The sequence below is a fragment of the Shewanella indica genome, assembly GCF_002836975.1.
Taxonomy (GTDB): Bacteria; Pseudomonadota; Gammaproteobacteria; order Enterobacterales; family Shewanellaceae; genus Shewanella; species Shewanella indica.
This window is the reverse complement of the sequence record NZ_NIJK01000044.1, coordinates 57,672-114,439: the sequence shown is the minus strand read 5'-3', so window position 1 is coordinate 114,439 and position 56,768 is coordinate 57,672. Positions and strand designations below refer to the sequence as shown.

The window sequence follows — 56,768 nt, the reverse complement described above, 5'->3', positions numbered from 1 at the left end:
CAGCCCGAGACTCAGGCTACGCGCCAGCATAAAGGCACTCATCGCAACCCATAGAGCATGGTTACCCAGAGGTTGCAGTATGAACCAGACCGGGAAAAATACTGCCAAGCTGGCGAAAATCATGCTGTTACGCATCACTTTACCCTTGGTGGCACCAATATAGACACCGTCAAATAGATAGGAAGCAAATGCCAGCAGCGGCAGGACGATAAGCCATGGCAGGTAGAGCAGGGCGGTGTGGCGAACCTCGGGAATATTGGTCAGTATGCCGATGAGTTGCTCACCGAAAATCCAGAAACAGCCGCTGAAGCCCAGGGCTATGATGGCCGACCAGCTAAACGCCAAGGCGACCGCTTGCCTGAGTGCATCCAAGTGTTTTTGTCCCATAGCTCGGCCCACTTCGGCCTCTGCGTAGTAGGCTATACCGTCCAAAGCGTAAGAAATCAGCAGCAACATATTCAATAACACGGCATTGGCTGCGACAGTTTCATCGCCAAGCCCGGCTCCCTTGAAGGTCATAAAGGCGAAGGTGGCCTGCAAACACAAGCTGCGGATAAAGATATCCAGATTCAGGCTCAAGAGGCGACTAAAGTCGCGGGGATGTAACTGCCCGAGTAGCTCAGCAATAGGCGGCACATTGAACAGTTTTAACTGGCGCAACACCATAGTACAGGCTACGGCACAGGCTGTCATATCGGCGATGACGGATGCCAGGGCCGCGCCTTCCACGCCCCAACCCAAACCTATAACAAACAGCAGATCCAGAGCTATATTGGCGCAGTTGGCGATGATCAACTGCCACATGGCGGCCTTGGGTTGTTGACGGCCCAGCAGCCAGCCAAGTAGAGACAGGTTCAGTAGTGCAAACGGGGCCGACCAGATACGAATGGAAAAGTAGCTGGCAGCGTAGTGGCTGACTTGCTCACTGGCATCGGAGAAACTGGCGGCCAGGCTGAGTATCGGCCCTTGCAACAGCAGAGCCATCAAGCCGAGGAAAAGTGCCAGCGAGCCGGCTTGCAACAACAGCAGCAGTTGCCGTGGTTTGTCATCGGCGCCATAGGCTTGGGCAACCAGGCCCGTGGTAGCCATACGCAGAAACCCCAGCAACCAGAACAGCAGTGTTATAATGGTCGAACCAACGGCGACGCCCCCGAGATAATAGGCGTCACTCAAGTGCCCTATGACAGCCGTATCCACCAGACCCAGTAGCGGCACTGTGATGTTGGACAGTATCATTGGAAGCGCCAGTGCAAACAGCTGGCGGTTTTTTTGCCTGTCGAACAGGCCAATGCTGGTGGTCATAATTTCTCAGAGGTTAATGATGTTGAAAAAGCTGTGCTTTTTGCTCTGCAGTTGTCTTGGGCTGATAAGTTCGCCCACCCTGGCGGCAGTCATTCTACAGTATCACCATGTTTCTGGCAGCTCGCCGGCCAGTACCAGTGTGACTCCGGCCCAGTTTCGGGAACAGATGCAGTATTTGGCTGATCATGATTTCAACGTGGTGCCGCTGACCCAAGTGATAGAGGCGATTCGTCGGTCTCAAGCGCTGGCACCGAGAACGGTTGCCATCACCTTCGATGACGGTTACCTCAGTATTGCCGAGGCGGCGCACCCAATACTGAAAGAGTTTGGTTTTCCTTACACACTGTTTGTGGCAATAGAACCGATAGAAAAGGGTTATCGTGAGATGATGAGCTGGGAGCAGCTCAGAACACTGGCGGCAGAAGGCGCCGAGATTGCCAATCACAGTTGGGGGCATGAGCATCTGATCCGCCGCTATGCCACCGAAACCGAGGAGCAGTGGCTGGCGAGAATCGAAGCCAATCTACTGGCGACCGAGGCCCAAATTGCCAAAGAAACCGGCGACAATCTGAAGATAATCGCCTATCCCTACGGCGAATATAACAGCCAGTTGGAGGCCTTGTTGCAGCGACTGGGATTTGTTGGCTTGGGGCAGCAGTCTGGTGCGGCAGGCCTTCACTCTGCTTTGACCTCTTTGCCGCGATTCCCCGTGGCCGGCGCCTATGCCGATATGAATGCTCTCAAGGTGAAACTGCATAGCCTGAATATGCCGGTGCAGGCCATCTCCCCCAGTAACCCTGAGTTACCCATGGGCCAGTGGCGGCCTGAACTTGAGGTGACTTTGGACATGAGCGATATCAATCAGTCGCAGCTCATGTGTTATGTGCAGGGGCAGGGCGCCAAGAAACCTCAATGGTTGTCGGCGAATCGTTTCCGAATTCAGGCTGAACTGGACTTGCCGCCGGGGCGATCCAGATACAACTGTACTGCTCCCAGTAAACGTCACGGCAGCTATTATTGGTTTTCCCAGGCATGGGTTAGGCCAAAGGATGACGGAAGCTGGGTCAAGGAGTAGTCAGTAATTGCAACAACCTGGCCGGGATATTCGCCAGTGGCAACTGCTCGTTGCAGGCATTGAGTGCCACTGCCGAGCCCGGCATACCCCATACCACGGAACTGGCCTCATCCTGGGCTATGGTGTGGGCTCCCGCTTGATACATTTTCAGCAGGCCGGCCGCACCGTCTTTACCCATGCCCGTGAGAATCACCCCTATCGCCGACTTAGCGGCAATCTCGGCAATGCTGTTGAACAGCACGTCCACCGAGGGTTTATGGCGGTTGACGGTTTCTGTGTCCAGCAGTCTGGTGTAGATATGTGCACCGCGACGTTCAACAACCAAGTGCGCATGGCCCGGTGCCAGATAGGCAACGCCCTGAGTCAATTTTTCCCCGCCCTGAGCCTCTATCACTTCCATTCTGGCGTGTTGGTTGAGGCGGCGGGCAAATGAAGTGCTGAAGGTCGCGGGAATATGCTGGGCTATGACTATGGGGGGGGTATTTTCCGGCAGCGGCGCCACTACCCGTTGAATGGCTTCAGTACCGCCGGTGGAAGCGCCTATGGCTATGATGCGGTGCTTGAGTTTGGCATCGCTGCTGAGCGGCGCCGAGCTGCCATATTGTGGGGTAACATGACTGGCGGCGGCCAGATGAACCTTATCGATCAGCTCTTGCTGATAGTCCAGTAGCCTGTTGGTCAAGTCCTGTTTCGGTTTGGCGATAAAGTCGACCGCCCCGAGGGACAAGGCCTCTAAGGTCACATCGGCGCCGCGCTCGGTTAAGGACGACACCATCACCACAGGCATGGGTCTTAGACGCATCAAGTTACGTAGAAAGGCCAGGCCATCCATCTTGGGCATTTCCACATCCAGGGTCAACACATCCGGCTGCAGTACTTTAATCATCTCTCTGGCTTTATAGGGGTCTTCGGCGCAGCCGACGACCATAATGTCTTTGGCCTGGCTGAGCATATGACTCAGCAACTGGCGCACTAGTGCCGAGTCGTCGATAACCAGTACTCTTACCATGATCAATATGACTCCTTACTTCCTGATACGTGGGACTGTCGCGGCAGAATTGAGTTCTGATGCCGCAGGCGATAGGTGGTCTGGGCGACGGTTTCAAACTCACGGGAGATATTGGTCAGGCTTTCCGAGTGGCCGATAAACAACACGCCATCATCGGCCAGGAGTTTTCTGAAACCGGCCACTATCTTCTGCTTGGTACTCTGATCGAAATAAATCAGCACATTACGGCAGAAAATAGCATCGAACGGGCCCTGCATTGGCCAGGGTTCCAGTAAGTTGAGTTGTTTGAAGAAGATCAGCTTTTTTATCTGGCTGCTAATGCTGAACTCTTCCGCTCTGCTCTGCAGATAATGGTGCTGCCGCTTGGGGATGGCCTCCAGCCCTGTCAGGGGATAAACTCCGGCTTCGGCTCTGGCCAACACATTGGTATCGAGATCGGTTGCCAATATTTTCAGATCCCAGCCCGAGGCGGCGGGAAAGTGCTCTGCCAAGGTCATGGCTATGCTGTAGGGCTCTTCACCGCTGGAACAGGCCGCCGACCAAACTCTCAGCCTGCGCTGTTTGCGTTGCTGCCAATAGGGCACCAGCTCGGTTTCCAGAAAATTGAAGTGGTGCCGTTCCCGGAAAAAAGCGGTCAGATTGGTGGTCAGCGCGTTGATAAAGGGCGCCAGTTCCAGAGGGTCTCTTTGTAGCTTGAGACAATAATCACCGAAATTGGTCAGCCGCAGTAGTCGCAGTCGGCGGCTGAGCCTGGAATACACCATATGACGCTTGCGCTCGGGTAACACTATCCCTGTATGTTGATAGGCCAGCTCGCGGATAATACCAAAGTCCGCTGCTGTCATCGGGAATGCCTTCTCTTCATCGAAGCTCAATCAGTGTCTCCTAGAACTCGCTCCACTCTTCTGAACTGACACGGATCTTGGGAGACTTATCCCCTGCGATCAGGGTCAGGGGCTTATGGGCGCCCTTTTCCAGATTAGCGGTATTGAAGAAGCCCAATTGACGCTTCATGCTCCTGGCCTGTTCTGCCATGGCATCACCGGCTGCCGAGACCTGTTCCACCAGGGCGGCGTTTTGCTGGGTCATTTCATCCATCTGCGACACCGCCTTATTGACCTCCTGGATCCCAACCGATTGCTGCTCGGCGGCTATGCTGATCTGGTTGATCATGTCGGCTACCTTGGAAACGGCTTGCACTATCTCCTGCAGGTTTTCACCGGATTGATTGACCAACTGGGTGCCATCCGTAACCTTGTTGACGCTGTCGCGGATAAGTTCTTTGATCTCTTTGGCAGCACCGGCGCTGCGCTGTGCCAGGTTACGTACCTCTCCGGCCACTACGGCAAAACCACGGCCCTGTTCTCCGGCTCTGGCTGCCTCGACTGCAGCATTCAGCGCCAGCAGGTTGGTTTGGAAGGCGATTTCATCTATCACGCTGATGATGTCGGCAATGCGCTTGCTCGAGGTGTTGATCTCCTCCATGGCACTGACGGCCTGTTTGACTACCTTGCCACCTTCGCCAGCTTTCTCGCTGGCCTGCTGGGCTAAGTTGTTGGCTAGATTGGCATTTTCGGCGCTTTGTTTCACAGTGGCCGTCATCTGCTCCATGCTGGAGGCGGTTTGTTCCAGGGAGGCGGCCTGCTCTTCGGTACGCTGGCTAAGATCGGCGTTGCCCTGAGCTATCTCTTCGGCTCCAGAGGTGACGGTATTGGCCGAGTCATTGATGCCCCCAATCACTTCGGTCAACTTGCTGATGGTGGCGTTGGCATCTTGCTGCAGCTTGGCAAACTGACCCTGATATTCGCCGTCGAGTTTATGATCCAGTTGCCCCTTGGCCAGGCCATCGAAGATATCGGCGACTTTGGAAATGACATTGTCGGCGATGCCGACCAAGCGGTTAAGGCCGTTGGAAAGATTAAGGAAGAAGCCTTCCTTGTTATGAATATCCAGGCGGTGGCTCAGGTCACCGTCGTTGGCCGCCGTGATAATGGCATCAATCTCCTGCTCTATGGCTACCTCATCGGTACGGTCGGCCCACTCAACCACAGTGCCAATTCGTCCCTGTTCCGAGTCCAATATCGGATTGGCGATGATCCTGAAGGTACGGCCACCAACTTGCAGCTGGCTGTCGTAGGTCTCGGTCAATCCGGCGAGAATATTGCGCTGGTGGCTGGGGACCTTGTGGAAACCATCGATATTCTGTCCCAGCAGTTTGCCGGCATTGAACTTGGGCAGGTCGCGGAGAATATCTTTCTCGGCCGCCTGAAACATCTGCTGCACAGCTTGGTTGAGGTAGATGATATTGCCGTCGTTATCCGCCACCATGGTATTTGAACTGACATTATCCAATGCCTGACGAATGCGGGCATTTTCGGCCGCCAGCTGTTTTTCCTGCTGCTCTCTGGCCAGGCTGGCGGTGATATCCTGCCACTCCACAACTGTGCCGGTACGCTTGCCCTGTTCAAATACCGGGGTGGCAATCAGGTTGAATGTCAGCCCGGCCACCTTGATGCGGGTGTTATAGCTGTCGGTGAGCTGGTCCAGCAATTGTCGCTGATGCTCAGGATGGCGATGGAAGATATCGATATTGCTGCCAATCAGCTTGCTCATGTTGAAGGCCTGCAACTCCTGTTGCAGCTTTTGCTCATTGCCGGCCAGCATTTCATTCAGTGAGTCGTTCAGGTAGATGATCTTGTAGTCGGTATCGGCGACCATCACATTGGCCTGGCAGACATTGAGGGCCTGCTTGATACGGGTGTTTTCTGTAGCGCTTTGCTGCTCCAATTGTTGTTTGCCAAGGGCTTCGGTGAGATCTTGCCATTCGACCACAGTGGCAATACGCTTTTTGTTTTCGTCGAATACCGGCGAAGCTATCAGGCTGAAGGTACGACGACCTACCTTGATTTGAGTCGAGTAAACCTGCTCCAAGCCGGCGATCAATTTCCTTTGATGCTCAGGGTTGCGGTGGAAAACATCCATATTGGCGCCCTGCAGCTTGTCGGCCTGGAATTTGGGCAACACCTCTTGAATGTCGGCCTCGGCGTCCTGCATGGTTTGTTGCAGCGAGTGGTTGAAGTAGAGAATGTCACCGGCCGGATTAGCCACCATCACATTGGCCTGGCAGATATCCAGCGCTTTGAGAATGGCTTGCTGCTGTTGCTGACCCTGACGCCAACGATTGAGCTCGTCCAGCAGAGGCTTCCAGCCCGGCAGATCAAGCTCGACAAACTGCTGCGTGCCGTCTTTCAGCAACCTCTGCAGTTGGTTGATGGCCCTATCCAGGGTGCCTTTGTGCTTGAGTGAGTGCAATAGCCCAAGCAGTATGCAAACCAGAGTGACGCCCTGCAGAATAATAATGATATTGGGATCCTGGCCTAGCAGCATGAGCGCCATTACGGCGATGCCCGTGATTAAGCCAAGCAGATTCCAGGGATTGCTGTTGATTATGTTGGCATTGGCGGCATCCATTCTTCTTTCCTCGATGTCTTAAAGGTTGGCAGCCTGAGGCTGTTCCAAGTCCAGTTGCTGCAGCAAACTGGAAAGTTGTGATGCATCCGGCAGCACTTCATTACCGAGTAACATATTGATATTCAATAGTATGACCATCTTATCGGCCACACAGGTGAGCCCATGGATGAAACGCATGTCCGTGTCCTGGCCAAAATCGGGCGCACTGCGGATCTCGCTCTGGGTGATACTGAAAACATCGGAAACGGCATCCACCACTATGCCCATCACCTTGTGCTGTTTATCCAGGCGCACCTTCAGCACTATCACTACTGTGGTTGGGCCATATGCCAGGGTCTTGATACCGAATCTTTGGCGCAGATCTATGATGGGGACTATGGTGCCGCGCAGATTGATCACCCCTTTGACATGGGGCGGTGCATTGGGAATCACCGTGGTTGCTTCCCAGCCACGGATCTCCTGCACCGAGAGAATATCGACACCATATTCCTCATCGGCCATCATAAAGGTGAGGTATTGCTGTGAATGATCTTCCGCAGCTGCCGATGTTGCAGGGTTGGATTCTGTCATTGCGCTTCCCTTCTAGGCTGCATGTTCCTGAGTTTGATTGAGGCCAGACATGGCTACGAGTCCGGGAATATCCACTATCAGCGCCACCCGGCCGTCACCGAGAATGGTGGCGCCGGACACCCCGGGCACTTTGGCGTAGTTGTCTTCCAGACTCTTGATCACCACTTGTTGCTGCGCCAGCAACTCATCGACCAGCAGGCCGACTTTTTGGTTGTTGTTGTCCACCACCATCACCAGCCCCTCTTTGACCTCTTTGGCCTGAGCCTGGTGATTGAACTGCTGATAAACGCGGATGACTGGCAGGTACTCGTCTCGCAGATGGATCACTTCGTGCTCTTCAGACAGCTTGTTGACCTTGCTGCTTTCCACTTGCAGCGACTCATAGATGGAGACCAGCGGCACCACATAAGTATGCTCGCCGACCCTCACCAACTGGCCGTCGAGAATGGCCAGGGTTAAAGGCAAACGAATGGTAAAACGGCTCCCCTTGCCGGGCGTTGAGGCCAGCTCTACACTGCCGCTGAGTGCTTGAATGTTGCGTTTGACCACATCCATACCCACGCCCCGGCCAGAGAGGTCGGAGACGCTGTCGGCGGTAGAAAAGCCGGGTTTAAAGATGAGTTGCTGAATCGCCTCTGTGCTGAGTTCCTCTTCAGCGCCGACCAAGCCTTTATCTCTGGCCTTGGCGAGAATTCTGCCGGTATCCAATCCTGCGCCGTCGTCGGTGATTTCTATGACGATATTGCCGCCTTGATGGAAGGCGTTGAGGGTGATCCTGCCGGTTTCCGGTTTACCCTTGGCGCTGCGCACTGCTGGGGATTCAATGCCGTGATCCAAAGAGTTACGTACCAGATGCACCATGGGGTCGACAATTTTCTCCATCACAGTCTTGTCCAGCTCTGTCTCCTCGCCTTTGAGGAGCAGCTCGACTTTCTTGCCCAGCTGCTGACCTATATCGCGTACCAAGCGGGGAAAACGGTTGAAGGCGAAGCTGATAGGCAGCATGCGGATCTGCATCACGCTTTCCTGCAGATCCCGGGTGTGATTGGCCAATTGCTCCAGCCCCTGTTGCAGTGACAGCAGGGCGTTATCGTCAATGCGTTCCTGTTGGCCTATCTGCCCCAGCATAGCTTGGGTGATTACCAGCTCACCCACCATATTGATCAGCATGTCTATCTTGTCGGTGCTGACCCGGATAGAACTGGTTTCCGCTGTTTTGGCAACAGCCTTGCCGGACTCCACTTTGGCTGTGGTGGCTGCGACCTGTGTCTCTTGGGAGGATGGGGCAGAAGTCGAGATAGGGGCTTGCTCCTGCGGTGAGACACCTTCGACAAGCTGTGCCTTGGCGGGTAACTGCTGATAATGGATTTCACAGTCGTCCTCGACCCACTCAAATACCTCTTTTATCCGCTCAAGTGGCGCCTCTGTGTCGAGTTGCAGCTGCCAATACAGACGGCAGGATTCGGGGTCCAGGTCTTCAAACTCAGGCAGTTCCTGCGCTGGCAGGCTGACCTTTAGCTCACCCAGCTCGGCGAGTTCGTTGAACATCAAAATGGGGTCGTTGCCGCATCTGAGAATGTCGGCGCCGGCATGGAAATCTATCTGCCAGCTGAGCCCAATATCTTTTGTTTCAGACTCTTTGGTTTCTGATACTTTGGCTGCTGACTTTTCATTGTTTTGGCAGGCGTTATCCGGCGCATCTTCGACCCCGGCAACGTTGGACAACTCCTGATTGAAGCGGTTTTCCAGCTCTTGTTGCTGGGGTGATTCAAAGCTTTGACCCGCCATCAAGGCCTGCAGCATGTTGCGCAGCAGATCCACCGACAAGAGCAACATATCCTGATGATTGGCGGTCATTTCCCGGCGGCCATCACGGATTTCATCCAACAGGGTTTCCAGCAAGTGGGTGAATCCGGCGACTTGGTTGAAACCAAAAGTGGCGCCGCCTCCCTTAATCGAATGGGCGGCACGAAAAATGGTATTTATGGTTTCCGGATCCGGTTGCTGCACGTTCAGTTTCAGCAGCTCAGACTCCATGATTTCCAGGCCTTCAAGGCTTTCTTCAAAGAACACCTGGGTGAATTGGCTCAGATCTATGTCCATATATCCGCTCCTTGCCGGAGGCTAACCCAATACTTTGCGAACCGTGGCCAACAGCTGATCCGGGTTGAAGGGTTTGACTATCCAGCCGGTGGCTCCGGCGGCTCGTCCCTGTTGCTTCTTGTCTGTGGTCGACTCTGTGGTCAGCATCAACATGGGCACAAACTTGTAGTTGGGCAGATTGCGCAGGTTACGTATCAGCTCGATACCATCCATAATTGGCATGTTGACGTCCGATATCACCAGGTCAAACTCTCTGCCTTGGGCTACTTTCAACGCTTCCTCGCCATTGTTGGCTTCGGTCACGTCGAAACCTGCTGTCTTGAGGGTAAAGCTCACCATTTGCCGCATGGAGGCTGAATCATCAACTGCGAGGATAGTCTTCATTGAGCGTTTCCTTTTCAAAATCTGAATCGAGTGTCGGGATCCTGATCCCCAGGCGTGTCAGTTGAGCGATAAAGGTGGGTTGAGCCCGTTGCCATGACAGTTTCAACCCCCGCTTGTCGCAACTCAGCGCAAACAGGTACAGCAGCTGGGCGCCGGCAGTATCCACCTTGTGCAGCTCACCGGCATCCAGGATCAATTCATCGACCCGATGCAGGAGTTCCAATAGTTTTTGGTAGAGTGGCTGAATATTGCGAATGCTGATCTCTGTTCCCAGTGCCTGTGTGTCGATGGACATAGTGCTTCCCTGTTTTCCCAACACACAAAAGATAGTCGGCAAATTTCACTTCTGCCTATTTTCAAAAGAAAAATGGTATATGAATGACTAGGCTCTTTAGGGGGTTAGTGAGGCCCTCGATACTGAGTAACCAGAGTACGGAAGTCGGCCAGCAGTTCATCGTTGCGGATCTGCGGCAGTTGTCCGGGAGTTTGTGAACTGGGCTTGATGGTGGCGTAGCGGCGGCCGTCGGGCGAGATCAGGATCAAAGAGGCGCTGTGATCCACTTGGTAGTCAGGGCCATCGCCGACCAGTGAATACACCAGGCCCAGATCGCGGCTGAAGGGCAGTAATGCCGGGTGCTCGGCCCGCAAACCTATGAACTCGGGATTAAAGAAGGCCAGGTAGTCCTTGAGTTTGCTTTGGCTGTCACGCTCAGGATCGACACTGAGCAGTATCACCTGTATTGGTGCCACTTGTGCCAGTTTCGGGTAGACGGCACTGAGTTTGCCGAGGGTGGTTGGGCATACGTCCGGGCAGGAGGTGTAACCGGCGAAAATCAGACTCCATTGCTGTTTTAGCTTGTCATTATCGAATTGATGGCCGTTTTGGTCCTGCAACTCAAAAGGTTGCAGTGGTCTCGGGGTTTCATATTGAAAGCTGGTTTGCAATGCCTGCGGCGGCTGAGACGAAGGTCGGTGAAACAGCTGTACACTGGCCAAACCGCCAAGACCTATGAGCAAAATCCCCGCCACCAAGATGCGTTTCTTCATGATTCAACTCCAGAGGTAATGATCCACCAGCAGGGCAATAAACAGCAGCATCAGCTGATAGATGGAGAAACGGAACACGGCCATCGCCAGTCCGGGGCGATCGGCAAACTTGAGTTGCCAGGCCTTGTAGATAAACAGGCAACTGAGAATGGTGGAAGCCAGCAGATAGACGGGGCCACTCAAGCCAACCAAAACCGGCAATAAGCAGGCGATGGCCAGCAGAAGGGTGTAGAGCAGAATACAGGTCTTGGTAAATTCCACCCCGTGAGTCACAGGCAGCATGGGGATATCCACCTTGGCGTACTCTTTTTGACGGTGAATGGCCAAGGCCCAGAAATGAGGTGGAGTCCAGGTGAAAATAATGATCACCAACAGCCAGGCGTGGCCGTGAAAGTCATTGGTTACCGCCGTCCAACCCAGCAGTGGCGGCATGGCACCGGCAAGGCCACCTATCACGATATTTTGGGGGGTTGCCCGCTTTAAATAGGCGGTATAGATAAGGGCGTAGCCAATCAGGCTGGCACAGGTCAACCAGGCGGTGAGTGGATTCACCAGCCAATAGAGTAGGGTAAAGCCCGCCAGTCCAAGCAAGACGGCAAAGCTCAAGGCCCGACTCACGCTCACTCGTCCCTTGGGTAAGGGGCGGTTATAAGTGCGGGCCATCAGGCCATCGATGCGTCGATCGATAAGGTGATTCAAGGCGGCCGCCGAGCCCGCCATCATGGCAATTCCCATTAACCCGGCAAACAAGGGCTGTAGGGGGACGGCACCGGGCAACGCCAGGCACATACCCACCAGGACGGTGAGTAACATCAGCGCCACCACCTTGGGTTTGGTCATTTCCAGGTAATCGCGCCAGGAGATCTCTGTGCGGGTCGCGTCCTGGGCTATGGAGAGTAGTTTAGCCATAAACAGTCCCTCTTCAGGCTTTACGCCAAAGCGCATAGTTGATGAATACCAAAGTCAGCAGCAGCAGGGCTGCGCCGCCGTTATGGGCAACCGCCACCGGCAGCGGCAGATGCAGCAATACGTTGGCCAGGCCCAATGACAGCTGTAATCCCAGCACCAAGGTGAGTACCAGAGCCGAGCGTTTCAGCATGCTCGAGTCGGCTCTGCGCCAGAGCATGAATGCCAGGGTGAGTACCACTATCGCGGTCAGCAGGGCGCCTATTCGGTGGGCAATATGTATGGTCATCCGGGTGTGATAATCCAATACGCCGAACTCAAAGCTGGGATGCTGCCCCTGAAAAGGAGAGAAGGCATCTGCCAGACGTAGGTTGCTGCTCCAGTCACCTTCGCAGATAGGCAACTCTGTGCAGGCCAGGGCGGCGTAGTTGGAGGAGGTCCAACCGCCAAGCAGAATTTGCAGTACCACAATGGCCAGCGTCACCATGGCCAAAGGCGCCAAGGTGCGGGCTTTGGGATCGCCATCCGGAATTTGCAGCGGCCGGAGCCTGAGATACAGCAGCAACAGCAGCGAAAACAGGGTGAATCCCCCGAGCAGGTGAGACATGACCATGACGGGCATCAGTTTCATGGTCACAGTCCACATTCCCAGCAGCGCTTGAAATACGATCAGTGCGGCGATCAGTCCCGGCAGCTTCTTCGGAGTTTCTCTGCCACGCCAACTCTGGATCAAAATAAGTAATACCAGAATCCCCAGTGAACCGGCCACGTATCTGTGGATCATCTCCAGCCAGGCTTTCTTGGGTTCGATTTCTTGTCCCGGAAAGTGGCGTTCGACATGAGCCAACTCATGGGCCTGGGAAGGCACTTTGATATGGCCATTGCAACCGGGCCAGTCGGGGCAGCCAAGACCGGCATCCGACAGCCGGGTGTAGGCACCCAACAGGATGACCGTCAGAGTGCAGATCAGGGTCATCTTCAGTAGCAAGTTCAGTTTCATCAGCCCACCCTCGAGAGTTTCAACAGCTTGCGCAGGTCGCTGACCAAGGCTTTGCCCTGCAGGAGTTGGCCCTGGTGATCCACTACCCCCGGATAGGCCAACACCCAAGCGCCCAGAGGGTCGACTATCACCAACATCTGCTGCTGTAATGGATTCTCGGCGGTCAGAGGTTTATCCAGAGTGACTCGATGAAAGTCCTTGTTTAGCGGAGCTTCCGTGTCGCTTTCCCGGTTGATGAAAATCAGGGTGTCGACCCTGTCCATCTCGGCGCCCAGCGCCGTATGGCTCTGCTGCAATATGTAGAGTCGTTCCTGGCACAGTTCATCGCAGTTGGCCGGTATCAGGTATAGGACTTGCCAACGGCCGGGAAGCGGGTTGTCTAGCCCAAGTTGTTGATAACCCAGATTAGCCGGCAGCAACTGGCCCTTATTGGTGGCTCCGCCTTGATACAGCTCGAAGCTCAGTACCAGTTTTGCCAGTATCACAGGCAGGGCAAAGGCCAGCAGTAGTATCAAGAGTGGTCTTTGGGTTCGGGAGTTCATCCTGGCTCCTCTTGCTGTTATTGGGCGTTCTGAATTCAGCTCGCCCTATGGTTAGTGTCGATTCAGTTTCCAGCGCCACCAGACAAGCAGTAATAACAGGGCGGCAGCCATGGAAAACCACTGCAGGGCATAACCCAGGTGTTTTTCAGCCGGCATGGGCAATGGCTGCCAGGGTCTTGGCAAGTCCACACCTTCCAGCTGAACCGGCTGCAACACGGCCGGGATCAGTTTGTGCCCAAGCAAGTGCTCGAGCTGCGGCCAGTTGAGATTTTGTATTCGCTTGGGCCAACCGGCTTCGGCCAAGAGCTCCTGGCTCAGTGGATTACTGCCCTTTTGCCACAATCGGCCTTCGAGGGTGAGGCGTGGCGGTAATGGCAATATCTCTGGCAGTTCACTGCGTTTTTCTGCGGCTGGGATAAACCCCAGCTCCAGCAATAGCCAGGGTTGCTCCGGCTCAACTTGCAAAGGTTGCAGCAACAGGTAGCCCACGCGTCCCTGATACACCTGGTTGTCCAGCAGCAATTGCTTACCGCTCAATACATTGGCGCTCAGCTGCAGTTTCTGCCCTGTGAGTCGGGTGTCTGGGTCTCGCCTCAGCAGAGCTGAAAAGCTGCTTGGCCCCGCATCCGCTCTGGCGGCAATCTCCTGGGCCAATAGTTGCTTTTCTTCAGCGCGCTGCAGTTGCCAGAATCCCAGCTTGACCATGAGTAGAAACAGCCCCAAAGTAAATAACAGTGCAAGGTAACGCCCCCAAGGGATGGGAGAGTGAATGTCAGTCAGTTTTTTCTTTAAAGTCATATTGGTACTGCTACTGCTGTTCATCATTTTCAACCTTGGTCGCGCCCTGTGGATCATGGTGCGCGGCGATTCATCTGTTCCCATGAGCCGTTTTCTTGGCCGCCGGGTGCTGTTTTCGGCGTTGGTGGTTCTTTTGTTGCTGCTGGCATTGGCGCTGGGGATTATTTCCCCTAATCCCCGGCCTTACTAAAGCACATACACAAAAACAAACAGGCATAGCCACACCACATCGACAAAGTGCCAATACCAACTGCCGGCCTGAAAGGCAAAGTGACGCTCAGCGCTGAAGTGCCCCTTTAAAACCCTGAAAAACAGCACCAACAGGAACAGCGTGCCCAGAGTCACATGCATACCGTGGAAACCTGTCAGCAGGAAGAAGGTGTTGCCATAAATGCCGGACTGCAGCGTCAGCCCCAGCTCAGTGTAGGCATGGACATATTCCTCTCCCTGCAAGATTAAAAATGCCAGTCCCAGCAAGATGGTGAGTCCAAGCCAAAGGGTTAAGGCGGTGCGTTTGCCTTTCTCTAACCCCAGGTGGGCAAAGTGCAGGGTAATAGAGGAGGTAAGCAGAATAATGGTGTTGAAAAGGGGTAAACCATTCCAACCCATGGCTTGGGTTTCAGTGCCGTCCGGGGTTTTCAGTAAGGGCCAGCCTGCGCTGAATCCAGGCCAGAGCACTTCGTTGGTCATGGCATTGTTGGATGCGCCACCCAACCAAGGCACGGCCACCATACGGGCATAGAAGAGGGCGCCGAAAAAGGCCGCAAAGAACATCACCTCAGAGAAGATGAACCAACTCATTCCCTGCCGAAATGACCTGTCCATCTGTGGCGAATAGAGACCACTCATGGATTCATGGATCACGTTTCTGAACCAGCCAATCAGCATGAACAGAATGACAGCAATTCCTGCCAGCAGTACGTAACTGCCGTGGCCACCGTCAGACTTGAGCTGGGATACATAAGTACCGGCACCATAGGCGATAAGGAAAAGCCCCAATGCGCCGACAATCGGCCAGGCGCTTTGAGCCGGAACATAATAGTGTTCATGTTTACTGGTCATTTCGCTGCTCCTTGCTCCAGGGCATCGGATATCTGTCTATCCGTGATGTCATAGAGGGTGTAAGAGAGGGTCAGAGTGCTGATGGAGTCCGGCAGGTCCGGATCCACGTAAAACACCAGCGGCAGCTCGGCACTGGCATCGGCAGCCAGCGGCTGCTGATTGAAACAGAAGCACTCGGTTTTATTGAAGTAGGCGGCGCCTTGTCCCGGTGAAACGGAAGGGATCGCCTGACCTATCTTGTATTGGTGTGACAGGTTGCGGGCCAGAAAGCGGGTATGGGTCAACTGGCCGGGATGCACCTTGATACGGGTCACTTCCGGCTTGAACTCCCAAGGCATTCCCTTGGCCACCTGAGAGATAAACTCTACAGTGACCAAGCGGCTGTTATCCACTTGGGCACTATAAGTAGCGGCGCTGGTGTTGGTCTTGCCATTGATCCCCAACTGCTGACAAAGCACGTCATAGAGCGGCACCAGGGCAAAGCCGAAGCCGAACATGGCTACGGCGCCAAGTAGCAGCAGGCGTACCAGTTTACGGTTGTCGGGGCGGGAGTCTGCCATATCACTTAATCTCCGGCGGAGTGCTGAAGGTGTGATAAGGCGCCGGACTTGGGAGTGTCCACTCAAGCCCTTGGGCTCCTTCCCAAGGTTTGGCCGGAGCCTGGGCGCCGCCGCGAATACACTTGATCACCAGTACCAGAAATATTAGCTGTGACAGGCCAAAGGCAAAACCGCCTATGGAGACAATCTGATTGACATCGGCAAACTGCACCGAGTAGTCGGGGATGCGTCTGGGCATACCGGCCAGCCCGAGGAAATGCATCGGGAAGAACAACACATTGACCGAAATGACCGAGCACCAGAAATGCCACTTGGCCAAGGTCTCGCTGTACATATGCCCGGTCCACTTGGGTAGCCAGTAATAGGCGGCGGCCATGATGGAGAAGATGGCACCGGTGACCAGCACATAATGAAAATGGGCAACCACAAAGTAAGTGTCATGGTATTGGAAGTCGGCTGGGGTGATTGCCAACATCAGGCCGGAGAAGCCGCCTATGGTGAAGAGAATAATAAAGGCACAGGCGAACATCATAGGGGCTTCAAAGCTGATGGATCCCCGCCACATGGTGGCAACCCAGTTGAATACCTTGACCCCGGTTGGCACGGCAATCAGCATGGTGCAGTACATAAAGAAGAGTTCGGCAAAGACAGGCATACCTGTGGTGAACATGTGATGTGCCCACACCAGGAAGGAGAGGATCGCGATGCTGGCGGTGGCGTAGACCATTGAGGCGTAGCCAAACAAAGGTTTGCGACTGAATGCCGGAATGATGGCCGAGATGATACCGAATGACGGCAAGATCATTATGTACACCTCGGGGTGGCCGAAGAACCAGAAAATATGCTGGAACATCACAGGATCTCCACCGCCGGCGGCATCGAAGAAGCTGGTGCCGAAGAATTTGTCTGTGAGTACCATGGTCACGGCCCCGGCCAATACCGGCATGACGGCTATCAGCAGGAAGGCGGTGATAAGCCAGGTCCAGACGAACAGGGGCAGCTTCATCCAGTTCATGCCAGGTGCGCGCAGATTCACTATGGTGACTATCACGTTGATCGCCCCCATGATTGAGCTTATCCCCATGATATGTATTGAAAAAACAAACAAGGCTGTGCTGTCTGCGCTATAAGTTGTCGACAATGGCGCATAGAAGGTCCAGCCAAAATTGGGGCCGCCGCCTTCCATAAACAATGAGCTAAGCAGGATTAAGAAGGCGAAGGGTAAAATCCAAAAGCTCCAGTTATTCATCCTCGGCAGCGCCATATCCGGCGCACCTATCATCATGGGGATCAACCAGTTGGCCAGGCCGGTAAAGGCCGGCATCACGGCACCAAAAACCATGATAAGACCGTGTACTGTGGTCATTTGGTTAAAGAAATTGGGCTCGACCAGTTGCAAACCGGGCTGGAATAATTCAGCACGGATCACCATGGCCATGGCGCCCCCTATCAGGAACATGATGAAGCTGAACCAGAGATAGAGTGTGCCTATATCTTTATGGTTGGTGGTCAGCAACCAGCGCATGATCCCCTTGGGGGCGTGATGATGCTGGTGTTCCTGTTCAGTGACTTCCTGAACACCGGCTTTCGCATCTTGACTGAATGAGTTCATCTTCTTCCCCTACTGCCCGTGGTTATTGACGTCGGCGGCTTGCACTGTGTCGCCTGTGTTATTGCCCCAGGCATTGCGCTCATAGGTCACCACAGCGGCCAGTTCCTTGGCGGTAATCTGTTTGCCGAAGGCTTGCATGGCGGTGCCTGTCTTGCCATGGATCACTATGTCCAGATGGGCTGCTATTGGGCCTATGGCAATAGCACTGCCCTTGAGCGCCGGGAACACCCCTTGAAGTCCGGCGCCGTTTGGCTGATGACAGGCGGCGCAGCGCGCCATATAGATCTGTTCGCCAAGCGCCATGGCTTCATCATGGCTCATGGTCTCACTGAGGGCCGCCTGAGCTTCTTCGGCGGCCGTAGCCGCGGCTTGTTTCTGCTTTGCCATCCAGGCGTCGAACTCATCTTCTGCCAGTACCTGCACCACAATCGGCATAAAGCCGTGGTCTTTACCGCAAAGCTCGGCACATTGGCCGCGGTAGATCCCCGGCTTGTCCACCCGGGTCCAGGCTTCGTTGATAAAACCGGGATTGGCGTCTTTTTTGACGGCAAAGGCGGGCACCCACCAGGAGTGGATCACATCATCTGAGGTCATCAGGAATCGGACTTTACGATTGATGGGCAATACCAACGGCTTGTCGACTTCAAGCAGGTAGTGCTCGCCCTTGGCTTCCTGGCCTTCTATCTGGGACCTCGGCGTTGCCAATATGCTGAAGAAGTCGATGTCTTCGCCGAAATAGCTGTAGTGCCATTTCCATTGCGAGCCGGTGATCTTGACCGTCAGGTCGGCATCACTGGGATCCTCCATGGCAATCAGCGTCTTGGTTGCGGGGATTGCCATCAGGATAAGGATTAAGAAGGGGATAAGCGTCCAGGCAATTTCTACCTTGGTACTTTCATGGAATTGGGACGCGACTGCCCCTTTGGATTTTCTATGGTTGATCATGGCGTAGATCATCACGCCGAATACGACCAAACCTATGGCGCAGCAGATATAAAGAATGATCATGTGCAGGTGATACACCTTGCCACTGATCTCAGTTACCCCTTGAGTCATATTCAAGGGCATATCTGCCTGAGCACCTGGAGACAACAAGCTGACGCACAACAAGGTCAGCAAAACACACAGCCATTGCTTCACAAGACATCTCCTCTGTCAATTGCATTCGCAACTACAAAGAAGAGTCACACAGTAAGTCTTTGCTCTATGCAAACTCTTCAGTTCCCAAAAAAGCAACGATGACTTCAAAGTGCGGCGGCGGTTTCACTTAGATCTAGGTATACAGGTGGTAACCACTGTTGCACTTACCGCTGAATATACTCAGCATTTCCGGCGACGGCCTTACTCGCTATAAAGCGAAATGGGACGTTCAACCTACGACGAATTGCATGGAGATAACACAATCGTTGTTCTTACATTACTTGTAGATTAAATTTTGATCAAGATCACGATATTTTCTAACTGTATGAAAGAAAAGCGTCTGTTAATCTAGAGGTGAATTCTGCGTGAGGGGCTGACCAGCGCGGCTTTGCGTCGATTTACAAGGAAAGGTATTGCACCCAAAAGGCACAGAATAAAGGCCATCCCAGGAATGGCCTTTATTCATACAATTAATGGATGGAGCGGGTAAGTTCGTTGAGGCGGTTATCCATCTCTTTCGCCTGCCGTCCTGTTTCCAGCACTATTCCCATGGCTCTGGCGTTACGGGCAACCAGCTGCAATCGACGGTTATCACGGGCATCCAGGCTGTTTATCCAACTGATCACTGCACTGGAGGTGCCGTTGGTCAAGGCTCTTTCCGTTGCCCACAGGGCTTCGATTTCATCCTTGGTGCGCACCAAGAGAACTCTATCCATTCTGACGCCGGCCCTTGCTAAGGTTTCCTTGTAACCTATGTTGGCAGGGGCGTTAATCAAGACTATCCAGCGTCCCTGTTGACTCAATTGCGCCAATTGAGGGCAGAGGCGTAATAATTCCTGACGTCCCTGGCTATGGCTGGCCAAGCTGGAGATGCCGGTATGTTGCCAAGGCTGATTGCCGGCAATACTGGTGTCTGTCCACAGGCCTGGGTGTCTTGGGGCGTTGCCCGTCATTATGCTCATAGCCAGTCTCCATTGCGTATTATGCCTACCGCCAGTCCTTCAATGGTCAATGGCTGGAAAGTCAGGTCGACTTTGATTGGGGAGTAAGCCTCGTTCTCGGCATGTAGATAAACCACATTACCTTTCTTTTCAAAACGCTTCACTGTTACATCGTCTTCAACCCTGGCCACCACGACTTGACCGTTACGGGCTTCTTGTACCTTGTGAACCGCCAGGAGATCACCTTCGAGAATGCCTATGTTCTTCATGCTGTCGCCGCGTACCCGCAGTAGGAAGTCGGCGCAGGGATGGAACATGCCAGGGTCGACCTGGTAATACTGCTCAACATGCTCCTGTGCCAGTATGGGTTCCCCGGCAGCGACCTGGCCTATTAAGGGCAGACCTGCTTCTGACTCCGCTTGTTCATCATGTGACAAGCGAATACCACGAGAGGTGCCTGGCATGATCTCAATACAGCCTTTCTTTGCCAGTGCCTTGAGGTGTTCCTCTGCGGCATTGGCACTCTTGAAGCCTAACCGGGTGGCAATTTCAGCCCGGGTTGGCGGCATGCCGGTGTCGGCTATATTGCGTTTAATCAATTCCAGAATCTGTGCCTGGCGCGGTGTCAGTGGTCTCATGGTGATTCCTGTTTTTTCATACAGTACCTGTCAGTATATACAGTATTTCAATCAGCGCAAGTATTAACCAAAATTGAAACGTTTAGGGGAGGGTAAATGTTTCAACCTGTGGCAGATTTGGACAGTCAGGCTTACGAATCATGGGGAGTTCAAGGAATTTGCCAGAGGAGCTGCCGGGACCGGTTCGCACCTTCCCTAGCTAAGATTCAGGAAGTTCTGGTATTCTATTGGGCTATTGATTGTGGCTCAGACACTGAAAAACATGTCCAAACAAGATTCATTCTGGTTTAAATCACTTCGCTGGCTCCAAAGCAAGCTGGTGCATACCACTGTGGTGCCTCAGGATCCTTTCGCTGATTTGAACCTGGATCTCGCCAAGCCGATGGCCTACGTGATGAAGACGGAGTCTGTCAGTGATATCGCGGCGTTGGCGGAAGTCACCCGTAAATTTGGTTTGCCTTGCCCTTATGAGACGCTCAAGGTTGATGATATTACCGTTCCCAGAGTCGTCTGCCTGGAAGGTGCAAAGCCCCTGTTCGGCAAGCGCAAGGGCAATAAACCTTTTCTCAGCTGTTTCACCTCTTTGCTTCATTTGCATCAGACCAATCCTGAATTGGATATTCAATTGGTGCCAGTGAGTCTCTATTGGGGCCGAACTCCGGGTAAGGAAGATGACAGCATGCGCGCCGCCGTATTTGAGCGGGAAAACCCCACTTGGTTGCGCAAGTTTCTAATGATCCTGTTCCTGGGGCGAGACAACTTTGTGCAGTTTTCCAATGCGGTCTCGCTGCGGCTGATGGCCGATGAACATGGAACCGATAAAGCTATTGCCCATAAGTTGGCGCGAGTGGCCAGGGTACATTTCCGCCGTCAGCGTAAGGTGATGACCGGGCCATTACTGCCCAACCGTCAAGCGCTGTTTAATGAACTGTTGCGTTCAGAAACCCTTAAAAAGGCTATCAAAGAGGAAGCCGCAGCCAAGAAGATCCCCGAGGCCAGGGCCAGGGAAATGGCGGAGGAATATCTCGATGAGATTGCTGCCCACTATTCAGACAGCCTGGTGCGTATTGCCCAGCGGATCCTCACCTGGTTATGGAACAAGCTCTACAAGGGGATCAACATCAAGGGCGCCGAGCAGATACGCCAGTTGCATCATGATGGACATGAGATAGTTTATGTACCTTGCCATCGCAGTCATATGGATTATTTGCTGCTCTCCTATATTCTCTATTTTCAGGGTATGGTTCCGCCTCATATCGCCGCCGGTATCAACCTGAACTTCTGGCCTGCCGGGCCTATATTCCGCCGTGGTGGTGCCTTCTTTATCCGCCGCAGTTTCAACGGTAATAAACTCTATACTGCAGTGTTCCGTGAGTATCTGGATCAGCTGTTTGCCAAAGGCTATTCGGTTGAGTACTTCACCGAAGGTGGCCGCTCCCGTACCGGGCGGTTGTTGTCGCCCAAGACTGGGATGCTGGCGATGACGGTCAACTCTGTGTTGCGGGGTATTGAGCGACCAGTGACTTTGGTGCCTGTGTACCTGGGCTATGACCACGTTATGGAAGTGGCCACTTATCACAAAGAACTCAGCGGCAAGAAGAAGCAAAAAGAATCTGTCTGGCAAGTGGTTGGCGCCTTGCGTAAGTTGGGTAATTTTGGTCAGGGTTATGTAAACTTTGGTGAGCCCGTGACGCTGCAGAATTTCCTCAGTGAGGCGGCACCTAACTGGCGCGAAGAGGTGGCAGCCGATCCCGAGCAGAAACCCAGCTGGTTGACTCCGGCTGTCAATACTCTGGCCAATCGGGTCATGACTCATATCAACGATGCTGCTGCTGCCAGCGCAGTGACCCTCACCAGCTTGGTACTATTGTCCTCAGAGCAGAATGCGTTGGAACGAAACCAGTTGGAACGTCAGTTGGACTTGTATTTGGATCTGCTCAAGGAAGTGCCTTACACCCAGTACATCTCGGTGGCCGAAGGTGACGGTAAGCAATTGCTGCAACAAGGTCTGGAGCTGAATAAGTTTACGGTTCAGGAAGATGAACTGGGCGATATCATCTCAATCGACGAGTCGATTGCGGTAACCATGACTTACTATCGCAACAACATCATTCACCTATTTATGGTGCCTTCTTTGCTGGCCAGCTGCCTGGTGCGTCAAGAGCAGTGCTGCCGATCTCGGATGCAAGCGGTGCTTGAGGATTTCTATCCTTTGCTGCAGGCCGAGCTGTTTATGGGTAAGGCCGATGTCAGAGCCTATGCCGATCAACTGCTGGATCGTTTCATTGCCAAAGGTTTGGTGGCCGAAGAAGTCAATGGCTTCCGAGTGCTGGAAGCCGGGATCAATCCGCTGGCGTTGCTGGCCGAAACCATGAGCGAAACCCTTCAACGTTACGCCATCATCTTTAACTTGCTGGCCGCGCACCCGGGTATTGAGCGTGGCGATTTGGAGCGCGAAAGCCACAAATTGGCCAGTCGTCTTGGCGCGCTGCATGGGATTACTGCCCCTGAATTTTACGACAAGAAACTCTACGGCATCTTGAGTATCAAGCTCAAAGAGCTTGGGTATCTCACCAAGGAAGATACCCGCCATGATATAGAGCGAACCCGGGATTATGCCAACCAGCTACTGCGTCCTCAGGTCAAGCAAACCATAGTTGACAGCGTCGCCGCCGAACAGGAGGCCTGATGGCCAATCATATGAATGCGGCGCCTGCCAAGGCGTCTTTGCTGGGCGGCGCCATGATCATCGCCGGGACCACAGTCGGTGCCGGGATGTTTTCGCTGCCGGTAGAAGGCGCCGGCATGTGGTTTGGCTATTCTGTGCTTATGCTGCTGGGGGTGTGGTTTTGCATGTTCATGTCCGGGCTGCTGCTGCTGGAAACCAATCTCCATTTTGAGCCCGGCGCCAGCTTTGACACCCTCACCAAGGAAACTTTGGGGCAATTCTGGCGGGTGCTTAACGGCGCTTCGATAACCTTCGTGCTCTATATCCTTACTTACGCCTATATCAGTGGCGGCGGCTCCATAGTCAATCACAGCCTGGAAGGGATGGATATCAGCCTGCCGCAGAGCTTTGCCGCCCTGGTGTTTGCCCTGGTGCTGGCACTTGTGGTGCTGATAAGTACCAAGGCCGTGGATCGCATCACCACTATAATGCTGGGCGGGATGATCATCAGCTTCTTTCTGGCGATAGGCAATCTGCTGATCGGCATAGACACCAGCAAGTTGTTACTACCTGATGGCGAGAACTCTTATGGCTCATATTTGTGGGCGGCCATTCCTTTCGGGCTGGCGAGTTTTGGCTATCATGGCAATGTGCCGTCGCTGGTGAAATACTACGGCAAGCAACCGGGCACTATTATCAAGGCGATTTTTTTAGGTACCTTTATCGCCTTGGCTATCTACCTGTGTTGGTTGGTGGCGACCATGGGTAATATTTCCCGCGGCGAATTCGGCGCTATTATTGCTCAGGGCGGCAATATGGGCGTATTGGTTGGCGCCTTGTCCAAGGTGATGGATAACTCGCTGCTCAACACCATGCTTACTCTGTTTGCCAATCTGGCGGTAGCCTCTTCATTTCTTGGGGTGACCTTGGGCTTGTTTGACTATTTGGCAGATCTGTTTGGTTTTGACGACAGTCGCTGTGGCAGGGCCAAGACCGCCTTGGTGACTTTCCTGCCTCCGACTTTATTGGGTATGTTGTTTCCCGATGGCTTCCTGGTCGCTATCGGCTTTGCTGCCCTGGCGGCTACAGTTTGGGCCGTCATAGTGCCGGCCTTGATGGCTTGGCGTTCAAGACAACAATTTGCCGATAGCCACGGCTTTCGTGTGCCGGGCGGTACACCTTTGATAGCCATAGTGGTGTTGTTTGGATTACTGACGGCTGCCTGCCATCTGTTGGCCATGGCTGGTATACTGCCTAAGTATTCCTGAAGCGAGAAGCTGCTCTCTTTTTCAAAGGAATGAAAGAGCGGCTTCTTGACAAGACTATAAAAGTCAGTAATTTATATCGTCCATGCCGAGTGTTTTGTGCGGGTGTAGTTCAATGGTAGAACGGCAGCTTCCCAAGCTGCATACGTGGGTTCGATTCCCATCACCCGCTCCAATTAGTTTCGTCATAGTTGATACTTGCTCCCAGTAGCTCATGAATCAATATTCGTTTTTTGCACTGGGCTTTATCCGCAACCTATGACTATTTAAGTTACACAGGTGCCGGTCTCGTTTTTCTATCCGTAAAAGCCAATAAACTGAAAGGCAATATATTTCTCAAAGGGGATCGGGTCATTTTGGCCTTCTGAGTCTAAATAGCGCCCCTTTAGGAAGGGTGCCAAACTCTCTTGGGATTTGTCTGATAGTTATCCTGCTCTCGATAAGCCAGTATTACTTACGCATAAAGGGATTGTGTCCATTGCCCTGCATCCTTTTTATGTATGAGATTTTGCATCTCATTGTTCCGTCGTAGTCTGTTGTTTGGCACATTGTGCAGCATAGGGAAGCGTGACAAGGAAAGTTTATGCTAACCAACAGACTACGGCCTTTTTTCTTCTGTATATCGTCAAACCCTTATATTCTCAATTCGATATTGCCATCGTATATTTTCTATACAGTCTGGTATAATTTCTATTAGTGTTTAACGTAAATGGAACCGGCTTCATCAGCCTCCACTGCGCAACACAGAATTGGAAACCGGATAATGAAGATTACAGCATACAGACACGGCGAGCCCTGTTGGGTAGAACTGGGGACGCAGGACTGGAACAGTGCCAAGCACTTTTATTGTCGTCTCTTTGGTTGGCAAGCTGAAGATATCCCCATGCCGGAAGGCGCCTATACCATGTTGAAGCAGGCGCATGAAGATATAGGTGCCATTTATCAATTGCCTACTGAATTACAGCAGCAGGGGGTTCCCAGTCACTGGGCGGTTTACTTTGCGGTGGAGGATATTAACCACTGTATTGAGGCCATCAGCTCCGCCGGCGGTCAGCTTCTGATGGGCCCCCATGAGGTTGGCTGTGCCGGTAAGATGGCGCTATTTACCGATCCCGAAGGGGCCCATTTTTCGGTTTGGCAGGGTATCGAACATCCCGGTGCCGGGCGTAAGTGGGAAGCCAACACTCTATGCTGGGTTGAGCTCGCCTGTCGGCAACCTGAAGCGGCCAAGATCTTTTATCCCAAGGTGTTCAACTGGCAGATGCGTCGCAGTGAGAATGCTGCCGATTTTGAATATACAGAATGGTTTCTCAATAGCGACAGCTGTGATGAAGGCATTGGTGGTATGCTGCAAATGACCGAGCAGTGGGGTGACGTGCCGCCCCACTGGATGATTTATTTCAGTGTTGATGACTGTGATGTGATGGCTTGTCGAGCGGCCGAATTGGGCGGCAAGGTTTGTGTGCCACCTACAGATATCCCCAATGTGGGGCGTTTTGCGGTGATCAACGACCCGCAAGGGGCTGTTTTCAGTATTATTCGGCTGACCATGGCGCTCTAATTTCTCTCAGTTGGCCGCATCGATGCGGATTTGGCTACCACAGTTGCCGGGAGCAATTCTGGGTGCCTGTTGCAGCAGAGTCTTTAGGTCGCTGTCATCTATCTTTTCGGGAAGACTGAGCTGAATTTCGGTCAACATCCCCCGGTGACATTTAAGGCTCAGCTTGTATTCGCTCGAAGGGCCAAAGCTTTGCTGAAACGCTTGTCTTAAAGAATCGGTCGCTATCTTGGCGCCGATGTTTTGTTGCAGTAGGTTGAGCAGAGGCGTTGCCTGGTTAACCTCTGTGGTCAGTTTGAGTGCCAATGAAAAGTAGGTTTCGGCATTTTCATCCCTGCAACTGCCGTGTTTCCACCATTCGTGCCGCTCCAGGCAACTGCCATAGGCGTGACTGGGCATCATCTGAGCCAGGCGCTCGGATACGGTTTCACTCAACTCAATGGCGGGATAAGCGCAGAAGTTATCGGGCTTGTGTTTGACCTTGCCGCAATAGCCATAGCTGATGCCGCAAGAGCGCTTATTGGGCCATAAGCCGTGCAAGCTGAAATGACTGGCATCGAAGCGGTCGGCGCTTTGGCTGCGACATTCGGGTTTGCTGGAACCTTTTGACTCACAAAAGGCGTTTTGCCACGACAGAGCCAGCAGATGGCTATCGTATTTATCGGCCAGGTTACAGGCGTTTTGGGTTTGAGGTTCAGTAGGCAGTGCGCCCGCTTGCAGCTGACCACAATCGGCGGCAATCCAGCGCAGAGGTGATTGTGTCGCCGAGGTCTTGACCCTGAACCAGGTGGGCGTGTCGTGACCGAGGCGCTCAACTATCTCCAGCCTTTGTCCGGGGTTGCTGTAAAGCTGCCCGGGATTAGTGCCCTTGTTCTTCGATTGAAACAGCGGGCAGGTCTTGTCTATCAGCAACTCACCGGAAAAGGGGGTTGCCATGATCCCGACAGGTAACAGCCACAGCAATAATATCAGTAAGCGGGTCATAAGGTTCCTCTTTGACGAAATTGTCATCATGCAGATTTTTGTTTTGCCATGTGACACTTTGTATCTGTATCGGTTTGAAGTGCAACTTATGTTAAGTAGATGATCTTCAACTTTGGCTTCAAGGCTTAGAGCTGATGCACCATAGCCGGAATATCCGACTTTTTGGCCGCAGATAAATGGCGCCAATTTGTATCTTTGTGTTTGTTGAGTAAATGAAGCGCAATTGTTACTTGTCAATTAGTTGTGTAGCTTGGCAATGCAGCAGAATTTTACAGGAAAAAGTGAATGAAAGGATGTGTTGCCTCGGTAGTTATGGTGTTGTGTCTGGGAGCTTGTAGTAGTACTGATGAATCGCAGCAGGCTCAGGCAGATGTGGAGCGCAGTGATGGTTACCACTGTGAAAAAGTTACAGTGACAGGTTCGAGGATGCCGATAAGAAGATGTACCACTCAGGCACAAAGGGAGCAAGAGCGCTTAGAAGCGGAAGAGATGTTACGTAATGGAAGGGTGCTTTCTAAGGAGTGAGTAAGGATGCCAGTGGCTGGTGCCACTGGCATACAGGGATCAGGCTGCTTTGATTTGGCGACCTTCGGCATCACGGAAGCTACCGATGGCGATACGAACAAAGTCGATCAGAGTCCAAATACCCAGGCCACCCAGGGTCAGTAACATCAGCAGACCTGTACCGATTTTACCTGTGTAAAAACGGTGCACGCCGAAGCTGCCCAGGAAGAAGCACAGCAGTAGAGTAGGTACGAAACCCTTGTCGCTCAATTGCTCATTTTCGATTGTCATTGTTTGTCCTTAAGTTAACTTTTGTCCCGGGTAAGTGATCAGCCTACCCTGCCCATCTTTATAGCTTCCTACGAGTAACATGAAAGTGATTATCACTGTGTGGATAATATCGACCGCCAGTACAGCTATTCCGGTGAATACCAAGGTAGGATCATCTGTCGAAATCAGCGTAATACCTACTATTGCCAGACCGAGATCAAACAGGCCATGCAGAATACGCCCACAGTAAAAATGGTGTATGCCCAAGATGCCGAAAATGCCTGAAAGGCACACGGCTACGCCATAACTCTTATCGGATTTTTTGAGAGTCTGCACTTCCTTGTTCCTATGTTGAAAGCTGAGTCGTCCGGCCCGGCAGGCATCTCCCTGCACATCTTCGAGCCAAACGTGGGAAGTCTACCTTTTTCCTGGGATTTTTTTCAATAACAAATTGTTAAATTGAGATTATTCTGACACATCTGTTTCAAACGCCTGGTATTGGATCACATTGATGTACCACTCTTTGATCCCGGATGGGGTTTGCACCTGGACTTCATCATCAACCTGTTTTCCTATGAGAGCCCGCGCCATGGGGGAGTCTATGGTGATATAACCTTTCTTGGTATCTATCTCGTCCTTGCCGACAATCCGGTAGCGCACCACAGTGCCCTGGTCATTTTCCAGTTCGACCCAAGCGCCGAAAAACACCTTTCCTTCCTGCTGCGGTGAGTAGTCGACTATTTTCAGCTCTTCCAGGCGTTTAACCAGATAGCGGATCCGGCGATCTATCTGCCGTAGTAAGCGTTTGTTGTAGGTGTAATCTGCGTTTTCGGAGCGGTCGCCTTGAGCCGCGGCCTCTTGTACCTTGAGGGTGATCTCGGGACGGTATTCCTTCCATAAATATTTGAGTTCTTTGTCCAGGGCTTCCCAGCCCTTACGGGTAATCAAATGGGCTTTCATCGGTTTATTCGATCAACTTGCTGTTGGCGCCAGGCGCCGATGCCAATAGTGCTGAAGATTTACAGAACTCAGGCGCGCTTGCAAGTGCGCCTTTCTGCCAATGGGATAAACAGGATGCCTTTGCTTGTCATTTTAAGCAGGCGATGAGTGTCTGCCCCGGCTCAAAGCTGGCCTGCAGATGATCGCCCAGAGTCAATGGCAAGCCCTCAATGCTGTCGTTGCATACCGAAGCGTAGAGGCGGTCGTTGCCGCCGATATCCAGGGTGATTTCGCTGCGCTGGGGATCGCGTTTGATTTGCAATAATTGGCCCTTGAGGCGATTGCCACTGCTGAGGGGCTGCTGCAGCGAGTGGATACTGACGGCGGGAGCCTTGAACAGCAGCAATACCTTTTTGCCGATATGCAACCCCAGTTTGTCTGTGCTGGCATGGGTGATGGCGGCGTCTATCTCCTGTCCACCGGCCAATTTGACCCTGACATTGTCATTGAGTGCATCATCCTTGAGCGCAATGACTTCACCGGCCAGTTGATTGCGGGCGCTGGTCTTGAGCGAGAAGTGGGCCATCAGATCCAGTAGGTTATCCATGGGAACGGCCGCATCCAACAGCGCCTTGAGCACCATGTCCTGCATCTGATCCATCAGTTCGTAGAGCTTCAGCAGACGCTCGCCAAACTCGGTTAACTTGGCGCCGCCACCGCCTTTACCGCCTTTTTCACTGCTGACCACAGGCTGGGGAGCCTGCAGATTCATGTCGTTGACCGCGTCCCAGGCCGCTTTGTAACTGATGCCCGCCTGTTTGGCCCCCTGGCTGATGGAGCCGGTAATGCGTATCTGCTTCAACAGTGCAATGCGCTTGGGATTGGCAAACAGTTTATCGGCATTGTTGAGAGTCAACAGGGCTTTGAGATCCATGGCGTATTCCTTATCAGTGTCGGGGTTATTCTCTCTTATTGCGCTGATAAAGACCACAGGGATCACTCACTGACGCTCACAGGCTTGCTTATCGTTATATAACTATGTATATAACGTTGACAGTGTCCAAATAGTGCAATTATTTCACCAAGGAGTCGTTATGAAGTCCCTGTTCCGTCCTGCCCTGAGCTTGGCTCTGGGGTTATTGTTGGCCTTTAACGTCAGTGCCAAGGAAAAAGTCACCGTCTTTGCCGCCGCTTCACTCACCAATGCCATGAATGAACTGGGCGCCGAATATGACCGCAAGCATGACACTGAAACCCTGTTCTCTTTTGCTTCATCTTCGACGCTGGCCCGGCAGATTGCCCAAGGTGCGCCAGCCGAGCTGTTTCTGTCGGCCAACCAGAAATGGATGGACTATCTCGATGAAAACAAAGCCATTGATAGTGATAGTAGGGTCACTCTGCTGCGTAACACTCTGGTGCTGATCGCGCCGAAAAGCAGTGCGCTGAACCAGGTTGAAATCTCGGCTTCCTGGGATCTCAAACAGGCATTGGGTAACAGCCGGATGGCGGTTGGCGATCCAGATCATGTGCCGGCAGGTCGCTATGCCAAGCAGGCGCTGGAAAACTTGGGTTTGTGGCAACAGGCCGAACCTTTGCTGGCCAGAGCCAATAGTGTTCGCGGTGCCTTGGCGTTGGTTGAACGCGGCGAGTCATCTCTGGGGATTGTCTATTCCACAGATGCCAAAGTGGCCCAAGGAGTAAAACAGCTGGCGGTATTCCCCCAAGAGACTCACAAGCCAATCAGCTATCCCATGGCGCTGGTGGGTAAAGAGCACAGTAAAGGCGCCGAAGGTTTCTATCAATTCCTGCAGTCCGACGCTGCCAAGGCGGTATTTGCCAAATACGGCTTTGGCGTAAACTGAGATCCTGACTTTGAGCTTGTTGACCGACTATGAAGTGGCCGCCTTGCTGCTCAGTCTCAAGGTGTCCACTGTGGCAGTGCTCTGTAGCCTGCCGCTTGGTATTTTGTGTGCCTGGGTGCTGGCGCGGCTGGAGTTCCCCGGCAAGTCTGTGCTCGATAGCCTGATCCACCTGCCACTGGTGTTGCCGCCTGTGGTCATAGGGTATTTATTGCTGGTCTCCATGGGTCGCAGCGGTTTTCTCGGTGGTTGGCTCTATGACACTTTTGGCTTCAGCTTTAGTTTCAGCTGGCGCGGCGCTGCACTGGCGGCCGCGGTGGTGTCATTCCCGTTAATGGTTCGTGCCATTCGTCAGGCGCTTGAAGGGGTGGATGTGCGTCTGGAGCAGGCGGCGCGCACCTTGGGCGCCGGCCGACTCAAGGTCTTCTTCACCATCAGCCTGCCGCTGACCGCGCCCGGCATAGTCTCGGGCATGGTGCTGGCCTTTGCCCGCAGCCTCGGGGAGTTTGGTTCCACCATTACTTTTGTCTCCAATATACCCGGTGAAACCCGCACTATTCCCTTGGCTATGTACTCCTTTATCGAGACCCCGGGCGCCGAGGCCGAGGCCGCCAGGCTGTGTGTGATTGCGATATTGATTTCACTGGCTTCGCTGATCGCTTCCCAATGGCTCAGCAAGCGGGCGCAACAGAGGACGCTGGGACAATGCTGAAAATCGCTATCAGGCAACAGCTGGGACAAACCCTGCTGGATGTGGACACAGAGTTACCTCTCTCCGGGGTCAGCGCCGTCTTTGGCCGCTCGGGCGCCGGTAAGACCTCGCTGATCAATATTCTCGGTGGCCTGGCAACGCCGGATGCCGGAGAGATCCGCTTGGGAGAGCGCTGGTTGTTTCATAAAGAAAAGAAGATCAATCTGCCACCTGAGCGGCGTAACGCCGGCTTTGTGTTTCAGGATGCCAGGCTGTTTCCCCACTATCGAGTGCGCGGCAATCTCAACTATGGCCGCAAGGATAAAGACAGCCGCGAGTTTGATACTGTGGTGCAACTGCTGGGGCTGGAGAAACTGCTCGACCGTTTTCCCTTCACCCTCTCCGGTGGGGAAAAACAGCGGGTCGCCATAGGCCGGGCCTTGCTGACCCGTCCAGAGATCCTGTTGATGGATGAGCCGCTGGCATCGCTGGACTTGCCGCGCAAGCGCGAGCTGTTGCCCTACCTACAGAGGCTCACCGCCGAACTTAAGCTGCCGATTATCTATGTCAGCCATAGTCTGGATGAGATTCTGCAACTGGCGGATCAGATGCTGGTGCTGGACAAGGGCAGCTGCGTCCTCAGTGGCCCGCTGGAGCAGGTGTGGGACAGTGACGAGCTGAGACCCTGGCTCAGTGCTCAGGAACAAAGCTCACTGTTGAGTGCCACAGTGGCCGAGAGTCATCCCGAGTATGCCATGACCCGTTTGCAACTCGCCGACGGTAACAGCTTGTGGGTCAATGAATTGTTACCCAAACAGGATAAGCCGATACGGGTGCGGGTTCACAGCAATCAGGTCTCTGTGTGCCTGCAGGTGCCGAGCGGCAGCAGTATTCGCAATATCCTGCCGGTAACTCTGGAGGAGGTGAGCAGGGTCGACAACCGCGACTATGTGCAGCTCAGGTTGAGGTTGGCGGGTATGCCACTGTGGGCCAATATTACCCGCTGGGCCCTTGAGGAGCTGGCGTTGCAGCCCGGAATGTCGCTCTATGCCCAGATTAAAGGGGTCAGCCTCACGGCCGCCGATTTGGCTCGTTCTCACTGAGGTACAACAGAAGATCAACTACTGTTACAAAGTCTCGGGTGATTTTTGGTATTAAAATGGCTAAATTTAAGATATTTAGCCATTTTTTTAGATACTATTGTGTAAGTTGCAAGCTTGGCACTCGAGGAATAGCCCATGGGACAAGAAACCTCCAAGATTCTGGTTGTCGATGACGATATGAGGCTGCGGGCCTTGCTGGAGCGCTATCTGATGGAACAAGGCTATCAGGTACGCAGCGCCGCCAATGCCGAGCAGATGGATCGCTTGCTGGAGCGGGAGAACTTTCACCTGCTGGTACTCGACCTTATGTTACCGGGAGAAGATGGCCTGTCCATCTGTCGCCGCCTGCGGCAACAGGGCAATCCACTGCCGATAGTGATGCTGACCGCCAAGGGCGATGAAGTCGACCGCATCATAGGTCTGGAACTCGGTGCCGATGATTATCTGCCAAAACCCTTCAACCCCAGAGAGTTGCTGGCACGGATCAAGGCGGTGATGCGCCGTCAGGTGCAGGAGATCCCAGGTGCGCCTTCACTGCAGGAAGAGATGGTCAGCTTCGGCGAGTTCAGCCTCAACCTGGCTACCCGCGAGATGTACCACAACGAAGAGTCCATCGCCCTCACCAGTGGTGAATTTGCTGTGCTTAAGGTGTTGGTGACTCATCCCAGGGAGCCATTGTCCCGCGACAAGCTGATGAATCTGGCTCGTGGCCGCGATTATTCGGCGTTGGAGCGTTCCATCGACGTTCAGGTTTCCCGGCTTAGGCGGCTGATTGAAAAGGATCCCGCCAACCCGCGCTATATCCAAACGGTTTGGGGCCTGGGGTACGTGTTTGTGCCAGATGGTGCCGCCCGTAAATGAAGCTGCGCTGGTGGCAACGCCTGTTGCCCAGGAGTGCCTTCAGCCAAACGGTAATGCTGATAGGCTGCCTGCTGCTGATCAATCAGCTGGTCTCCTATTTGACTGTGACGGTTTATTTCATTAAGCCCAGTTACCAGCAGATCAACCAGCTTATCGCCCGCCAGATCAATCTGTTGTTTGTCGATGGGGTCGAGGTGGGCCGTGAACACCTCACCATAGTGGATGCCCTCAATGCCAAGGTGCGCGACGATGGCATGCATGTCTATAACCAGAAACAGGCCAGAGAAGCCGGTATCGAGCGGGCGACCTACTATGGATTCCTCTCAACCCAGATGTCGGAGTATCTCGGTGGCCCGGCCGAAGTGCGTATTGCCCAGAGCAATCTGCTGCAGATCTGGATCCGCCCACCTCAGGCTCCCTCCATCTGGATTAAGGTTCCCCTCAATGGCTGGAACGAAAATGCCCTGTCGCCGCTAAACCTCTATCTACTGGTGATAGGCGCCTTGAGTGTCGCCGGTGGTTGGTGGTTTGCCCGGCAACAGAACCGGCCGTTGCGGCGGCTGCAAAAGGCGGCTATCTCTGTCTCCAGAGGTAATTTCCCTGACCCGCTGCCGCTGACCGGTTCCAGTGAGCTCGTCGAAGTGACCAATGCCTTCAACCGTATGTCTCAGAGTATGAAACAGCTGGAGCAGGACAGAGCACTGCTGATGGCGGGGATTTCCCACGACCTGAGAACGCCCCTGACCCGAATTCGTTTGGCTTCCGAGATGATGGTGGACGACGATGCCTACCTGCAGGAGGGCATAGTCAAAGACATTGAAGACATGGATGCCATCATCAATCAGTTTATCGCCTATATTCGCCAGGATCAGGAGAGCATTCGCGAGCCGGAGCAGATCAACCGTTTAATCCGCGAAGTGGCCCAGGCCGAGAGCAACAGAGTCGGTGAGATAGAGCTGGTGCTGGCCGAATGCCCCGAAGTGCCGATGCAGAGCCTGGCCATCAAGCGGGTGATCGGCAATTTGGTGGAAAACGCCTTCCGCTATGGCCGCGGCTGGATCCGTATCGCTTCCCAGGTGGAAAAACACCGCATAGGTTTCAGTGTGGAAGACAATGGCCCGGGTATTGCCGAGAGCCAGATCCCCAAGCTGTTTCAGCCCTTTACCCAAGGTGACAGCGCCCGCGGCAGCGTCGGCTCAGGGCTGGGACTGGCGATCATCAAACGCATCATAGACAGGCATCAAGGCAAGGTCATTCTCAGCAATCGCCCTCAGGGTGGGTTGCACGCTCAGGTGTGGTTGCCAAGGGACTAGCCATAGACGCTGTCTGTCATTCAACTGTCATGCTCCAGTCATAAACTGCGCTCAGTTCAATCAATTGGGCGCAGTTTGCCATGAAGATTTCCACCCTTTCTCTCGGCGCTTCGGCGTTGTTGCTCTTGTTGGCGGCCTTGCTCGCCTCTCTGGTGCTCTGGAGCAGTGAACAGAGACAAGAGGCAGAACTGCAGAGCCAGACGCTGCAAGGCTTGCAGCAAGAGTTTTTGGTAGATATCCGTGCCAATCTGGATAAGTATCTCGCCAGTGGCGATGCCGGGCGATTGGAGCAGGCCAGAGCCCAGCTCAATGATATTCATGACCGTTTGCCGGTAGATTCACAGTTGGCACAGGAGCTGGCACAATTGGTGACGGCTCTGGATGGCAAATACCGCGCCGCCGGCAAGTTGGCCGGAAATCCCAGGCAGCTGTTGGCCCATGCCGAAACCGAAATGTTGGATAACAACAAGCGCCTGGCGGATTACGGCGATCAAGGGCTGGCAACGGCGCCACAAGCAGCGCATGAATATCTGCAGCTCAGTCGGGAGCTTCCGCCACTGGTTTACCAGTTGTCACAGCTGACCCAGGATTACCTGCTCGGACGGGAGCAAAGACTCAAGCCTTACCTCGACAGCACCATAACCCAGTTGGCCGACTGGCATGACAGACTCAGCGCCTTGCCACTACTTGGTCTCTATCGCACAGTAGAGGCCGATGAATTTGCCCTGGGTGACGATGAACCCGAGCGCGAGGAGATAGGCGAGAGCTACCGCGCCGAACTTCTGAGTCTCAGCAGTCGCTACGCCAAGGAAGTGACCAATACCGAGCAGCAACTGTTGGATAACCGTCAGATGCAGGATGCGCTGCGCGCCGATATGCACAAGTTGCAGCAGAACTTGCTGACCATGGCCGCTGAGCAGCAACAACGTACCGACAAGCTCAAACACGAGCTACAGCTGTGGCTCTATCTGGCTTTGGCTGTGCTGGCCTTATTTGCCGTGGCTTATTTGATTTTGCAGCAGCTCAGGGTGGTGAAGCCGTTGCAGCTGCTCAACACCGCCTTTAGTCAACTGAGTGAGTCCAATACCCGCGAGCGCCTCAATATCAGTCGCCGTTGTGAAACCGGCCAGATAGCCGCCCACTTCAATGCTCTGCTGAATCGTTTCGAGTCCGAGGATGAACAGCAGCGGCAGCAATTGGCACGTATCTCCCAAAGCCTATCGGCGCTGGTGCAAAAAATCAGTGAAATGGCCGGCAGTACCCGTGAGACCCAACAAGTGGTGGATCAGGCCCGGCAGCAAACGCTGCAGCTCAGTGAATTGGCCGGACTGGTGAGTGACAGCTCAGCTTCGCTGGCCACCCGTGCCGGCAATACCGCCGAGCAGATGCACCAGAGTGAACTCGAAGCGCAGCAGATGCTGGAAGCCACAGATTCAACCCGCACCGCCGTTGCCGAGTGTCATCAAGCGCTTGCCAGTCTGGATGATTCAGTGGCGGCCGTGGCGGGAATTATCGACGTGATAGGTAATATTGCCGGGCAGACTAATCTGTTGGCGCTCAATGCCGCCATAGAAGCCGCCCGTGCCGGTGAGCAGGGTCGAGGCTTTGCCGTGGTGGCCGATGAGGTGCGCAGCCTTTCCAGTCGCACCCAGAGCTCGCTCGATGAGATAGGTGCCATTCTCAATCGGCTCACCAATGCCAACAAGAGTCTGGGGCAGAGTATGGATGGCATAGCCGAGGCGAGCGACAGGCAGAGACAGAGAGCCGAGAGCCTGAAACAACTGGCGCAGGAGGTGAGACAGCAGGCTTTTGCCATGGCGAGCGGGACTCAGCAGGGCACTGAGTATGCCCAGTCACAGCTGGCGCATCTGCAATCCTTCTCCAGTGCCATGGAACAGCTGCGCAGCCAGGCGATCACCGCCTCAGAGCAAGGGCAGGCAATCGCCTCTCAGGTGGCTGCAGGTGTCGCCGAGATAGAACAGAATCTCGGCATTAAAGCCGCCTGAGTCGCTATTAGAGACTCGCCAGTATGGTTTCGGCCTTGCTGACTTCGAAAGTCTTGGGCGCTTCCACATTCAACAAAGAAACCACGCCATCGTCTATCACCATGGCATAACGCTGTGAGCGTAAGCCACCAAAGGCGCCAGTGTCCATTTCCAGCCCCAGCGCCTTGGTGAAGGCACCATCTCCGTCGGCCAACATCATGATCTCACCGGCGTTTTGGGCTTCACCCCAGGCTTTCATCACAAAGGCATCGTTGACCGATACACAGGCAATAATATCGACGCCCTTGGCCTTGAGTTCATCGGCCAGCACCACATAACCCGGCAGGTGAGCCTCGGAGCAGGTGGGGGTAAAGGCACCGGGAACAGCAAACAGCACGGCCTTCTTGCCGGCAAACAGTTCCTTAACCTTGTGGTTGATCATGCCCTCTTTACCGAGTTGGCTCAGAGTGGCATCCGGCAGAGTTTGACCTTGTGCAATCATGGTATTTGTCCTTTCAGTGGGAATTACAAACCATCATAGCCGTTAATGGAATGGACAAACACAGACATTCTACAGGGGCAATCAGGCGGCAGCCGGCCGGCGCCGAAACAGCGCCCGCAACGCCAGCCAACATAAGCTGAGCAGCAGTTCTGCCAAGGCTGCAAGCAGCAGGCCACTGAGTAGGCCAATGGCAATGGCATCGCCCTTGAGCAGAATATTGTGGCTGTAGTTGTCCCAGACTTCGCGGCGGATATCCGCCTGTGGCGCAAACGCCAGTTGCAGGTAGGGGCTGTAGAGACTCTCGCGGAAGTGGGCCAAGGCCTGCTGCAACTCGGAGTGGCGTTCTACCATGGCGTTGAGCTTATCGCCGCCGGAGGTAAATACCGGATCTTTGTTGGTCACATAGTGGGCGATAAGCTTATCCAGATCGCCATCGAAGAAACGGTCGGCATCGCGCTGAAACCCGGCCAATTGGGTTTGGAGCTCGCTCAGGTGGGCCTGCAGGCTCTTGCCATATTGATCGACAAAGCCGGGGAGTTGGATCCCCGCAAGCACCCCCACAAAGAACAGCAGCAGTCTGAGATAGTCGCGTATGGTTCTAAGCATCATGCCTCCCTGAGTTCCGGCCAAACCAGATTGCCGCAGCCGCCCTGTATCTTAACTGACCGCTTCTGGCTTTGTCGCCCATAGCACACAGGGCTGCAACCCAAATGGCTGCTGACTCAAGTGTATGGTTTGGTCTCAGTTCATCGCCGCTTTGACATAGACATCGAAGCGGTTTTTCTTGGTGGCGATAACAGTGCTGGGTTTAACCCCGGCCAGGTCTTCGGCATAGTCCGGCCGTTTGACCACTACCCGCTTGCTCGCCAGTGCCAGCGCCGGGGCCAGCAAGCCGTCGGCATCGGTATCTGCGCCGACCAGGGTCTGAAATACCCGCATCTCTTTTTTTACCAGTGCCGACTTGTCTCTGTGAGGATACATGGGATCCAGATAGACCACATCCGGTCGCGGACTTATCTGGCTCAACGCCTCCAGACTGGAGTCGTGCAGCAGCACCATTCTTTGCTGCATCCAGGGGCCGATTTCGCTGTCCCGATAACCGCGGCTGAGACCGTCTTCCAGTAGCGCTGCCACCAAAGGGTTACGTTCAATCAGAGTCATTTGGCAACCAAGGCTCGCCAGCACAAAGGCGTCACGGCCAAGACCGGCCGTGGCATCTACCACTGAGGGGCAGGCGCCTTGCTTGAGGCCGACCGCCTTGGCTATGGCCTGGCCACGGCCGCCGCCGAACTTACGTCTGTGGGCCACGGCGCCGCCGACAAAATCGACACAGATACCGCCAAGCTTGGGTTCGTCACGTTTGAACAGAGTCAGCATTTCCTGCTCAAACCCCAAGGCAAACACCGAGTCTTCATCATGCTTCAGGCCCCAGCGCTCGGCAATGGCGCACAGACGCGGCTCCCGGGTATCAAAATAAATGCTATGGCTTGGCTGCTTCACTGTGTTTGAGTCCTTGGCTGAATTGGCGCCATTATGCCAAATGCCAACCTGACTGAATACGTTCAGCTGCAACTCGCAGGCAGAGCCGCTATAATGCCGCGGTCATTTACCCGTCAGTCATTGGGGAACCCATGCTCAGCTACCGTCACGGTTTTCATGCCGGCAACTATGCCGATGTGCTCAAACATTCCATTTTGTTGCAGGCGCTGAGCTTGTTGCAGAAGAAAGATAAACCTTTGGTTTATATCGATACCCATGCCGGTGCCGGTGGCTATGCGCTGGAAGATGATTTTGCCCAAAAGACAGGGGAATATCTGGAAGGTATAGGCAAGCTCTGGCAGGAAACGACGGTGCCGCAGGCGATGACTGCCTATCTGGAGGCGGTGCGCCATTTCAATGAAGGCAATGAGGAGCAGGCCACAGATGAGCTGGCCTGGTATCCCGGATCTCCGGCAATAGTGGATATGCACCTTAGAGAGCAGGACAGAATGCTGCTGCACGAGCTGCATAATACCGATGTCGAACTGCTGCAGGAGTATTTTGAAGGTGCCCGTCAGGTGAAGCTGGTTCACGGCGACGGTCTGCAGGGCCTGTTGGCCGCCGTGCCGCCACTGGAGCGTCGGGCACTGGTGCTGGTGGATCCCAGCTATGAGCTCAAGAGTGACTATCAGGATGTGGCCGATACCCTGATCAAGGCCCATCGCAAGTTTGCCACCGGGGTGTATCTGCTCTGGTATCCGGTCGTCAATCGGGCCCAGACCGAAGCCATGCTGACGAAGCTGAAAGACAGCGGCATTCGGCGCCAGTTACGGATAGAGCAGAGTATCAAGCCTGACTCGGATGAATTCGGTATGACGGCGGCGGGTCTGTGGGTCATCAACCCTCCCTGGCAGTTGGATACCCAGGCTGAAGAGCTGCTGGAATGGCTTCACCCCAGGCTCAATCAGGGTGGCGGCAGCGTCACTGTTACCTGGGAAGTGGGCGAGTAAGCTTGGTTCCATCATAAAAACTTTTGGCCGGGTCACCGGGTATTAGTTGGATACTAAGTCGGGTGCTAAGTTGCGTACGAATGGCCCGGCCTGTTCGCCGTGGCTTTTATGGCGTCTAAGCGACTGTGTGATAGCGACTGTGGTGACAAGCGGCTGTGGTGAGTTATTCCGACAGTGCTTTCAGCTCGGCCAACGTCGCCTCATCTATGAGTCCGAGCGCCAGCGCCTGCTGTGGATTGGTCTCTATCATATAGGCGCTGATACTCATCATATTGCGCAGCGTCATGCCGTTGGGGCCATCGTAAGCCGGCTGCTCGCTCCACGGGTCCTGAGCCCAGGCGGCCCAAGTGGCCTTGAGACTGTAGCCCGCCTCACAGAAGATGGTGCGGGTCAGTTGGCTGCCCTTATCCAGCATCTCTTCGTCGTTCATGCTGTTGTCTAGCTCGCCCTTGTGGCTTTGCATGACTTGCTTTACTGCCATTATCGCTTCGGCGGTTGCGGGAACCGGCCCAAGTTGGCTGTCATCACAGGCTATTACGGTGGAAAAGGGCATCAGCAGACAGGCACAAAGGCCGAGGGACTTGAGGTTAAACATCTTCACTTCCTTGTTGTTGCGCCTCTCAGGCACGGCTCAAATTGCGGTAGCGCTCCAGTAAAATCTTCACCCGTTTCACATAGGCGCGGGTTTCCGGGTAGGGCGGCACGCCACGATATTGGGTCACTGTGGTAGGGCCGGCATTGTAGGCCGCCAGCGCCCGGGTCATGTCGCCATCGAAACGGGCCAGCATCTGCGCCAGATAGCGGCTACCGGCATCGATATTCTGTGATACCACAAAGGCGTTGCTGACACCAAGCTCTTTGGCGGTATCCGGCATCAACTGCATCAGCCCCATAGCGCCGGTACGGGACAGGGCCTTGGCGTTGAAGGCCGACTCGGCGTGGATCACCGCCCTAATAAGCGCAGGGTCCAGATTGTAGGTTTGGGCGGCGAGGGCGATTTCGGCGGCATAGTCACTGCCAAACAGAGGGATTGCCTGCCAGTTCACCTTGGAGTCCGGTCGGCAGGCGAAGCAATCATAGAGAATGATCTGATATTCCTGGCTGCCGGGGGGCTTGTCGCTGAATGCCATTACACCGTTGGCCTGGCGGTACTGATAGACTTTACGCTTCGGCAGGCTGCTGTCGCTGATGCCGTGTTCCGAGTAACGCGCCACTATACGGGGTTTGGCCGAAGGCTCTTTAGCTATACCTGAAGGGTTTTCACTCATGGCTGAGGACTCTTTACCCATAGCTGAAGGCTCTTTACTTATAGCTGAGGGACCTTCACCCATAGCGGCCTTTTCCGAAGGCATAGGTATCTCGGTGTCGGCAAGCGCAGCAAAGGGTAGCGCCGAGCTCAGCAGCCAGAGTAGCAAAGAGATGAGTCCTTGGCCGGAAGTGTGCTTCACGCCTGATAACCCGTCCGTGTTTCCAGTTTCAATATGTCAATGATAGCAAAGAGTTGCTGCATTTCACTGTGGATCTGGCTGAACTCCTTTTCGAAGGTGGCTCCCTCAAAGATGGAGGCGGTCTCGAATCTATCCTTGTTACTGGGAAACAGGATCAACAGCTGCCTGCCGTGGAAGGCGCAGCGCAGATCCCGGCCGAACTTCTTGCTCAAGTCCAGCAAACGCTCCATAAACAAGGGGTTCATCAACACCCGGCCATTGATCTGATTGTCGGCGAAGACATCGAACTCTTTCTCGAACACAGGATCTTCCAGCTTCATCTGCTTCAGCCCCGAATAACTGGAGGAGAGTTTCCCCAGCAGGCCGCGGTCGCGGATCAATACCGCATGGCAGCCGAAGTTTTGTGGCACGGTAAAGGTCATGGCCAGTCCCTTGAATACCTCGCTGGTACGCTTCTTATTCTTGCTATCCCGATATTCTGACTTCAGCACTAATTCACTGATCCCCAGTTCGACCTGCTTATAGCTACCGGTAATAAAATCACTGGAATGTGCTATGTCGTGCTTGGGCAAAATGCCGGCATCACGAAAGGGGCGCAGTGGCAAACCATCGTTGGGACTAAAGGTAAAGTCGTCGCCGAAATAACGGAAGATCAGCGGGAACAGATCTTTTTTAACCTGTGTTTGAAACGCCTTGATGGGTTTCTTACACCAGAAAAACATCAGCAAAACCGGGGTAAGGGCGAGGGCAAATGAAGCTTCCGGGCCAAGGGAACTGTAGTACATAAGGTCGTACCAATAGTGCCAAACCAGCAGCAGAGTCACCACAAGTGTCAGTACAAACAGGGCTACCCGGGTTCGGCACTGCTTGAGGCTCTTGATCCTCAGTCTTTCATATTGACTGGCCTTGGGCTTTATATGCTGGCGATAGTATTGTTGCAGCTTGGGCAGCTCTTCGCTGGGGGCCTGTAGGCCTTTTCCCGGGCGTACCGGGGAAATCTTCGCCCCCATCAGGAAGGTGATAATATTCACTGGTCAATCTTTTACTCTGTCTCAGTTCAAGTAGTCGCCGGCATTGACCGGGCTTTTGGCGCTTTCATCTGCCTCATAGAAGGGTAGAGCCTGTACCTTGGCCATTGAGGCTATGATTGAACCCGGGAAGATTTCCACTGCATTGTTGAGTTCAGTGACCGCTGAGTTGTAGAAACGCCGCGCCGCGGAGATATGGGCTTCCACTTCGTTATAGGTCTGCATCGCCTGCAACATGGTGTTGTCTGACTTGAGTTCGGGATAGTTTTCTACCGATACCATTAGTTGGCCGACACGGTTGTTGAGCTGGTTGGCCAAATCCAGGTGTTGTTTTACTGCATCTTTGTCGGCCGGATTGTAGCTTTGGGTCAGTTGAGTGCGTAATTCGGTGATCTCGGTCAGCAGCTGTTTTTCATGATCCATAAAGCGCTTGGCTATGGTGAGAATATTGGGCAGCAGATTGGCCCTTTTCTTGAGCTGGACATCTATGCCGGAGAGGGCTTCACGGGCCGTGTTGCGTTTTTTTATCAGGCTGACATACCAGAGATAAATCAGTATCACGGCGATCGCCAGTATCAACAAAAATCCATCCATATTTGCTAAAGTTCCCTGCAGTTTTTTTTGAACTGCGCCAGCTAATCATAAAATGACCGCAAATGCATCTTTGTTGTGATTTTGAACCTGTGCTTACCCTTTACCGACAAGACTCGTCAAACCAATGAAAACCACCACTTATATGCCTTTAAAGGTGGATTTAAGTAAAAGCCTTTGAATTGGAGGTTTTTACTGTATGTTTTTAGCGCGCAAAAACGTTATCACAATGATTTTTATTGATTATTTATCTGTTTTTGAGTGGTAAAAAAGCAGCAATTTTTGACTCATGTTGAGCGAATTCTGTTAAGGATGGCAGGAAAATTGTTTGGCATCGGTCAAAGCGAACAATCGGATTCATCCTATTTACAAATAGCTTTTATTGTGTTCAGGCAAGGTTCAGACAGCGTGTTGTAAATTGTAACGACACAACGTTGGGGCAAAGCGATTAGTTCAGCGAATTTGCCTTTATGGACCCGCCCTGGGTCCTTTTTTTTACCTCAATTTCCCAGCAATTCTTTCAGGTTAAGTTTCAGTTAAAAGTGTCGCGGCAAAATGGCGGGCCGCTTGTCGTAGATGTTACGGCCATGAAAATAGAACCGGCAGCCGAGCCGGCAGACAGGGAAATCAGATGCAGTCCAATCATTCTCAGCAACCGCTCGAAACCGCCAAGAGTGGCTGGTTTATCCGCTTCCTTAATGTGGTGGAGCGCCTGGGCAACCTTTTGCCCCATCCCATCACGCTATTTGCGCTGTTTTGTGCAGCCGTCATCCTGATCTCCGGCGTTGCCGGTTATTTTGAAGTCACAGTAGTAGATCCTCGCCCCGAAGGCGCCAGTGGCCGTAGTGCCGATGGCCTGATCCATGTGGTCAGCCTGATGAATGCTGAAGGTCTGCGGATGATAGTCTCCAACCTGGTAACCAACTTTACCGGTTTTACGCCGCTGGGCACTGTACTGGTGGCTTTGCTCGGGGTGGGGATTGCCGAACGCTCCGGACTCTTGTCGGCCGGCATGCGGGCGCTGGTAATGGGAGCCTCCAAGCGTCTGGTTACCCTGACCATAGTCTTTGCCGGAATCGTTTCCAATACTGCCGCCGAACTGGGTTATGTCGTGCTGATCCCCATGGCGGCGATGATTTTCCACTCCCTTGGCAGGCATCCCTTGGCGGGTTTGGCGGCGGCCTTTGCCGGGGTATCCGGTGGCTACAGCGCCAACCTTCTGCTGGGAACCGTGGACCCCCTATTATCCGGGATCACCGAAGCGGCGGCGCAGATGATAGACCCGGACTACACTGTGGGCCCCGAGGTCAACTGGTACTTCATGTTTGTCTCCACCTTTTTGATCTCATTCCTCGGTGCCTTGGTGACGGAGAAAATCGTTGAACCCAAACTGGGTCGCTATGATGTCTCTGAAGCCAGTGTCGATCTGGAAGAGCAGCGAATGGAAACCGTCACCGAACAGGAGAAAAAAGGGCTGAAAATGGCCGGTTTGGCGGCGGCGCTGCTCGGCGCAGTCTTGGCTTTGACCGTGGTTCCCGAGTGGGGGCCTCTGCGTCACCCTGAGACGGGAGAAGTGGCGGGATCGCCGTTTCTCAAGGGAATCGTGGTGTTTATCTTTGTCTGCTTTGCCATTCCCGGCCTGGTATACGGCAAGGTGGTGGGCACCATGAAAAAAGATACCGATGTGATCAACGCCATGTCCCACAGTATGAGCACCATGGGCATGTATATCGTATTGGTGTTTTTCGCTTCGCAGTTTGTGGCCTTCTTCAAGTGGACCAATCTGGGCGCCGTATTGGCGGTGACCGGCGCCGATGCCCTCAGCGCCCTGGGGCTGACCGGGCCGATAGTTTTCCTGCTGTTTATCATGATGTGTGGCTTTATCAACTTGATGCTCGGCAGTGCCTCAGCCCAGTGGGCAGTGACGGCGCCGATATTTGTGCCCATGTTGATGTTGGTGGGTTATGCGCCGGAAACCATTCAGGCGGCCTATCGAATAGGTGACTCTGTGACTAACCTTATCACGCCCATGATGAGTTACTTTGGCCTGATCCTGGCGGTCGCCGCGCGCTACAAGAAGGACCTGGGGATAGGTACTCTGGTGGCCACCATGTTGCCATACACGCTGGTGTTTTTCGTCGGTTGGACCCTGTTCTTCTTCCTCTGGGTATTCGCCCTGGGGCTGCCGGTTGGCCCAGGTGCGGCTACCTACTATTCACCGGCGGGCTGATAGCCAGCAAGGGTGAATCACTGGGGAATCATAGTGGAAAGGGGCTTAGGCCCCTTTTTGTTGACATCGCAAGGCGGGAGTTTAACTATGTAAATGAGGACGAAAATGGTTCCGTTTTTGTTCTAACTATAAGCTATTGTTGAACTTTTTCTATTGTCATACACTATCGGGCCCTTTGGTTTGTTGGTTGGGGCTGCATGCGTTTTTTATCTGCACGTTTGTTGCTGCTAATGGCTTGGTTGGCCGCGAGTTTTACCCTGGCCGTCGAGATAGGCGACACGGCCGTGGTCGGTAAACTCTATTTCAGCGGCGCCGAACTGCCCGGGCAATTGACTCCAGAGGGGGCCGCTTGGTGGCCGGAGCCTATGTGGTTGCTGTGGCTCATGGGCCTTTGCAGCTTCTTTTGCCGTTTTCGTTGTTTTGCGCTCTGGCTGCTTGCTTTGCTGGCGGTGCAACTCAAGTTTGTTATTCGGGTCGACGACAGCCTGCTGTGGAGCAGTTGGCTAGTGCTGCTATTGCCGACACAAGTGTTGTTTGGCCTGATTCTGCTGTTGATTGACCGGGGCGAGGGCGCACGAACCCAGGTAATCACCTTTGACTGACGATAGTCCAAGTCCCAAGCCGTATTGAGGGAGAACAATAGATGTCCAGAAAAGCCAGAGCCGCCATGGTCTCGGTCTGCTCCAATATTTCGCTGATCATCATGAAGGTGGCGGCGGGTATTGTCAGTGGTTCGGTCAGTATCATTTCGGAAGCGATTCACTCCGCCATGGATTTGGTGGCGGCCTTGATCGCCCTGTTTGCCGTGCGCCGAGCCGATGTGCCGCCGGACTGGGATCATCCCTACGGCCACGACAAGATAGAGAATGTTTCCGGGGTTATTGAGGCGCTGTTGATTTTGGCGGCGGCCGGTTGGATTATTTTTGAGGCCGTCGGCAAGTTGCTCAGCCCCTCAGAGGTAGAAGGTCTGGGCTGGGGGGTATTGGTGATGCTGTTGTCGGCGCTGGTAAACACAGGCGTCAGTGCCTATCTCTACCGGGTGGCCAGGGAAGAGCAATCGGTAGCGCTTGAGGCTGATGCCCTGCACCTTAAGGCCGATGTGCTCACCTCGCTCGGGGTCGCCGTGGGGCTGTTGCTCATCTGGGTGGGCGGTTATTTTGGCCATAATCTGGCGCTGCTGGATCCCATAGTGGCCATAGGGGTGGCGCTGTTTATTCTCAAAGAAGCGATAAGCATGCTGGATCAGGCCTTCAAGCCGCTGCTGGATCACAGCATCAGCGAAGAGGAGCTGAACCAGGCCGCCGAGATAATCGCGCACCACTGTCCCAGCGAAGGGGGTTTTCACGACTTGCGCGGCCGTCAGGCGGGCCGGCGGCGTCACATCGACTTCCACCTGACCTTGCCCAAGGAGATGAGTGTTGGCCATTCCCATGCCATTTGTGACCGTATCGAGCAGGCCTTGATGGCTGTTATTCCCCATGCGGCGGTGTTTATCCATGTGGAGCCGCTGGAAGAGCAGCCCGAAGAGGAAGGCTTACTGCAACAGGGCGCCTGAAGCGGCGCCCGTGTGGCTGCATCAGAGCCCTTGATGGGGGCCGAATACTTCATAGTGGATCTGCGCTTCCTCAATACCCAAGGCCAGCAACTGCGCCTTGATGCTCTGCATAAAGCCTATGGGGCCGCAGCAGTAGAATTGGCCCTCGGAAGGCAGCATGGACGCTATCGGCTCCAGCACCATGGTGCCTTTCAGGTCATAATCCTGTCCCTGAACATCAGTTTCAAGCGGCTGGCGATACCAGGTCAGCGCCTTGAGATTTGTCTGCTCGGCCTGCTTGCGGCGTATCTCTTCGGCAAAAGCGTGCTGGGCGCCATTTTCACAGGCATGCAGCCATAGTGTCTCGGCGCAGTCTTGCTGCAGGCGGCTGTTTAACATGCTCAGCATAGGCGTCAGTCCAACTCCGGCAGATAGCAGCACAACCCGGGTGTCGGGCTCAGTATTCAGGAAAAAATCCCCCGCCGGCGGGATCAGCTCAAGCTCGCTGCCGATATCGAATTCATTGTGCAGCAGGTTGGAAACCAATCCTTCGTTTTCACGTTTAACGCTGATGCGATAGCTGCGGCCGTTGGAGGCATCCGACAATGAGTATTGGCGGATCTCGGTATGAGCCAGCGCCGGATGGCTGAGTTTGAGGTTCAGGTATTGTCCTGGCTTAAAGTCGGCCACAGGGCCGCCATCCTTGGGCGTGAGTTCGAAGGAGGTAATGGCGGCTGACTCGCGGCGTTTGTTGCTGACAATAAAGGTGCGGGTGCCGCTCCAACCTCCTTGTTTGCCTGCGGCATCGGCATAGATCTGTGCTTCGCGGCCAATAAAGATATTGGCCAACACCCCATAAGCCTTCTCCCAGGCGCCCAGTACCTCTGGCGTGACGGCATCGCCGCCGAGTTCTTCCAGGGTGGCTAGCAGATGCTTGCCGACTATGGCGTATTGCTCGGGTTTGATCAGAAAGCCTGTGTGTTTCTGGGCAATTCTTTCCACGGCTTCACTGAGAGCGGTCAGATTGTCGATATGTTGGGCGTAGGCAGCGACGGCATTGAACAAGGCTACAGGTTGATCGCCCTTATGCTGATGAGCCAGGTTGAACACATCTTTCAGTTCGGGATTGTGGTGGAACATGCGCTGATAGAAGTGCTTGGTCAGCTCTGGGCCGGCGGCAACCAGCAGGGGAATAGTACTCTTGACCACTTGGATAGTGTGTTGATCCAACATAACGACAACCTCAAAGATTCATTTAAGTTATATGTTCCGTGATAAAATAAACATGTATTTGATTTAGATCAATAAGAATTCTGGCAGGAGCTGTCAGGTATTCAGTATGGTTGGCAAAAACACTTGGGTGCGTGAGGTGCGTCTATGTTTATCGTATCTGGATCCTGATTCTGACCTGTTTGCTACTCTGGTTCGGTTCTCTGGTACCAAGTCGCCTTTAGTGGTCAACAATGACTTTTGCCGCTAAAAAGCGGATAATTCCCCAATTTTGCTCAATTTGACCCAGATCACAGTCGGTCGCCGGTTTTACCGCTGCGGCGAGTGTCATCGGGCGAGCGGGAAACCCCGCCGGAACTCGGAACTATCCAATGGAAATCAAAGTAAATTTTCTCGACAACCTCAGACTCGAAGCCAAGTTTGATGACTTCAGTGTCATTGCCGACCAGCCAATCCGTTACAAGGGTGATGGCTCGGCGCCGAGCCCGTTCGACTACTTTCTGGCTTCATCAGCGCTGTGCGCCGCTTATTTTGTGAAGGTGTACTGTGTCGCCCGCGATATTCCGACCGAAGGCATACGCCTGTCGCAAAACAACATAGTCGACCCGGAAAACCGTTATAACCAGATCTTCAAGATTCAGGTGGAATTGCCGGACACTATCTCTGACAAGGACCGTGAAGGCATACTGCGTTCTATCGACCGCTGCACCGTGAAGAAAGTGGTTCAGACCGGCCCCGAGTTCCAGTTGGAAACCGTGGATAACCTGGATCAGGACGCCCAGGCGATGTTGATGCTGAAGCCGGATGACAGCCACAGCACCTTTATTCTGGGTAAGGATCTGCCGCTGGAACAGACCATAGCCAACATGACCAACACCTTGGCCGAATTGGGGATGAAGATAGAGATCTCCTCCTGGCGTAACCTGGTGCCCAACGTTTGGTCGCTGCATATCCGTGACGCCGCTTCGCCCAAATGTTTTACCAACGGCAAGGGCGCAACCAAAGAGAGCGCGCTTTGCTCGGCTCTGGGCGAGTTTATCGAGCGTCTCAGCTGCAACTTCTTCTACAACGACCAGTATTTCGGCCCCGAGATCGCCAACGCCGAATTTGTTCATTATCCCAATGAGAAGTGGTTCCAGCCCGGCCCCAACGATGAGCTGCCGCCCGGGATCCTTGATGACTATTGCCTGGAAATCTACAACCCGGATGGTGAGCTCTGCGGCTCCAACCTTATCGACACCAACTCGGGCAATGTCGAGCGCGGCATCTGCGCCATTCCCTATGTGCGTCAGTCCGATGGCGAGACTGTGTATTTCCCCTCCAACCTGATTGAAAACCTGTATCTCAGCAACGGCATGAGTGCAGGCAACAATCTGGATGAGGCCAAGGTGCAGTGTCTGTCCGAGATTTTCGAGCGGGCGGTGAAGCGCCGCATCATAGAAGATGAGCTGGTTTTGCCTGAGGTGCCGAAAGACGTGCTGGCCAAGTATCCCTCGATAGTGGCCGGCATAGAGGCGCTGGAGGCGCAGGGCTTTCCGCTGGTGATCAAGGATGCCTCCCTCGGTGGCCAGTTCCCCGTCATGTGTGTGACCCTGATGAACCCCCGCACAGGCGGCGTGTTTGCCTCCTTCGGCGCTCACCCCAGTTTTGAGGTGGCGCTGGAGCGCAGCCTCACCGAACTGCTGCAGGGCCGCAGTTTCGAGGGCCTCAACGATGTGCAAAAGCCTACTTTCAACAGCATGGCGGTGCAGGAGCCGGAGAACTTTGTAGAGCACTTTATCGATTCCAGCGGGGTGATCTCCTGGCGCTTCTTCAGTAGCAAGCCGGACTATGAGTTTGTCGAATGGGACTTCTCCGGCAGCAACGCCGAAGAGAGCCAAAGCCTGTTCGGGATTCTTGAAGAGATGGGCAAAGAGGTCTACATCGCCGAGTTTACCGAGATAGGTAATGCCTGCCGGATCCTGGTGCCAGACTTCTCCGAGGTGTATCCGGTATCGGATCTGATTTGGGACAACACCAACAAGGCGCTGGACTACCGCGAAGATATTCTTAACCTGCATCGCCTCAGCGACAGCCAACTGCAAAGCCTGTCCGAGCGCCTCGAAGACAGCCAATTGGATATCTACACGGATATCATCACCCTGATAGGCATAGAGTTTGATGAAAACACTGTCTGGGGCCAACTGACGATACTCGAACTCAGACTGCTGATCTGTCTGGCAATAGGTGAGCTGGAAGAAGCGCTGGAGCTGACCGAAACCTTCCTGCAGTACAATAACAATACCGTCGCTCGTGGCCTCTTCTATCAATGCCTGCAGGCGGTGTTGGAGATCAGCCTGGACGATGAACTCGAGCTGGACGACTACCGTTACAACTTGGGACGCATGTTCGGCCAGGAAACCCTGGATGCCGCCATAGGGTCGGTCAATGGTACTGTGCGCTTCTACGGCCTGATTCCAACCAATATGCAGCTCGAAGGCCTGGAAAAACACCAGCGGTTGATCGAAAGCTACAAGAAACTGCACGCCGCCCGCGCCAGAGTGGCTGCCAAGAAGTAAATTATGTTCAGGTAAGGGGCATGTTTGCCCCTTACCCGACTTCATTGGCTTTTAGTCTGGTTCCTTGTGGTTCAAGTTATCTCGTCACTTTGACCTAGAGAAGAAGTTGCACACAAATGTTTTCCCTGCAATGCATCTTCCCTATGTATTCAAAACATGTGTATTCAAAACATGTGTACTCAAAACATGAAAACAATTTTAGCGGCAGACTCTTTGCCTGTAGGTTAATTTACCGTTAGCATTAAGCATTGTGTGTGCCTTTTTGTCATGAACATCAAGGATTTCATTTGTGAAGATGCCAAGGCCTGCTATGGCCTATGTTGTTCCTTTTTGTGTTTTTTTTATTTATCTCTGCCTGGTTGCCGGAGAGTATTTCTATGAACGCCAGTCTTTGGAATCCGAGGCGTCTGCGGCCCAGATAAAGCAGCTTGAGAAAGAACTTTTCAGGATGCAACATCTTGTTGAGAGGGCGATTCACAATCAAAATTTAGACAGTGTGGCCGAGGAGATATCTCTGGCGGCGACAGACTTCAACATCATGGTGTACATACTGTTAGATGACACCAGTCTTATCCGCTACGCCAATCATGTTGTTTGGCGCGACAGTCGGGCTTCGCAAGTGATCGATGGCTATTCAATGGCGTTGCACCGGCAGGTGGTCGAATCTGGAAAACCACAGATATTTGCCAACACGGATAGGCTATCAATACAGGCATATTATCCCGTTATCACTGAGGCTTCCGTTAGTTTTGGGGGCAAGGCCGAACTGCTTTATCTCGAGTATGATCTATCGCCTGCAATGGCCAAGGTAACTGATGACCTCAATCTGCGTTTTATGCGGGTTTGGGGCCTGGGGGCCTTATTTGTTTTGGGCTTTATGCTGGTATTGCACTTTATGTTAATCCGCCCTTTAAGAGCTCTGGCTTGGCAGGCCAGGAAAGGCGAGAACAACCCTTTTCATATGGATAACACTTGGGTTTTCAGTGAAGTACGGGTGCTAAAGGATTACTTGCACCGGAGCCAACAGAAGTTGCAGCGAACCCTGAAGCAATTGAGGGACAATGAACAACGCTGGTTGTTTGCGGTGGAAGGGACTCGCAATGGGATCTGGGACTGGAACATCGCCAGCGGCGAAGTTTTTCTGTCGGACCGCTGGAAAGAGATGATAGGGTACGGCCCCCATGAACTCGAAGGGCTTTATTCTACTTGGGAAAGCCGACTGCATCCGGACGATAAAGAAGCCGTGTTGTCGTCTTTGCAGGCTTATCTAAATGGTGAGACCGAGGCGTTTGAGAGTGTTCACCGCATGCGCCATAAAGAGGGACACTATATCTGGGTGCTGGACAGGGGAATGCTGGTTGAATGGGACGAACAGGGCCGCCCTTGCCGGATTATAGGTACTCATGCCGATGTGTCGGATGATGTGCGTAATCAGCAAGCCCTGGCCCATTTAGCCAACCATGATGCCCTGACTAATTTAGCCAATCGCCGCTCTTTGATGGATGCCTTGTATGAGCAGCAAAAGCATTGTCGCAACAGTCTGCAGTGTGCAGCGCTGTTCCTTATAGATTTGGATAATTTCAAAACTATCAATGACACTCTCGGGCATCATCTGGGAGATCGGTTATTGATCCAACTGGCGGCTAGATTTTCGGGCTATTTTAGCGCCAATACTTTGGTTGCCAGGCTCGGGGGGGATGAGTTCGTTATTCTAGCGAAAGATCTAACCCAAGACAGAGCTACGGCAGCAAGGCGAGCCTTGGCGTTGGCCAGTGAGATCAGGCAGTTGGTTGCCAGGCCTTTCAATATCAGTGACAAGCAGCTGCATGTGTCTGCCAGTATCGGTGTTTGTCTGTTTGATGATCAGGATGATATTGATGCCGAGGAGCTTTTGAAGCGAGCCGATATGGCCATGTTCCAGGCCAAGGAAGACGGTCGAGATAACTGCATGATCTACAACTCCGAGATGGAGGTTAAGGCTCACCAAAATCTGCTGATCCAGAATGAATTGCGCTATGCCATCGAACGGCAACAACTCTCTTTGGTTTACCAGCCAATAGTTGATGCACAGGGGAAATTGACTGGGGCTGAGGCGCTATTGCGTTGGCAGCATCCGCAGCAGGGAAATATTTCACCGGCGGATTTCATTCCTGTGGCTGAAGGCAGTGGCCTTATCAGTGAAATTGGTCATTGGGTCATCCTCGAAGTTTGTCGCTTCATTCGCGAGCAGCAGGCCAGGGGCATTGGGGTGCCAAAAATCGCCATCAACCTCAGCGCCAGACAGTTTAATCAGCCCGAGTTTGTTGAGCGTCTGATCGCCTTGCTGAAGGCCCAGGGAATTGCAACAGATGCGTTGGAGTTGGAGTTGACTGAGTACGCCTTGTTGACCAATCTGTGCATCATGAATACCCGAATCGATCTGCTGAGGAAGGCGGGGATATCCGTGGCGATAGATGACTTTGGCACAGGTTACAGTTCGTTGAGTTATCTACAGAACCTGCCTCTATCCAGATTGAAGATAGATGCCTCTTTTGTGCAGAAGATTGGCTCTGGGCGCAGTGCCGATGCCATAGTCAAGGCCATAATCGAAATGGCTCACAGTCTGGAGCTGAAAGTGGTTGCCGAAGGGGTTGAAACCGTTCAACAAAGAGCCTTTTTGAATCAGCTCGGATGTGACAACTTCCAAGGGTATCTGTTTAGTCAGCCTCTGCCTGAGGCTGAGTTTGCAGTTCTGCTGCAGCCTCCGTGGCGTGAGTTACCGTATGCTGCGCCAGGAAGTTGAAAATAATATTCAGCACCTGCTCACGTATTGCGTCGATTTCAATAAAGAGTTCATGCCTGGCTTCCATGATCTTTTCCAATGTCACCTTGGGGCCAAGGGCGGCGATTTGCGCCTGGTTATCGACGATAGTGTCCTGCTCAGCCTGAAGAATGAGGATTGGCACCTTTGACTCTCTGGCTGCGGTGATGGTCTGCTCGCAAGCATCCAATGCTTCTATCAACCATTGATTGGTGGGCGAGCCCAGTTGGATCTCAGGATGTTGCCGGCATAAATCCAGTAATGCCTGATATCGGCTTTCGCTGTGGGTCAATTGATTATCTTTAAACTCGAGCGGACGATAATCATGGCCGGATAACACATAGTTGGGCTCGGTATGCGGGCCATAACTATTGAGTTTTCCTGCCAGCCAACGTACGAAGTTGCGCGGCATTGGCAGGCGAATACCATACATGGGGGCAGAGAAGGCCGCAGCAGTAAATCGTTGGGGGAATTGCTGCAAATACAGAGTGCCTATGGCGCCGCCCATGGAGTGGCCCACCAGAAAATACTGTTCATATTGGTTTGCAACTACCACTTGCTCAACGAAACAGTGTAAGTGATCCACATAGTCCTGAAACTTATCTATGTGCCCCTGGTGAGGATTGGCGGTTAGCCTGCTGGATAGGCCTTGCCCCATATGATCCAAGGCGTAGACACTATAGCCTTGCTGATAGAAGTCATGGATCAGCTCCCGATACTTGAGATAACTCTCTACCCGGCCATTGCTGATGACGACGGCTTGTTTCGCCTTTGGATGGCAAATATAACCGTAGGCCAGCTCTTTACCGAATCCCACTGCCAGCTTGGCGTGGGTGACACCTTGCCAGAAAGTCTCCAATTGAGACTGGGTTGAAGCGGGTTCTGTGTTGCGGGCCTGGGTCGTTACCATCCAATATTTCCTGATCTAAAAAAGCCAGTGCTCAAAGGCACTGGCCGAGTGTATCAGAAACAGGGTTTCATTGCTGTGAGGCGATAAAGTCGGCTATCTGCTGTTCCAGTACAGACATGGGCACAGAGCCTTGCGCCAATACTGCATCGTGGAATTGGCGGATATCGAACTTTTCCCCCAGGGCATCTTCTGCTTGCTTTCGCAGACGTTTGATAGTCAGCTCGCCAATCTTGTAGGCCAGCGCCTGCCCAGGCCAGGAGATATATCTGTCTATCTCTGTGGTGACATTGTGCAGCGACAGAGCCGTATTACCGGCCATAAAGTCTATTGCCTGCTGACGGCTCCAGCCTTGGGTGTGCATACCTGTATCGACTACCAGGCGGGCGGCGCGCCACATCTCGTAAGTCAGGCGTCCAAAGTTGCTGTAGGGATCCTGATAAAAACCCCCTTCCAGCCCCAAATATTCACTGTATAGTCCCCATCCCTCACCAAAGGCCGAGATATAGCTGTAGCGGCGAAAATCGGGCAGTTGCTCCAACTCTTGATTGAGAGAAATCTGCAGGTGGTGACCCGGAACAGCCTCATGCAGGGTGAGTGCTTCCAACTCATAGAGAGGACGCTTATCCAAGGCATAAGTGTTTACCCAATAAAAACCCGCCACAGTCTCCGAGTTGGAGCCGGAATAGCGCCCGGTTGTATATTTGGGGGCAATTTCAGCCGGAACAGGGGCGACACCATAGGGTTTGCGGGGCAGTTTGCCAAAATAGCGTGGCAACATGGCGTCGGCTTTTTTGGCAATATAGGAGGCCTCTTTGAGCAGTTGCTCCGGCGTGTCCACATAAAAGCGTTTGTCGGTGCGCATAAAATGCAGAAACTCGGCAAAGCTGCCTTTAAAACCGGTTTGTTCGATGATCTGTTCCATCTCGGCGCGGATCCGTTTTACTTCACTCAGCCCCAGTTGATGGACTTGCTCAGGCGTCATATCCAGAGTGGTGTAGTACTTGACCCTGTTTTCATAAAAGGCCTGACCATTGGGCAGAGCTGATGCGGCAATGCTCTGGCGGGCGCCGGGGATATATTCCTCGGTCATAAAGTCATAGAAGGCTTGATAGCTCGGTAACACATGCTGCTCGACACTGACGTATCCGGCATGGCTCAGTTCCTGTTTAAGATTGGCAGAAAAGTGCTCTGGAAACGTCTCAAACGGCTTGAAATAGCTACTTTGCTGCACTGGTACCATATAAGCCTGAATACTCTGTTCAAACCCTCTCAGTACAGATTGCGGCTGAGTGATACCTTCGGCAAGCCCCTGGCGCATCCAGTGTATCTGTTGCTGGAAGTAGCGCGGCAGAGATTGCAGTTTCTGCAGGTAGTGACGGTAATCGGCTTCTGTCTTGAATGGCCCTGAGGCCATAGAAGCAATGTAAGCGTGAAAGCCACTCTCTGAGGTAATCGGCAGGTAATGGGCCTTGAACCTGAAGCTATCCACACGCTCCTGTAGTTGGTATTCGAGAATACTGGCATTGATGGCGGCTTCTTTGCTCAGCTGTTCTTTGGGGATCGCCTTTAGCCGTTGCAATAGTGTTGAATTGGCCGCAGCATCGGCCGCCAGAGCTTCAGCTGACAAGTCTGCTAATTTGCCCGCGGCCGAGTCATCGCCAAACAGCAAGGCCATCTGAGGGCTTTCTGCCAGCCTTTGCTGCCAGGCATCGGCTATTAACTGCTGGAGTTGGCTATCGGCTTGAGATAGCTGCTTGCTTATTTCTGGCGTGTTGGCTTCATGGGCAGGGGTTTGGCAGGCGCCCAGGAATCCAGTGAGCAACAGGGGCAGCAGGAGTTTTTTCATTTGATTTTGTTCCTTTTTTATCCTTGATGAAGGATTATGCCTTAAGCCAGGATGGAGCCCCAGAGATTTAACGTCACCTTTTGGTAACAAAGCCTGTCAGTAGACTAAGAGGTGCTAACAAAAGGCGTGTTACACTTAAGCGTCCCCAGACCAAAAAATAATTACATTGGCGGGGTAGTTCATACAGGGGTTATTTTTATGATTGATACTTCAATTCCGTTGGTCGATTTACATCGCCATCTGGACGGCAATGTCAGGGTTGAGACCATATGGGAACTGGGTCAGCAGCATGGCATTGCCTTGCCAGCGGCCTCGCTTGAGGCCTTGGCACCTTATGTACAGATCCAGGGTAAAGAATCCAGTCTAGTAGCTTTCTTGAAAAAGCTGGACTGGATGGTTGCCGTGCTGGCCGATCTGGATGCGGTAAAGCGGGTGGCCTATGAAAATGTCGCCGATGTGGCATTGTCCGGGTTGGACTACGCCGAATTAAGATTCAGCCCTTACTACATGGCTATGAATCATAAGTTGCCGATAGAGGGTGTGGTTGAGGCCGTTATTGATGGCGTAAAAGCCGGGCTCAAGGACTATCAGGTCAAGATAAAACTGATAGGTATTCTGTCACGCTCATTTGGTCAGCAGGCTTGTACCCAGGAGTTGGATGGCTTACTCGCGCACAGGGAGTCTTTGGTCGCGGTTGATTTGGCCGGTGATGAGTTGGGTTTCCCCGGTGAGCTGTTTAACGAGCATTTCAAGCGGGTACGCGATGCCGGACTTCAGATCACGGCTCACGCCGGAGAGGCCGCCGGTGCCCAAAGCATGTGGCAAGCCATCAAGGAGTTGGGGGCGACTCGCATAGGCCATGGGGTCAATGCCATTCATGATCCCAAATTGATGGAGTATCTGGTGGAACATAAGATAGGTATCGAATCCTGTCCTACCAGTAATCTGCATACTTCTACCGTTAACAGCTATCAGGAGCATCCACTGCGCACCTTTATGGAAGCCGGTGTGTTGGTTGGCTTGAATACCGATGATCCAGGCGTCAGCGCCATAGATATCAAGCATGAATATCGTGTGGTTAAGCAGGAGATGGGCTTCACCGCAGCTGAGTTGGCCAAGCTGCAGCGTAATGGCGTGGAGATGGCCTTCCTCTCTGACAGCGAGCGTCGGGAACTTTACGCCGCTAAAGCATAAAAGTTTGGTTCAGACACAAAAAAGCCGATGAATCATTCATCGGCTTTTTTATTCTTCTCAGGGTTAAATTACCCGGGAGAACTGTTGCTGACGTGCCTTTTCGCGGAAGTAGACATCGAAACAGATACAGATATTACGGATCAACAGACGCCCGGTTGGGCTGATGCTGATCTGGCGATTTTCAATGTTAACCAGTTTATCGTCGATAAAGGTTTGCAGCAGCTTAAGATCTTCGCCGAAGTACTCTT

At 53.4% G+C, this 56,768-nt stretch carries 53 protein-coding genes, 1 tRNA gene and 1 pseudogene (2 of these 55 cut by a window edge); 20 read left to right on the top strand and 35 right to left on the bottom strand.

The genetic code is table 11. From position 1 onward, the window contains the following. On the bottom strand, positions 1-1,302 hold the 5' portion of the coding sequence (locus CX650_RS15165) for an MATE family efflux transporter (RefSeq protein ID WP_101096282.1). Its footprint begins 39 nt before the window's first position; only the first 1,302 of its 1,341 coding nucleotides appear in the window; its start codon is at positions 1,300-1,302; the stop codon falls past the left edge of the window. 19 nt (positions 1,303-1,321) lie between these two features. Between CX650_RS15165 and CX650_RS15160 the strand changes: the two genes are divergently transcribed. Then, positions 1,322-2,377 carry a polysaccharide deacetylase family protein gene (locus tag CX650_RS15160; protein WP_101096281.1) on the top strand — a complete coding sequence of 352 codons (1,056 nt, stop codon included), beginning with the start codon at positions 1,322-1,324 and terminating at the stop codon, positions 2,375-2,377. On the opposite strand, the gene CX650_RS15155 is transcribed toward CX650_RS15160, so the two are convergent. From CX650_RS15155 to CX650_RS15100, 12 genes are all read right to left on the bottom strand, one after another. Then, positions 2,367-3,386, bottom strand: a complete 1,020-nt coding sequence (locus tag CX650_RS15155; RefSeq protein WP_101096280.1) for a protein-glutamate methylesterase/protein-glutamine glutaminase — start codon at positions 3,384-3,386, stop codon at positions 2,367-2,369. The two genes, CX650_RS15160 and CX650_RS15155, sit on opposite strands and share 11 nt — an antisense overlap. 2 nt (positions 3,387-3,388) lie before the next feature. Continuing rightward, on the bottom strand, positions 3,389-4,261 hold the full coding sequence (locus CX650_RS15150; protein WP_308428127.1) for a CheR family methyltransferase: 873 nt from the start codon (positions 4,259-4,261) through the stop codon (positions 3,389-3,391). Positions 4,262-4,271: 10 nt separating this feature from the next. Continuing rightward, a complete protein-coding gene (locus tag CX650_RS15145; RefSeq protein WP_101096278.1) occupies positions 4,272-6,857 on the bottom strand; it encodes a methyl-accepting chemotaxis protein in 2,586 nt (861 codons plus the stop codon). Between the two features lie 18 nt (positions 6,858-6,875). Then, positions 6,876-7,427 carry a chemotaxis protein CheW gene (locus tag CX650_RS15140; RefSeq protein ID WP_039035323.1) on the bottom strand — a complete coding sequence of 184 codons (552 nt, stop codon included), beginning with the start codon at positions 7,425-7,427 and terminating at the stop codon, positions 6,876-6,878. 12 nt (positions 7,428-7,439) lie between these two features. Then, positions 7,440-9,530, bottom strand: coding sequence for a chemotaxis protein CheA (locus CX650_RS15135; RefSeq protein WP_101096277.1), 2,091 nt, complete (start codon positions 9,528-9,530; stop codon positions 7,440-7,442). A 21-nt stretch (positions 9,531-9,551) separates the two neighbouring features. Further along, positions 9,552-9,914: a response regulator gene (locus tag CX650_RS15130; protein ID WP_101096276.1), complete on the bottom strand. Its 363-nt coding sequence runs from the start codon at positions 9,912-9,914 to the stop codon at positions 9,552-9,554. Then, the gene (locus CX650_RS15125; protein ID WP_101096275.1) at positions 9,892-10,209 is read right to left on the bottom strand and encodes an STAS domain-containing protein; all 318 of its coding nucleotides are present in this window, start codon (positions 10,207-10,209) and stop codon (positions 9,892-9,894) included. The genes CX650_RS15130 and CX650_RS15125 overlap by 23 nt, the downstream gene beginning before the upstream one ends. A gap of 104 nt (positions 10,210-10,313) precedes the next feature. Then, positions 10,314-10,961 (bottom strand): SCO family protein, encoded by a 648-nt coding sequence (locus CX650_RS15120; RefSeq protein ID WP_101096274.1) that lies wholly within the window; start codon positions 10,959-10,961, stop codon positions 10,314-10,316. Between the two features lie 3 nt (positions 10,962-10,964). Continuing rightward, positions 10,965-11,870: a heme o synthase gene (gene cyoE, locus CX650_RS15115; protein ID WP_101096273.1), complete on the bottom strand. Its 906-nt coding sequence runs from the start codon at positions 11,868-11,870 to the stop codon at positions 10,965-10,967. 13 nt (positions 11,871-11,883) lie between these two features. Beyond that, on the bottom strand, positions 11,884-12,867 hold the full coding sequence (locus tag CX650_RS15110) for a COX15/CtaA family protein (RefSeq protein WP_101096272.1): 984 nt from the start codon (positions 12,865-12,867) through the stop codon (positions 11,884-11,886). Beyond that, positions 12,867-13,409 (bottom strand): hypothetical protein, encoded by a 543-nt coding sequence (locus CX650_RS15105; RefSeq protein ID WP_101096271.1) that lies wholly within the window; start codon positions 13,407-13,409, stop codon positions 12,867-12,869. The genes CX650_RS15110 and CX650_RS15105 overlap by 1 nt, the downstream gene beginning before the upstream one ends. 51 nt (positions 13,410-13,460) lie before the next feature. Further along, entirely contained in the window at positions 13,461-14,207 is a 747-nt protein-coding gene (locus CX650_RS15100) for an SURF1 family protein (protein WP_101096270.1), read from the bottom strand. On the opposite strand from CX650_RS15100, the gene CX650_RS15095 reads away from it, so the two are divergent. Then, positions 14,179-14,397, top strand: a complete 219-nt coding sequence (locus CX650_RS15095; RefSeq protein WP_025010819.1) for a DUF2909 family protein — start codon at positions 14,179-14,181, stop codon at positions 14,395-14,397. The two genes, CX650_RS15100 and CX650_RS15095, sit on opposite strands and share 29 nt — an antisense overlap. Here the strand turns inward: CX650_RS15095 and CX650_RS15090 are convergent. The 6 genes and pseudogenes from CX650_RS15090 to lexA all read right to left on the bottom strand — a co-directional run bounded on the left by CX650_RS15090 (position 14,394) and on the right by lexA (position 20,160). Continuing rightward, positions 14,394-15,269: a cytochrome c oxidase subunit 3 gene (locus CX650_RS15090; protein ID WP_101096269.1), complete on the bottom strand. Its 876-nt coding sequence runs from the start codon at positions 15,267-15,269 to the stop codon at positions 14,394-14,396. The two genes, CX650_RS15095 and CX650_RS15090, sit on opposite strands and share 4 nt — an antisense overlap. Next, on the bottom strand, positions 15,266-15,829 hold the full coding sequence (locus CX650_RS15085) for a cytochrome c oxidase assembly protein (RefSeq protein WP_028780846.1): 564 nt from the start codon (positions 15,827-15,829) through the stop codon (positions 15,266-15,268). The genes CX650_RS15090 and CX650_RS15085 overlap by 4 nt, the downstream gene beginning before the upstream one ends. 1 nt (position 15,830) lies before the next feature. Beyond that, complete coding sequence (ctaD, locus tag CX650_RS15080) at positions 15,831-17,441, bottom strand: cytochrome c oxidase subunit I (RefSeq protein WP_039035330.1); 1,611 nt, start codon at positions 17,439-17,441, stop codon at positions 15,831-15,833. 18 nt (positions 17,442-17,459) lie between these two features. Next, a pseudogene (gene coxB / locus CX650_RS15075) lies at positions 17,460-18,581 on the bottom strand (cytochrome c oxidase subunit II); the annotation flags it as partial. 470 nt (positions 18,582-19,051) lie between these two features. Next, positions 19,052-19,543, bottom strand: a complete 492-nt coding sequence (locus CX650_RS15070) for a cell division inhibitor SulA (RefSeq protein ID WP_052248213.1) — start codon at positions 19,541-19,543, stop codon at positions 19,052-19,054. After that, positions 19,540-20,160, bottom strand: a complete 621-nt coding sequence (gene lexA / locus CX650_RS15065) for a transcriptional repressor LexA (protein ID WP_039035332.1) — start codon at positions 20,158-20,160, stop codon at positions 19,540-19,542. Before lexA ends, CX650_RS15070 begins: the two co-directional genes overlap by 4 nt. A 262-nt stretch (positions 20,161-20,422) precedes the next feature. On the opposite strand from lexA, the gene plsB reads away from it, so the two are divergent. The 4 genes from plsB to CX650_RS15045 all read left to right on the top strand — a co-directional run bounded on the left by plsB (position 20,423) and on the right by CX650_RS15045 (position 25,654). Then, entirely contained in the window at positions 20,423-22,849 is a 2,427-nt protein-coding gene (gene plsB, locus CX650_RS15060) for a glycerol-3-phosphate 1-O-acyltransferase PlsB (RefSeq protein WP_101096323.1), read from the top strand. Next, entirely contained in the window at positions 22,849-24,096 is a 1,248-nt protein-coding gene (gene mtr, locus CX650_RS15055; protein ID WP_101096268.1) for a tryptophan permease, read from the top strand. The genes plsB and mtr overlap by 1 nt, the downstream gene beginning before the upstream one ends. A 98-nt stretch (positions 24,097-24,194) precedes the next feature. Next, a tRNA-Gly gene (locus CX650_RS15050) sits at positions 24,195-24,268 on the top strand. A gap of 588 nt (positions 24,269-24,856) precedes the next feature. Beyond that, the gene (locus CX650_RS15045) at positions 24,857-25,654 is read left to right on the top strand and encodes a VOC family protein (RefSeq protein WP_101096267.1); all 798 of its coding nucleotides are present in this window, start codon (positions 24,857-24,859) and stop codon (positions 25,652-25,654) included. Positions 25,655-25,660: 6 nt separating this feature from the next. Here CX650_RS15045 and CX650_RS15040 read toward each other — a convergent pair whose 3' ends face one another. Then, positions 25,661-26,635, bottom strand: coding sequence for a ribonuclease T2 family protein (locus tag CX650_RS15040; RefSeq protein ID WP_157823037.1), 975 nt, complete (start codon positions 26,633-26,635; stop codon positions 25,661-25,663). Between the two features lie 285 nt (positions 26,636-26,920). Here CX650_RS15040 and CX650_RS15035 point away from each other — a divergent pair, with 285 nt between their 5' ends. Beyond that, a complete protein-coding gene (locus CX650_RS15035; protein WP_039035335.1) occupies positions 26,921-27,160 on the top strand; it encodes a hypothetical protein in 240 nt (79 codons plus the stop codon). Positions 27,161-27,199: 39 nt separating this feature from the next. On the opposite strand, the gene CX650_RS15030 is transcribed toward CX650_RS15035, so the two are convergent. The 4 genes from CX650_RS15030 to CX650_RS15015 all read right to left on the bottom strand — a co-directional run bounded on the left by CX650_RS15030 (position 27,200) and on the right by CX650_RS15015 (position 29,282). Further along, entirely contained in the window at positions 27,200-27,430 is a 231-nt protein-coding gene (locus CX650_RS15030) for a TM2 domain-containing protein (RefSeq protein WP_039035336.1), read from the bottom strand. A gap of 9 nt (positions 27,431-27,439) precedes the next feature. Next, on the bottom strand, positions 27,440-27,703 hold the full coding sequence (locus CX650_RS20640; RefSeq protein ID WP_373297509.1) for a hypothetical protein: 264 nt from the start codon (positions 27,701-27,703) through the stop codon (positions 27,440-27,442). A gap of 171 nt (positions 27,704-27,874) precedes the next feature. Then, on the bottom strand, positions 27,875-28,369 hold the full coding sequence (gene greB / locus CX650_RS15020) for a transcription elongation factor GreB (protein ID WP_039035338.1): 495 nt from the start codon (positions 28,367-28,369) through the stop codon (positions 27,875-27,877). Between the two features lie 127 nt (positions 28,370-28,496). Further along, on the bottom strand, positions 28,497-29,282 hold the full coding sequence (locus CX650_RS15015; RefSeq protein WP_101096265.1) for a TOBE domain-containing protein: 786 nt from the start codon (positions 29,280-29,282) through the stop codon (positions 28,497-28,499). A 160-nt stretch (positions 29,283-29,442) separates the two neighbouring features. Between CX650_RS15015 and modA the strand changes: the two genes are divergently transcribed. The 6 genes from modA (at position 29,443) to CX650_RS14985 (ending at position 36,181) form a co-directional block, all read left to right on the top strand. Next, complete coding sequence (modA, locus tag CX650_RS15010) at positions 29,443-30,210, top strand: molybdate ABC transporter substrate-binding protein (RefSeq protein ID WP_101096264.1); 768 nt, start codon at positions 29,443-29,445, stop codon at positions 30,208-30,210. A gap of 16 nt (positions 30,211-30,226) precedes the next feature. Continuing rightward, positions 30,227-30,919 carry a molybdate ABC transporter permease subunit gene (gene modB / locus CX650_RS15005; RefSeq protein ID WP_028780857.1) on the top strand — a complete coding sequence of 231 codons (693 nt, stop codon included), beginning with the start codon at positions 30,227-30,229 and terminating at the stop codon, positions 30,917-30,919. Beyond that, entirely contained in the window at positions 30,913-32,001 is a 1,089-nt protein-coding gene (modC, locus tag CX650_RS15000) for a molybdenum ABC transporter ATP-binding protein ModC (protein ID WP_101096263.1), read from the top strand. The genes modB and modC overlap by 7 nt, the downstream gene beginning before the upstream one ends. A gap of 135 nt (positions 32,002-32,136) precedes the next feature. Next, entirely contained in the window at positions 32,137-32,862 is a 726-nt protein-coding gene (gene ompR, locus CX650_RS14995) for an osmolarity response regulator transcription factor OmpR (protein ID WP_101096262.1), read from the top strand. Next, positions 32,859-34,175 (top strand): two-component system sensor histidine kinase EnvZ, encoded by a 1,317-nt coding sequence (gene envZ, locus CX650_RS14990; RefSeq protein ID WP_028780858.1) that lies wholly within the window; start codon positions 32,859-32,861, stop codon positions 34,173-34,175. Before ompR ends, envZ begins: the two co-directional genes overlap by 4 nt. 80 nt (positions 34,176-34,255) lie before the next feature. After that, positions 34,256-36,181 carry a methyl-accepting chemotaxis protein gene (locus CX650_RS14985; protein WP_101096261.1) on the top strand — a complete coding sequence of 642 codons (1,926 nt, stop codon included), beginning with the start codon at positions 34,256-34,258 and terminating at the stop codon, positions 36,179-36,181. A 7-nt stretch (positions 36,182-36,188) separates the two neighbouring features. Here CX650_RS14985 and CX650_RS14980 read toward each other — a convergent pair whose 3' ends face one another. From CX650_RS14980 to CX650_RS14970, 3 genes are all read right to left on the bottom strand, one after another. Beyond that, positions 36,189-36,662, bottom strand: a complete 474-nt coding sequence (locus tag CX650_RS14980) for a peroxiredoxin (RefSeq protein ID WP_039035343.1) — start codon at positions 36,660-36,662, stop codon at positions 36,189-36,191. Between the two features lie 81 nt (positions 36,663-36,743). Continuing rightward, a complete protein-coding gene (locus tag CX650_RS14975) occupies positions 36,744-37,271 on the bottom strand; it encodes a DUF2937 family protein (protein ID WP_229800001.1) in 528 nt (175 codons plus the stop codon). A 132-nt stretch (positions 37,272-37,403) separates the two neighbouring features. Further along, complete coding sequence (locus CX650_RS14970; protein WP_373297508.1) at positions 37,404-38,141, bottom strand: class I SAM-dependent methyltransferase; 738 nt, start codon at positions 38,139-38,141, stop codon at positions 37,404-37,406. A 152-nt stretch (positions 38,142-38,293) separates the two neighbouring features. Here CX650_RS14970 and CX650_RS14965 point away from each other — a divergent pair, with 152 nt between their 5' ends. Next, positions 38,294-39,151 carry a 23S rRNA (adenine(2030)-N(6))-methyltransferase RlmJ gene (locus CX650_RS14965; RefSeq protein ID WP_101096259.1) on the top strand — a complete coding sequence of 286 codons (858 nt, stop codon included), beginning with the start codon at positions 38,294-38,296 and terminating at the stop codon, positions 39,149-39,151. 163 nt (positions 39,152-39,314) lie between these two features. On the opposite strand, the gene CX650_RS14960 is transcribed toward CX650_RS14965, so the two are convergent. From CX650_RS14960 to CX650_RS14945, 4 genes are all read right to left on the bottom strand, one after another. Then, entirely contained in the window at positions 39,315-39,746 is a 432-nt protein-coding gene (locus CX650_RS14960; protein ID WP_101096258.1) for a hypothetical protein, read from the bottom strand. A gap of 25 nt (positions 39,747-39,771) precedes the next feature. After that, a complete protein-coding gene (locus CX650_RS14955) occupies positions 39,772-40,440 on the bottom strand; it encodes a lytic transglycosylase domain-containing protein (protein ID WP_373297507.1) in 669 nt (222 codons plus the stop codon). 155 nt (positions 40,441-40,595) lie between these two features. Next, positions 40,596-41,630 (bottom strand): DUF3137 domain-containing protein, encoded by a 1,035-nt coding sequence (locus CX650_RS14950; RefSeq protein WP_101096257.1) that lies wholly within the window; start codon positions 41,628-41,630, stop codon positions 40,596-40,598. Between the two features lie 21 nt (positions 41,631-41,651). Beyond that, positions 41,652-42,221: a LemA family protein gene (locus CX650_RS14945; RefSeq protein WP_039035348.1), complete on the bottom strand. Its 570-nt coding sequence runs from the start codon at positions 42,219-42,221 to the stop codon at positions 41,652-41,654. A gap of 628 nt (positions 42,222-42,849) precedes the next feature. Between CX650_RS14945 and CX650_RS14940 the strand changes: the two genes are divergently transcribed. The 3 genes from CX650_RS14940 (at position 42,850) to CX650_RS14930 (ending at position 46,003) form a co-directional block, all read left to right on the top strand. Further along, positions 42,850-44,448, top strand: coding sequence for an AbgT family transporter (locus CX650_RS14940; RefSeq protein ID WP_101096256.1), 1,599 nt, complete (start codon positions 42,850-42,852; stop codon positions 44,446-44,448). Positions 44,449-44,645: 197 nt separating this feature from the next. Continuing rightward, positions 44,646-45,050 carry a hypothetical protein gene (locus CX650_RS14935; protein WP_039035437.1) on the top strand — a complete coding sequence of 135 codons (405 nt, stop codon included), beginning with the start codon at positions 44,646-44,648 and terminating at the stop codon, positions 45,048-45,050. 41 nt (positions 45,051-45,091) lie between these two features. Then, complete coding sequence (locus CX650_RS14930) at positions 45,092-46,003, top strand: cation diffusion facilitator family transporter (protein WP_052248227.1); 912 nt, start codon at positions 45,092-45,094, stop codon at positions 46,001-46,003. 21 nt (positions 46,004-46,024) lie between these two features. Here the strand turns inward: CX650_RS14930 and hmpA are convergent, their stop codons facing one another. Then, positions 46,025-47,215 (bottom strand): NO-inducible flavohemoprotein, encoded by a 1,191-nt coding sequence (gene hmpA, locus CX650_RS14925; protein WP_101096255.1) that lies wholly within the window; start codon positions 47,213-47,215, stop codon positions 46,025-46,027. Positions 47,216-47,583: 368 nt separating this feature from the next. Here hmpA and CX650_RS14920 point away from each other — a divergent pair, with 368 nt between their 5' ends. Both CX650_RS14920 and CX650_RS14915 read left to right on the top strand, forming a co-directional pair. Then, positions 47,584-49,770 carry an OsmC domain/YcaO domain-containing protein gene (locus CX650_RS14920; RefSeq protein WP_101096254.1) on the top strand — a complete coding sequence of 729 codons (2,187 nt, stop codon included), beginning with the start codon at positions 47,584-47,586 and terminating at the stop codon, positions 49,768-49,770. A gap of 295 nt (positions 49,771-50,065) precedes the next feature. Next, a complete protein-coding gene (locus CX650_RS14915) occupies positions 50,066-52,552 on the top strand; it encodes a putative bifunctional diguanylate cyclase/phosphodiesterase (protein WP_229800017.1) in 2,487 nt (828 codons plus the stop codon). Here the strand turns inward: CX650_RS14915 and CX650_RS14910 are convergent. Next, positions 52,467-53,480, bottom strand: coding sequence for an alpha/beta fold hydrolase (locus CX650_RS14910; protein WP_101096252.1), 1,014 nt, complete (start codon positions 53,478-53,480; stop codon positions 52,467-52,469). The genes CX650_RS14915 and CX650_RS14910 overlap by 86 nt on opposite strands. A gap of 67 nt (positions 53,481-53,547) precedes the next feature. Beyond that, positions 53,548-55,326, bottom strand: coding sequence for a DUF885 domain-containing protein (locus CX650_RS14905; RefSeq protein WP_101096251.1), 1,779 nt, complete (start codon positions 55,324-55,326; stop codon positions 53,548-53,550). 198 nt (positions 55,327-55,524) lie between these two features. Here CX650_RS14905 and add point away from each other — a divergent pair, with 198 nt between their 5' ends. Beyond that, entirely contained in the window at positions 55,525-56,520 is a 996-nt protein-coding gene (add, locus tag CX650_RS14900; protein ID WP_101096250.1) for an adenosine deaminase, read from the top strand. Positions 56,521-56,583: 63 nt separating this feature from the next. On the opposite strand, the gene hemN is transcribed toward add, so the two are convergent. Continuing rightward, positions 56,584-56,768 carry the final stretch of an oxygen-independent coproporphyrinogen III oxidase gene (gene hemN / locus CX650_RS14895; protein ID WP_101096249.1) on the bottom strand. 1,192 nt of this gene lie beyond the right edge of the window, so the window shows 185 of its 1,377 coding nt (coding positions 1,193-1,377); its start codon lies off the right edge, out of view — the gene reads right to left on this strand; the stop codon is at positions 56,584-56,586.

What these genes read in the sequence shown, in the direction of transcription:
- ompR (WP_101096262.1), top strand. Translation starts at nt 32,137, where the DNA reads ATGGGACAAGAAACCTCCAAGATTCTGGTTGTCGATGACGATATGAGG.
- CX650_RS15105 (WP_101096271.1), bottom strand. Translation starts at nt 13,409, where the DNA reads ATGAACTCCCGAACCCAAAGACCACTCTTGATACTACTGCTGGCCTTT.
- CX650_RS15035 (WP_039035335.1), top strand. Translation starts at nt 26,921, where the DNA reads ATGAAAGGATGTGTTGCCTCGGTAGTTATGGTGTTGTGTCTGGGAGCT.
- CX650_RS14965 (WP_101096259.1), top strand. Translation starts at nt 38,294, where the DNA reads ATGCTCAGCTACCGTCACGGTTTTCATGCCGGCAACTATGCCGATGTG.
- CX650_RS14930 (WP_052248227.1), top strand. Translation starts at nt 45,092, where the DNA reads ATGTCCAGAAAAGCCAGAGCCGCCATGGTCTCGGTCTGCTCCAATATT.
- CX650_RS15155 (WP_101096280.1), bottom strand. Translation starts at nt 3,386, where the DNA reads ATGGTAAGAGTACTGGTTATCGACGACTCGGCACTAGTGCGCCAGTTG.
- CX650_RS15145 (WP_101096278.1), bottom strand. Translation starts at nt 6,857, where the DNA reads ATGGATGCCGCCAATGCCAACATAATCAACAGCAATCCCTGGAATCTG.
- CX650_RS14960 (WP_101096258.1), bottom strand. Translation starts at nt 39,746, where the DNA reads ATGTTTAACCTCAAGTCCCTCGGCCTTTGTGCCTGTCTGCTGATGCCC.
- plsB (WP_101096323.1), top strand. Translation starts at nt 20,423, where the DNA reads ATGTCCAAACAAGATTCATTCTGGTTTAAATCACTTCGCTGGCTCCAA.
- modC (WP_101096263.1), top strand. Translation starts at nt 30,913, where the DNA reads ATGCTGAAAATCGCTATCAGGCAACAGCTGGGACAAACCCTGCTGGAT.
- CX650_RS14945 (WP_039035348.1), bottom strand. Translation starts at nt 42,221, where the DNA reads ATGGATGGATTTTTGTTGATACTGGCGATCGCCGTGATACTGATTTAT.
- CX650_RS15125 (WP_101096275.1), bottom strand. Translation starts at nt 10,209, where the DNA reads ATGTCCATCGACACACAGGCACTGGGAACAGAGATCAGCATTCGCAAT.
- add (WP_101096250.1), top strand. Translation starts at nt 55,525, where the DNA reads ATGATTGATACTTCAATTCCGTTGGTCGATTTACATCGCCATCTGGAC.
- CX650_RS14940 (WP_101096256.1), top strand. Translation starts at nt 42,850, where the DNA reads ATGCAGTCCAATCATTCTCAGCAACCGCTCGAAACCGCCAAGAGTGGC.
- CX650_RS14905 (WP_101096251.1), bottom strand. Translation starts at nt 55,326, where the DNA reads ATGAAAAAACTCCTGCTGCCCCTGTTGCTCACTGGATTCCTGGGCGCC.
- CX650_RS15160 (WP_101096281.1), top strand. Translation starts at nt 1,322, where the DNA reads ATGTTGAAAAAGCTGTGCTTTTTGCTCTGCAGTTGTCTTGGGCTGATA.
- cyoE (WP_101096273.1), bottom strand. Translation starts at nt 11,870, where the DNA reads ATGGCTAAACTACTCTCCATAGCCCAGGACGCGACCCGCACAGAGATC.
- ctaD (WP_039035330.1), bottom strand. Translation starts at nt 17,441, where the DNA reads ATGAACTCATTCAGTCAAGATGCGAAAGCCGGTGTTCAGGAAGTCACT.
- CX650_RS14920 (WP_101096254.1), top strand. Translation starts at nt 47,584, where the DNA reads ATGGAAATCAAAGTAAATTTTCTCGACAACCTCAGACTCGAAGCCAAG.
- CX650_RS14935 (WP_039035437.1), top strand. Translation starts at nt 44,646, where the DNA reads ATGCGTTTTTTATCTGCACGTTTGTTGCTGCTAATGGCTTGGTTGGCC.
- CX650_RS14980 (WP_039035343.1), bottom strand. Translation starts at nt 36,662, where the DNA reads ATGATTGCACAAGGTCAAACTCTGCCGGATGCCACTCTGAGCCAACTC.
- CX650_RS15130 (WP_101096276.1), bottom strand. Translation starts at nt 9,914, where the DNA reads ATGAAGACTATCCTCGCAGTTGATGATTCAGCCTCCATGCGGCAAATG.
- CX650_RS15140 (WP_039035323.1), bottom strand. Translation starts at nt 7,427, where the DNA reads ATGACAGAATCCAACCCTGCAACATCGGCAGCTGCGGAAGATCATTCA.
- CX650_RS15110 (WP_101096272.1), bottom strand. Translation starts at nt 12,867, where the DNA reads ATGAAACTGAACTTGCTACTGAAGATGACCCTGATCTGCACTCTGACG.
- CX650_RS15120 (WP_101096274.1), bottom strand. Translation starts at nt 10,961, where the DNA reads ATGAAGAAACGCATCTTGGTGGCGGGGATTTTGCTCATAGGTCTTGGC.
- CX650_RS14985 (WP_101096261.1), top strand. Translation starts at nt 34,256, where the DNA reads ATGAAGATTTCCACCCTTTCTCTCGGCGCTTCGGCGTTGTTGCTCTTG.
- CX650_RS14955 (WP_373297507.1), bottom strand. Translation starts at nt 40,440, where the DNA reads ATGGGTAAAGAGTCCTCAGCCATGAGTGAAAACCCTTCAGGTATAGCT.
- greB (WP_039035338.1), bottom strand. Translation starts at nt 28,369, where the DNA reads ATGAAAGCCCATTTGATTACCCGTAAGGGCTGGGAAGCCCTGGACAAA.
- CX650_RS15085 (WP_028780846.1), bottom strand. Translation starts at nt 15,829, where the DNA reads ATGGCAGACTCCCGCCCCGACAACCGTAAACTGGTACGCCTGCTGCTA.
- hmpA (WP_101096255.1), bottom strand. Translation starts at nt 47,215, where the DNA reads ATGTTGGATCAACACACTATCCAAGTGGTCAAGAGTACTATTCCCCTG.
- CX650_RS15095 (WP_025010819.1), top strand. Translation starts at nt 14,179, where the DNA reads ATGTCAGTCAGTTTTTTCTTTAAAGTCATATTGGTACTGCTACTGCTG.
- mtr (WP_101096268.1), top strand. Translation starts at nt 22,849, where the DNA reads ATGGCCAATCATATGAATGCGGCGCCTGCCAAGGCGTCTTTGCTGGGC.
- CX650_RS14910 (WP_101096252.1), bottom strand. Translation starts at nt 53,480, where the DNA reads ATGGTAACGACCCAGGCCCGCAACACAGAACCCGCTTCAACCCAGTCT.
- CX650_RS14975 (WP_229800001.1), bottom strand. Translation starts at nt 37,271, where the DNA reads ATGATGCTTAGAACCATACGCGACTATCTCAGACTGCTGCTGTTCTTT.
- CX650_RS15030 (WP_039035336.1), bottom strand. Translation starts at nt 27,430, where the DNA reads ATGACAATCGAAAATGAGCAATTGAGCGACAAGGGTTTCGTACCTACT.
- lexA (WP_039035332.1), bottom strand. Translation starts at nt 20,160, where the DNA reads ATGAGACCACTGACACCGCGCCAGGCACAGATTCTGGAATTGATTAAA.
- CX650_RS15045 (WP_101096267.1), top strand. Translation starts at nt 24,857, where the DNA reads ATGAAGATTACAGCATACAGACACGGCGAGCCCTGTTGGGTAGAACTG.
- CX650_RS15015 (WP_101096265.1), bottom strand. Translation starts at nt 29,282, where the DNA reads ATGGATCTCAAAGCCCTGTTGACTCTCAACAATGCCGATAAACTGTTT.
- CX650_RS15135 (WP_101096277.1), bottom strand. Translation starts at nt 9,530, where the DNA reads ATGGACATAGATCTGAGCCAATTCACCCAGGTGTTCTTTGAAGAAAGC.
- CX650_RS15090 (WP_101096269.1), bottom strand. Translation starts at nt 15,269, where the DNA reads ATGACCAGTAAACATGAACACTATTATGTTCCGGCTCAAAGCGCCTGG.
- CX650_RS15070 (WP_052248213.1), bottom strand. Translation starts at nt 19,543, where the DNA reads ATGAGCATAATGACGGGCAACGCCCCAAGACACCCAGGCCTGTGGACA.
- envZ (WP_028780858.1), top strand. Translation starts at nt 32,859, where the DNA reads ATGAAGCTGCGCTGGTGGCAACGCCTGTTGCCCAGGAGTGCCTTCAGC.
- modA (WP_101096264.1), top strand. Translation starts at nt 29,443, where the DNA reads ATGAAGTCCCTGTTCCGTCCTGCCCTGAGCTTGGCTCTGGGGTTATTG.
- CX650_RS14915 (WP_229800017.1), top strand. Translation starts at nt 50,066, where the DNA reads ATGCCAAGGCCTGCTATGGCCTATGTTGTTCCTTTTTGTGTTTTTTTT.
- CX650_RS15040 (WP_157823037.1), bottom strand. Translation starts at nt 26,635, where the DNA reads ATGACCCGCTTACTGATATTATTGCTGTGGCTGTTACCTGTCGGGATC.
- CX650_RS15100 (WP_101096270.1), bottom strand. Translation starts at nt 14,207, where the DNA reads ATGACTTTAAAGAAAAAACTGACTGACATTCACTCTCCCATCCCTTGG.